We start from the raw sequence: 52,610 nt of genomic DNA on the forward strand, positions 1-52,610 counted from the left end.
CAGCCCTGTTGCGGCCTGTGAAAAGGCAGAGGACTGAGAGTACGCAAACCCTCGCAATCGGGCGGCAGCTGAGCGAAGCAAATACGTCATCCACCAGGCAAGACTCCAACCAAGCCCGCGCGGACCTCATGGCTTCCTCCCGAAGCAGAGAGCGCTCCGACGCGGGGCGTTGAGCTCGATGGCGGATGAGGCAGAACAGCTCTTTTTGGCAACGGTGAGGCTGATGCGATCTCCAGACCGGTTGCTCTCGCCATAATGATCAGGCTGGCATTGTTGCAAGGCGATTGTAGGGCTTGGAACTCGCCGATCCTCAGTCAGGCGGCGCTGAGACGGAGCGCCGACCTCAATTAGATCGAAAACGATATCCCTCGCGACCGCATCGGCCAATGAACGCGGTGCGACGCGTCAGGAAACGGCCGCGCTATTGTGGCCGATCTTAACCTTGGCTGCGCGAAAGCTCAGCCTGATCGGTCACAATTCCAAGCTCGCCCGGTCAATAGGCGCTCTCACGTTGGGAAGGTGTTCCGCGCTTCATTAACGAAGGCCGCATCGAGATCAACAGCAACACCATCGAGCGCTCGCACTCAACCACAACGCTCTTCGCTGGCTCGAACGGCGGTGCCGATCGCTGATCAAAACCCGCAAGCCCAATCGTGTCGAGCTACTCGGCTATCTGGCCGACGTCCTCAGCAGCACCGTCAATAGCCGTCCCAACAGCCAGATCCACGACCTGCGCCTTAAGCCTACACCCGGACGCCCGAGCTAAAGGCTGTGGCCTGAGAACTCCGCTTTCGCTTGAGCCTCGTTAGCCAATCGCCAGAAACGCCCTGTCACGCGGCCAAGGTGCCTCCGTAGCTAACGTCTACGTCAGCGTTGAAGAAGTACCCCGCACCACGACACGTTTTGACCAGGCGAGGATTGGCCGCATCAGCCTCGAGCTTTCGGCGCAAGCGCAAGATCAGGACATCGATACTTCGATCGTAGACCTCTTCTCCACGCACACGGCTCGCGAGCAAAAGCCGTTCTCTGGATAGTACGCTGCGGGGGTTCTCCAGGAACGCGATCAAAAGATTGAACTCACATGCGGTAAGCTTGACCTCGCCACGCTCTGCACAGATCAGCCGCCGCTGCTTGACGCTGAGCTTCCAGGCTCCAAACCGAAATGAGCGATGATCTTTGGTTGGCGGACTGGCAATGCGCTTGCGTAGCGCTACGCGAATGCGGGCCAGGAACTCGCGCAGCCCGAAAGGCTTGGGGATGAAATCGGTTGCGCCGAGCTCCAGTGCAACGACTTTTTCCGCCTCATCAAGCCGGTCGCCGCTGATCACTATGATGGGTAAATCCGATTTGGTCGCCAGATTGCGGACGATGGCAAGCCCATCCTCCCGGCCTAGATTGAGGTCAACCACCACAAGGTCGACAGGCTCATGGGATAGAATGTAGTTAAATTGCTTGCTATCGTTGACTGCGGTCACCTTCAAGGCATGCATCATAAGATACTCGGCGATGAGGCGCCGCATTGCGGCATCATCGTCAATGACAAGAACATGTTTCAACGGCTCACCTTCAATCTTGAATCCCCTTGAGTCTAAAACCGTTGCCGAGCAACCATCTGGCACCGACGCAGAACAGCTGCCCCTTGCTACCACTCGCCGTGGCGTGCGGCCAATGTGAGGCCGTTGCTCGTGCTGGTCTTTTCATCCACAGCCAATTGACGGCAGCAAGGAAGCCCGTGGCCACCAGACGGATCCAAGCGCCGGCATGACCCTGCCGTGGGGTCATTCGCTTATCGCTTCGAGCTCACATGCAGGCCTGCCAACACCACTCGACTTCGACGGAACGGACGCCCAGTTGCCTGCCACGTCGTTGCTTCGTCGCGTTTCTGGCACGTGCGGAGCTGGATCTCGAAATCCTGCCGCTCGTGCGTCCGGCTCGGACGCAGTGGAGCAGCGCGGCGTTTGATTGATTGCAAAGGCGGTGGGCGCAAGAACGGCCGTGTCGCTACATTGGCCTTGGGCGAATGGAATAGTCTCCTGCCAAGCGGGTTCTTTCGAGGTGGCCGGCCGCGCCAAACCCTGGTTCGGGCGCCCGGCAGTCCGGTTGCGGCTACTGTTCGAGTTAACATTTCTCAGTTGAATGCACACACTCCCTTTGAGCCAGTCACTATGCTTACCGATTGCGCCGTCGGACGCCGCCGATGGCGTGCGGTCTTGTGCAGATGGAACTGTACATAATCCTCTGTTGGCGGCCGGCCGAACAGCTGCACCAGGCTGCGCTGTGCCGCGATGTCTTCCAGTTGACCATTGCGCCGCGGATTTGCGCCTTCGAGCCAGCTTCGCGGACGAGCTCGCCGTGTCGATGTACCTGACCGTGTAGGGCCGCGCATGGCTGCTTCTCAAAGCAAATGGCAGCATACGGCAACTTTTGGGCAGCTTGGCGCCTTCGTCGGTCTCCCGTTCGACTGGCCCACGGCACGCGCAGTCTGGACAACCCGCGGAGCTTCCATCTTGCCTTTGACCAGGCGCCCGCAGAAGATCCATCATCCATGACGCCGAAGCCGCGGCTTACGGTCCAGGAGCAACGGACGACCGGGACGGGCAATCCGCACACGACTCATCGTATCCGGCTGATCGGACCCGGGCCACCCCGCGCATTGCGCGAAATGCTCACCCACGCTGACACCAACAAGCTCTTTGTTTCAGTTGAAGCCGAAAAGCTGAACTTGAACATCACACAGTAACAAACCTCCCCGATAAGCGCGTGCCGGACAAGGCCAGAGCCCGCACGGCGGCTTGGAAAGGTAGGTGATAGGAAATGTTTATTGCAGTTTGGCCGCTGGCCATTGTCCTGTTGACATCCATGTCGCTCCCAGCCGAGCCCGCGCCACTTTCGCCCCGTGAGTTCCGCAGCCTATCGCGCAAATGCGCTCCCTGGGTTGCGCCGTCCACCCTCGCCGCGATTGCCAAGATTGAAAGTGGCTTTGAAACGCTGGTGGCTCATGACAACACCACAGGCGAGCAGCTTCGCTGGATAGACCAGCTGGAAGCGACGCGGGGCATCAAGGAGCGACTCGAAGCACAACATTCTGTCGATGTTGGATTGATGCAGATAAACAGCAAGAACTTTCCCACGCTAAGTCTCACGCCGGAAAAGGCTTTCGAGCCCTGCGCCTCCCTTTCGGCTGCCGCCCACTTGCTTGAAAGCCGGTATGCCGGCGGCGCGACTGCTCCGGCGCAGCAACTGGCGCTTCGCCGTGCCATCTCGGCCTATAACACGGGCGACGTCACGCGTGGCTTCGCCAACGGTTATGTACGCAAGGTCGAGTCGGCCGCAAAGGACATCTCAAGTCACCTTGAGCCAACGCTGGAGTCGACCGCTCGCGATGCGCCACCTCTTGAGGCGCCCGGTCGCAAGGCCGTGCCGCCTCTGCTCCAACAGAGCCAACAGGCCACTAGAAAGCAGCCCAACCAAAATTCGTGGGACATCTGGGGCTCCTATCAGCCAAACCGCTCCAGGGCCGATCCCTCCGGTCCGACAGGCAGCCAGGCTGCGGAAGAGCGGGAACCCTCGAACCCGAACAAACTCGTATTCGATTGAAATCATGGAGATACAATGATGAAGCCACTCAAAATACTTCGTGCGCTTAAAACGCGTGTTCCTTCGCCTTTTTCCATGTTGCGCATGGCGGCTGAATATGTACCGGCCGCTGCTGCGGGCGTCGCGTGGACGGTCTTCTCCAGCGGGCCAGCCGCGGCCCAGGTGACCGGAGGGACGGATCCTGCCACGATGGTCCAGAATATCTGCACCTTCATCCTTGGCCCCTTCGGACAATCGCTGGCTGTGCTCGGACTCGTGGCCATCGGCATCTCCTGGATGTTCGGTCGTGCTTCACTTGGCCTCGTTGCGGGCGTGGTTGGAGGAATCGTCATCATGTTTGGCGCCAGCTTCCTGGGCAAGGCGCTCATAGGCGGCGGCTGATGAGCGACCGGTTGGAAGTGAGCACCCTCTATGTGGCGGCGACACGCCCCGCCCTTTTTCTGGGGGTGCCGCTAACGCTGGCCGGAGCGCTTATGATGTTGGCGGGGCTCGTCATCATCATCCTTAAGAACCCCCTTTATGAAGTCGTGCTCGTGCCACTGTGGTTCGGAGCACGGCTGATTGTTGAGCGTGACTATAACGCCGCAAGCGTCGCGTTCCTCTATTTGCAGACCGCCGGCAGAAGCGTGGACGGGCCGGTCTGGGGCGGCGCGAGCGTCAGCGCCAATCCGATCAGAGTGCCGAAACGCGGAAGAGGAATGGTGTAATGTTTGGCGCCAGTGGCCGGACCGAGAGATCTGGCGAGATCTATCTTCCGTATGTCGGTCATTTAAGCGATCAGGTTGTCCTTCTGGAAGACGGATCGATCATGGCCATGGCACATGTGAACGGGCAGCCGTTCGATTTGGAAGACGCTGAGATGCGCAACTCGCGCTGCCGCGCGTTCAACACGCTCTTTCGCAACATCGCCGATGACAATGTCACGCTGTACGCTCATCTTGTGCGAAACAACGATGTGCCGGAGCCGGCATCGCGCCAGTTTCAAAGTGCGTTCGCTGGCAGTCTGAGCGAGGCCTATGAGAGCCGGGTGCTGTCAGGCAAGCTGTTTCGCAACGATCACTTCCTCACTGTCATCGTGTTCCCCCGTACCGCAATCGGCAAGATCGGCTGGCGCATTGCCAAATCCCCCAGGCGCAATGACAACGATCTCGCCGCACAAATACGAACCCTGGAGGACCTCTGGCAGATCATTGCTGGGTCACTCGGCGGTTACGGTCTGCGCCGGTTGGGTGTTCGTGAGAAAGGCGACGTGCTCTTCACGGAAATCGGTGAGGCGCTTCGGCTGATCATGACTTGCCGGTTTCTCCCGGTTCCGATGGTTACCGGCTCACTTGGCGCTTCGATCTACACTGACCAAGTCATCTGCGGAAAGCGGGCGCTTGAGATTCGAAGACCCGGGGATAGCTCCGTGGGATCATTGTTTTCGTTGCGTGAGTATCCGGCGACGACGCGGCCAGGAATGCTAAATCCGTTGCTGTCCGCCAACTTCCCGCTTGTGCTCAGCCAGAGCTTTTCCTTCCTCACTCGGCCACAAGCTCATGCGAAGCTCAGCCTTAAGTCCAGCCAGATGACGAGCGCCGGCGACAAGGCTCTCACCCAAATCAATGAACTTGCCGAAGCAGAGGACGCACTGGCAAGTAACGAGTTCGTCATGGGTTCACATCATTTGAGCCTGTGCGTCTATGCCGAAAGCCTCAACAGCCTTGGAGATCGCGCAGCAAATGCCCGCGCAAGGCTGGCCGACACGGGCGCCGTTATTGTCCAAGAGGGTATCGGCATGGAGGCCGCGTACTGGTCCCAACTTCCGGGGAACAAGAAGTGGCGCACGCGCCCCGGGGCGATCACCTCGCACAATTTTGCCGGGCTTGTCTCTTTTGAGAATTTTCCAAGTGGTTCCACTTCCGGCCACTGGGGCAAAGCGGTTGCGCGCTTTCGCACGAACGGTGGAACTTGTTTCGACTACATCCCGCATGAGAATGACGTCGGTATGACGGCGATATTCGGACCCGTCGGCAAAGGCAAGACGACGCTGATGACGTTTATCCTCGCGATGCTTGAGCAAAGCGTGGTGGATCGCGATGGTGCGATCGTCTTTTTCGACAAGGACCGGGGTGGTGAACTGCTGGTGCGAGCCACCGGAGGGACATATCTAGCGTTGCGCAGAGGCGCTCCGAGCGGCTTGGCCCCCCTGCGTGGACTGGACAACACCTCCGCCTCGCTGGACTTTCTGCGCGAGTGGCTGATGGCCCTGATCGAGAGTGACGGCCGTGGCCCGATCTCGCCGGAGGAAAGCCGTCGACTGGAGCGTGGCATTGTTCGTCAACTTTCGTTCGAACCCGTCATGCGCTCAATTGCGGGCCTGCGCGAATTCCTGCTGCACGGCCCCTCCGAGGGCGCAGGAGCACGGTTGCAGCGCTGGTGTCGAGGGAATGCGCTTGGATGGGCCTTTGACGGCGATGTCGATGAAGTAAAGCTGGATGCCTCCATTACCGGCTTCGACATGACGCAGCTCCTGGAATTTGAGGAGGTCTGCGCGCCGGCCGCCGCATATCTTCTGCACCGCGTGGGCGCTGTTGTCGATGGCCGTCGGTTCGTCATGAGCTGCGACGAATTTCGCTTCTATCTGCTCAACCCCCAGTTTTCGGCTGTTATCGACAAGTTCTTGCTTACCGTCCGCAAGAATAATGGGATGTTGATACTCGCAACGCAGCAGCCTGAACACGTGCTTGAATCGCCTCTCGGAGCCAGTCTCGTTGCGCAATGCATGACGAAGATTTTCTACCCATCACCGACGGCGGACCGGGTTGCGTATGTCGATGGCTTGAAGTGCACCACGCAGGAGTTCGAGGCAATCCGCCAGGGAATGGCAATTGGCAGCCGCAAGTTTTTGCTCAAGCGCGACAGCGGGAGTGTTGTTTGCGAATTCGATCTCGGCCAGATGCGCGAGCATGTAGCCGTACTCTCGGGGCGTGCCAACACCGTGCGCTTTGCCGACCAGCTTCGTGACCAGCACGGAGATGCCCCAAGTGCGTGGCTCGATGAGTTCATGGCTCGTTACCACGAAGTTCAAGACTGACGGAGGACTATTCATGAGATTTGCCAAGATTGCAGCGACGGCGCTCGCTGCTTCCTTTCTGCTTGGCACACAGGCCCGGTCGCAATTTATTGTCAGCGATCCGCTAACGGAAGCACAATCGGCCTTAACCGCGGGTTCCACTGCGGCAATCCTTATAAAGTCGGCCCAAACGCTCGCTGCTACGATCGAAATGGTGGATATGCTGACGTCGTCATTTGCTGTCACGGGACTGTTGGGCGCACTCAACCAAGGAAATCAATACCCATCCAGCAATAGGCTGGAGGAGCAGATGTTTGATGGTGGGAAGCCAGCTTCGACCATGGCGTGGAACATTGCGGGGGACTCAAATCGGACAGTCACCGGCTCCGATGCAGAAGCGGAACTGTTAAAGGCACAGATCTCTGGTGCCGCCAATACCGCAGCTCTCGCAGCCGACACTATGGGCGTAATGGACAGGCGCCTTAAGAATAACGCCGACACGCTTGGTCAGCTTTCCCGCTCGGGAAATATCGTGCAGGCCACAGTGACCAACGGTCTGGTCCTCAAGCAGATTCACGATGCGATCATTCAGAATGTCCAGGCCACGAGTCTGCTGACGATGGCCACTGCACAAGCGAGCCTTCACGCCGCGGAGGAGGCTGCCACGCAGCGTCGCGAACGCCGGGACACCGCCAAAATGTTCGGCAGCCTCCCGTGAACCACGCAGAGTTCATCCGGCTCAGCTGCGCTGATCAGGGACAAATCAGGCTCAGGCCATGAATTTCAGGATTCCCGCGCCATTCACGGCCATACACACGATCTTTGATGTGGCCTTTACGTCAGGGCTGCACAACGTGCTTGAAAAAATCCAAGAGGCGGTCAGCGCGCCTCTGGTTGCGTGTGTGACGCTTTGGATAATAATCCAAGGCTGTCTGGTCATGCGTGGTCAAGTCGATGCGCGCGGGGGTATCTCGCGCGTAATCATGGTGTCGATTGTCGTTGCCCTTATCTTAGACCAGTCCAACTACCAGCATTACATTGAAGCGTTCTTCGACGACACGATACCAAGGTTTGCTCACCAGATAAGTAGCAGCGACTTGCCATTCGTCGATATTCCCGGGAAGCTCGACTTGATGTTTGCTTCAAGCCAGTTTGCGTTTCAGATGATTGCTTCCGAAATTGGGCCTATGAACGGCCAGGACATACTTGCGTTCGAGGGAGCGCAATGGATTTTCTACGGCTCGATGTGGACAGCGTTCGAGATCTACGATGCCGTGGGAATTCTGACGAAGGTGCTCTTGACGATCGGCCCTTTGGTCCTTGTAGGCTATCTTTTCGATCACACGCGAGACATGGCCACCAGATGGATCGGCCAACTGCTCTCGTACGGGCTGCTGCTTCTCCTCCTCAACATCGTTGCAACGATAGTTATCGCTGCCGAAGCAGTCGCGCTGGGGGGCATGATTATCCTGATCAAAATGTCGTCCACGACAGCAGCCAAGATCATCGGGCTTTACGAGCTCGACATGCTCTTCCTGGCTGGCGACGCTCTGATCATCGCGCTTCCGACGATCGCCAGCAGCATCGCCGGCGGCTCTTGGGCAGGCGAGAATCGATCTCTGAACAACCTCAACCGCTACTTTGCCAAAACGGCGCGTCATTAATCAATAACCGGTGCCAAAAACATGAAACGCTATCTACTGTTGTCAATCCTCGCTTTGGCGGCCTGCAAGACAACCGATCGGCTTGCGACCTGCACGGGTACGCCATTCCAACTGAACGCCGGACAATGGGAAACCACTCCTGAGGATCTTCAAGTCGAGTGCGCGGAAGAGCCCAAGTGAAATTTCCTGAACATGCTCTTCTGGTGGAGAGAGAAACGCTAGCCGCCCACTACAAGAAGGTGGAAGCGTTTCAAACTTCGCGAGCGAAGTCTGCGGGGCGCCTGTCAAAGGCCCTTGTAGCCTTTGCGGCAGTGGCGGTCCTAGGAAATGTTGCCCAGGCATTTACCATCGCTGCCATGGTCCCGTTGGCCAAGCTCGTACCTGTGTTCCTCTGGGTGCGGCCGGACGGGACCGTTGACAGCGAAGTGTCAATCTCTCGACTGCCCGCAACTCAAGACCGAGCCGTCATAAACGCTTCGCTGTGGGAATATGTACGCCTGCGCGAGGGCTACACGGCAGATACAGCCCAATACGCCTATGACCTCGTATCCAGTTTCAGCGCACCGGCTGTGCAACAGCAATATCAAGATTTCTTCAACTATCCCAATCCCACCTCGCCGCAGGTCACGGTTGGCAAGCGCGGCAAGCTCGAGGTCGGGCATATTTCATCAAACGACATCAGTCCCGACGTTCAGCAGATCCGATACAAACGTACGCTTGTTGTCGATGGGCAGACACCGATAGTGACCTCCTGGACAGCTACCATCCGCTACGAGCGCTTGACGGGTCTGCCTGGGCAATCGAGGCTCACCAATCCGGGAGGTCTACTCGTCACCTCCTATCAAACCTCGGAAGATACCGTATCGAATCTGGGCGACGTGCAGCCATGACAAAAAGAGCATTTCTGGCGCTGGCCTGTTCACTCTTCCTCACGATGGAAGCGTGCGCCGAAGACACGCCGCTTGCCGGCAAGCATGATGCGCGGATGCGCTACCTGGCTTACCGTCCCGACGAAGTGGTGCGCCTATCGACCGCAGTTGGGGCAACGCTGGTTGTCACATTCGCGGCCAACGAGACCGTCGCAGCCGTGGCCGTTTCCAATAGCAAGGACCTGGCTGCGCTCCCGCGCGCCAATTATCTCTTTTTCAAGGCTAGCCGGATGCTGTCGCCGCAGCCGGTCGTCGTGCTGGCCGAGAGCGAGTCCGGTACACGCAGATACGTCTTCAGTATTTCAACAAAAGAGATGCCAAAACTCGATGAGCAGCAACCAGACCTATACTACAGTGTGCAGTTCACCTATCCTGCTGATGAGGCTGCTGCTCAGAGAAAGGAAGCAGAAAGGCGCTGGAGTCTTGGCCGAGCCCGGGCGAAAGTGCTGCAAGACGAGAGAGTTCAGGATTTGTTGAATCGGCCCGCCGCAACTGCCAGTCCAGACGAAAGCAATTTTCACTATGTCGCAAAGGGCGATCGATCACTGGCGCCGCTGGAAGTTTTCGATAATGGCTTTACGACCGTATTTGGCTTCGCAAGCAATTCCCGCATACCCTCCCTGTACATTATCAATCCCGACGGCAAGGAAGCCGCTGCCAATTACACGGTCAAAGGCGACTATGTTGAAGTATCCGCCGTCGCCCGGGAATGGCGTCTGAGAGATGGCAACACGGTCTTGTCCATTTTCAACAGGGCTTATGACCCTGTGGGACGAGCGCCAGGGACCGGTACAGTGACACCCGACGTGTGGCGCGTTTTGAAAGGCTCGGGACGATGAATGAAACCGGCCCGCAGGCGGGACATGATGTCCATGCATCCGTATCGATGGTCTCGGAGCCGGCCCGCCGGCATGTTTCGGGATCACAGAAGTTGGTCGTCGCTGCTCTTGTTCTGATCTCGTCTCTATCGCTCATCTGGCTCGGAGGTCGTTCCAGCACACAAGACGAACCATCTCAGCCAAACCCGCCAATTGTCGCCAACGCCGAGCCATTCCGTCCCGTGCCAATCGAGGTTGCTCCAGAACCTCCAGAACCTCCAGCACCGGCAGAGGCGGCGCAGGCGGCAGATCTTGCGCCATCCACGCCGCCCCCAACGGCGCCAGCTGATGCGCCGCCAGAGGAAACACCAATTTTCGCCTACAGTAGCAGCAGTCAAATGCCCAAAGACGGTCAGCGGAGCGAAGACGACCATAAGGATGCTCCCACGACACCGGATGAGATTTCAAGCGGTGGCGATCTGTCAGGCCGGTTGAAGCCAGATATACAGGAGTCGAGCCGGGCCACACTTTTGCCGCACCCTGATCTCGTGATTACTCAAGGAACGATCATTCCATGCATTTTGCAAACGGCGGTCGACACAAATTTACCCGGCTATGTGAAGTGCGTCTTACCTAAAGCCGTCCGCGGCGCCACCAACAATGTCGTGCTCTTGGATCGCGGGACGACCGTGATTGGCGAGATCCAGCACGGTCTCCAGCAGGGGGATGCGCGTGTCTTCGTGCTGTGGACGCGCATCGAAACACCTGACCATGCCCTCGTTTCGATAGCATCGCCGGGCGCTGACGAGCTCGGCCGCTCCGGAATGCCTGGCACGGTGGACAATCACTTCCGGGAACGCTTTGGCGGAGCGATTCTCATGAGTGTCATCCAAGGCGCGTTTCAGGCGGCTGGTCAATATGCGGCCAGCTCTGGCGGAGGAAGCGGCATCAACAGCTTCCAGAGCAATGGTGGACAAGCCGTCGAGACGACATTGAGAGCGACGATCAACCTTCCCCCAACCTTGAAGAAAAACCAGGGTGACGCCGTATCCATCTTTGTGGCTCGGGACCTCGACTTCTCCGATGTATACGATCTTAGAGCGACTGCCGTGGCGCCGTCCCCCCAACATCGCGAACGCCGGAGAGACAACAATGCAATCGGAGGCTGATCCTCAATTGCGTTTGCTTCTCGAGCCCGTTCTGCAATGGCTTGAGGAGCCAAGGACCGAAGAGGTCGCTATCAACCGGCCTGGGGAAGCCTTTGTCCGACAGGCCGGCGTGTTCACGAAACACGCGCTGCCACTGTCTTATGTCGATCTGGAGGACATCGCGATCCTCGCCGGAGCGCTGCGCAAGCAAGATGTCGGACCCCAAAGCCCCCTCTGTGCGACTGAGTTGCCGAACGGAGAGCGGCTGCAGATCTGTTTGCCGCCCGCTGTACCCTCAGGAACAATAAGCCTGACGATACGGCGTCCCTCAAGTCGTGTGACCGAACTCAAGGAAGTTTCTTCTCGCTACGAATACTCGCGTTGGAATCAATGGCGGTCACGAAAAGAGCGCCAAGAGCGGCAGGACGAAACGATTCTTCAGCACTACGACCATGGCGACCTGGAGGAATTTTTGCGAGCCTGCGTCTGCGGGCGGCTCACGATGCTGCTTTGCGGACCAACTGGAAGCGGCAAAACGACAATGAGCAAGACTTTGATCAACGCTATACCCCCGCATGAGAGGTTGATCAGCATCGAGGACACGCTCGAACTTGCAATCCCGCACGAGAACCATGTCCGCTTACTCTATCCAAAGGACCGGGCAGGCGCAGGTACAGTGACGGCCGAGCAACTGTTGCAAGCCAGCTTGCGCATGCGCCCTGATCGAATATTGCTTGGCGAGATGCGCGATGATGCCGCTTGGGCTTACCTTAGTGAAGTCGTCTCCGGCCATGCAGGATCGATATCAACGATTCATGGGGCTGATCCGGTCCAAGGTTTCAAAAAGCTCTTTTCACTCGTCAAGAGCAGCGCGCAAGGAGCCGCTGTGGAAGACCGCACGCTTCTTGACATGCTGTCGGCTGCCATTGACGTCATCGTACCGTTCCGTACCCAAGGCGACGTGTATGAGGTGGGAGAGGTATGGCTCGCCGCCGATGCCCGGCGACGGGGAGAGACCGTAGCCGACCTTCTCAATAAGCACTAAGGAAACGTCTCGGGATCGATAAGTCGGTGATGTGACGCGTCATTGTTCTGCTCCAATGCCCTTTTGACGGTCTTCTCGGATTGCTTGGGTAGCCCGATCGAGTCGGCGGGATCATGCCATCATCATTGTACGAACCGCATGCTGCATTGTCCGGGACGAAACCGGCTTCGCTAGCCAAAGGACGAAGGCCTGATTGGCAGATGTGACCGGCATGGGGTCGATTTCGCCCACGACTATGACAGGCACCGTCATCAGGGTGGGGCATACGGATTCGGCCTGTCCTCGCTCCAGGAAAGGCATTTTACCCAAGATCAGCAGGTCGGCTGCCTTCCCGCTCTCGGTCCAGCCGCAAAGACTTTCGAAGGTCGCGAAGCCGACGGGCTTATAACCCAGCGCGGCGATCTTGTCCTTGTAGATCTCCAACTCTGCTGGATCGGGCTCCACGACTGCAATGATTTCTCCGTTGCCAAGTGACCCGTCGTATCGACCGAAAGCGATGTCTGCGCTGACTGGCTTCTCCTCGCAGGCCGGTAAGTAGATGTCAAACCGCGTCCCTTGGCCAACAGCCGAGGTGACGTCAAGGCATCCTGCGAGCGCGCTCACGTGCCTGTCAACCGCAGCAAGACCCAGCCCGGTCCCGCCGACGAGAGAGCGCGTGGTAAAGAAGGGCTCAAAGACATGCGGAAGTATCGAACTTGCGATTCCTGGGCCATCGTCGCTGATGGAGAGGAGAACGTAATCTCCAGGTCTCAAGGTGCCCTGAGCCAGCGGCTTGGTTTGGCACACCTGAGCGCGGGAAACGCTAACCTCGACACGGCCCTCGTTCAAGACAGCCTCCGACGCGTTCTTGCACAGATTCATGAGGATCTGCTGCATCTCGGTTGGGCTGCCCTCGACCATCGTTTGCCACTTGTTGATCTTGAAGTTCAACTGAACATCCGCACGAACTGTAACCCGCAGCAATGACGCGAGATCCATGACAATTTCGGAGACGTTGAAAGGCACTGCAACGCGCTTTCGGTTTCGGCTGAGCGACAAGATCTGGTCAACGATCAGCTTGGCTCGGTGTCCAGCTAAGATGATTTGGTCGATGTGGTTCCGAATTCTGGAGGGGCGACGCACCAGACCTTGGGCAATTTCTGAATATCCGATTATCGCGCCTAAAATATTGTTGAACTCATGTGTGGCGCCGCTTGCGATCGTGCCGACGGTCCTCAGCCTTTCCACATGCTCCCATCGACTCACCAGAAGGTCGCGTTCGGTATTTACACGTTGCATTTCAAGATGGTTGCTCAAACGCACAATGGCACTGGCAAGAACCCGCAGGTCGTCTGCTGAGGGGAGTGAGCGATCTCGTTCAAAAACAAGGATGCAAACCACAGCCTGCTGATCGGAGGCCCTGCAAGCAACAATTTGACAAACACCGGAAGTACCTAGGGCGGTCCGAACCATTTCCGCCGCCGAAACGACGCGAAACACTGGTCGTCCGGCACGGACAAGTGAAACGACTTCCTCAATAAGCGCCACGTTCCAGACGGGTATGCACGTGTTCGCCACAAAGCACTCAGTCTGCCTGCTGAGACTCGGATCCACCAGAGCAAGCGCGCATTGATGCGCATCGAAAACGCGTTGCATGACTCTAAGCGCTGCTTCGGTGGAAAAGCGCGCCGCGGCGTTCTTTGCTTTGCTATCGTTAAAGCGAGATTCGATCTCACGCATTGCCTCTTCAAGCTGCAACCGCCTTTTCAGCCGGTTCATCCGCAGATGCTGCCTGGAGGAACGAATGATCGCAAACAAGCAGAGGCATATGGACAGCAAGCCAAAGGAAAATCGCGTACGCTGCGCTTGCGCGCTGGCCAAGTTGTAGCCTTTCAGATGCTCTCGCTCCAGTTCGGCGGCCCTGGAGGACGTGTCGAGGGATGCGATCTGATTGGCAGCTTGGTCCAACCTCCATAAACAAGTCAGGAGACTGCGGAAAATGCCCAAAGCATCCGCGGCAGCCCGGGCCTGGCTCGGAGCAAATCGGTCGGGAGGCTGATCCATCTGTGATGCAAGGGTGAGCCCCGGTTCGGCCGAAAACGCGATCAGCTTAGACAGTGCAACCCTGCGCGACGATGCCCCCCCAAGGCGACCAAGCGAGCGAGCAAGATCTGCAAGAAAGTTTTGCACAAGCTGATCTTGCTTGACCAAGGCTGAGACGGCAGCCTCTTTGTTTTCGATCGACTTTATGAGCTGCGCGCGCAATTTGGATTGCCCGGAGCTCTCATCGGGCGAAACCTCGGGAGGGCGTTGCAAGTTTTCACGATTCCTTTGCAATGCCTGTCCGGTAGAAGAAACCGACCGGAAGTCCAAGACCATATCCGTCCGGGCGCGGGCGACGTCGCGCCGGAGTAATGCATCGTTGATCTGAATCGTTCGCAGTTGGCTTAGGATCGCGTCGTTGATCTGCGGAGGCTGCCCCTGCGTCCCGACCAAGAGCGCAGTCGAGGCGGCTAGGGCGATTACAATTGCTTTGTCGGAACTGAGCCGTGTTTCCCAAGGAAACGGCGTTTGATGCGCGGTGCACGCCTTGCGAAGGTCCAACCCGCAGTCCAGCTCGCCACGGATTCGGTAGGCGGCCGGATGCTGCTGGAATAAGAAAGCCACGCCTACCTCTCCCCTTATGAGGACGGTTCAACACCGTTGCCAAACTTGGTTTTGGGCCGCTTCCAGAACGGGAATGAGCGTCCAAAGGACCCCCGCGATGCGGAGCACATCGTTGCGATCTTGGAAGCAGATGAATACAACGCGCAGGCGGTGCTTTGCCCCTTCGCGGCTTCAGGGACCCTCAGCTGAGGCCCAGGATGAAGCGCCGATTGGGTGAACGGATAGGGCGCGCGTTCCGGGGATATAGCGAGGTAAATCGCTCCATGTCTGCTGGGTCGACCTCAACCGGTTCCGTCGCCACCATCCAGTCGACGTTTTCCGTGCATGGTGGTGATGTCAAGGATCCTTCATATGTCCAGTAGCCAAGCGAAGCCGGCAGAAGCCCGTTCGGGTCGACATTGTCGACCGCTGCCTCTTCGCCCGACGTTGCTGGAAATGCTGCAGCAAGCCTGGCAAAACTGGCATTTGTCGCGCCTGGCGTCAGAAACACGCCCAGCACACCCAGAGTATCGCTGTTGCGGTCCTTATGGACAAAATGCGCTTCCATCGGGAAAGTCTTGCCTGCGACGTGGTGCTCGCTTGGCGCATGGAAGTGGAACTGTAGCAGCTCATAGACACGATCCCCCCGAGTGAGCGTGCTGCCTTGCGGCAGGTTCGTTTGAATGGTGTGGCCGTTGTTAATCATCCTGCCGCCACCCCTGTGCCAGCCTATGGCGATGTGGGGTATATCCGCTTTGACCGCGCCCTTGATATCGACCGGCGATTGCTGCATGCCCGCCGAGCAGACCAAATTCGTCTTGTCCAGCTGCCCCCATTGTTCGGGTCCGACCGGGCCTGCATATCCCCATTCGGTGCTGGCCGCCCGCGCGGCTTCAGCGCAAATAGGACACGCACCCAGCGCAATGAACCCCTTGATCAGATTACGACGGTGCATATTGGCTTGGCTCCTCTCAACACGTCAATTTAGCGCTGGCCGAGAAACTGCGGTCGAGGCTGTGGGCGACGTCGTCGCAATTTGCAGCCGAACAGTTCGGTCCGCCGCCATCGCTGCTTCGGGTTGACCGACATAGGACAGTCCCGCGGCCGTGCTCGCCACACATACGGCGTGCAGTGATTTTCACCCGGCAGATGGTCCCAGCTACTTGGCCGAAGCCATTGTCTCCACGACGGCCGATTGCCCTTGCGTCGCAGATCAGATGGTCGCCCCCACCGAAGATCGCCTCGGCACCCTGGCCGCACTGGGCAAGCGATTCCATGCAACGACTCCGATGGCGCCCATCACGCCAAGTGACGCTTCATATTCATCATTGGACAGCCAGAAAAATCGATTGCTTCGATAAGAACATCCACGACATGGATGCATTGATGCCAGTTTGCGGTGCTGCTGAGGACACCGGTTGACATCGGAGTGTCCGCCATATCTCGGCGAATGCGACATCAGGACCCCGAGGCTTGCGCCCCTCTGGGCTGTCCGCTGCGTGGTCGGCCATGTTCATGGGCAACTCAGGTTCTTGGTGAACTGTACTGATGTTGCAAAGACGCCCGCCGAAAGCTGATCCTGAACCACTGAGGAAACTTGACGAGTGCCTGGAGGGAACGTCCAGGTGTCTACCGTTCTTGCCGTGCCGGCGAAGCTCGAGATATCGAGCAGCTCATCGTAATGGGGGTAGCACAACCGGGATTCATATGGGCCGAAAGATGTTCCGGACCAGCTGTTGAGTGGCATTACTGAGCGCTCGGTGGGAGCCTCGCTGAGCAGGCTATGAAGTCCAGCAAGGAATTCCGGGCATGATCTTCCGGGACGACGTCTTGAACATCGCAAGGCCGGACACCGAGGTCACCACTCGGACCCCCGACATTCAGATTCGTTGCGCTAGAACGAGCTTTGGAATCGCAGTACGCCGCCGAGGCTGTCCGCTTTGCCGTGTGTCGGATTCATGCCGGAACGGCCGACGGCAGTGAGATTGGCGTAGTGGGCATAGTCGACTTCGGCTGTGACTGTGAAACCTGGAATGGCCATATATGCGACGTTTGCAGCCAGTCCGGAGTTCCTGAGCTGATCACCAGAGAGCTGGAGGTTCAACGACGTTTTCTCGTCGAGCGTGTAAGTGGCACCCATCCACAAAGCCCAGTCGCCGCTCCAATTCTTGTAGAAGCCGCGACCATGAGCGGCTACTGCCTTGGTTGGGTCGTCGTTGAGATTGCCAACGGAGCCGTAGCCGAACATACCGAATAGCGACAGGTCATCTGTGACATTGACGTCGATGCGGACCTTGCCGGCCAAAGCGTCGTAATTGCTGTCACGAGCGATGACGCCGGTGATTGCGCCCCCGGCCTGCGTCTGTCTCACGCCTAGGACGACGTGGGGAACATGGCTGTCGAGAGAACCGACCTCACCCGCCCCTTGTTCAAGTGAAACCAGAGCTGAAAAGCCATTGGCGAAATCCAAGTAGTACTGAGCCACGTTGGTATCGAAGTCGCCATACGGAACAAGTGCGTTATTGAGGACGTTCCCGGTGTATCCGATAAATGTATCGAAGGCCGATTCGTCCTTCCCGACTCGGAGACCACCAAGCTGGATCCAGGCGGAAGCCAACTTGGCGCCACCTTGGTTCTGAGCACTGTCCGGACCCGGATAAGGGTTGCGGTTGCCGAAGTTCAGGCGGCTTTCAGTATAGGTCTTCAGTGGTCCGATTTCGATTTCCTGGCGCGTCCAAGTCTTGAACGTGAAACGCGTGTTGTTTCGCCAGGTGCCCTGAGCCTCCCCGGTTCTCGCACTGGATGTTCTTGCCCCCTCATGCGAACGGACATCGCCGATGCCGACGTCGTATCGAATGTAGCCGCCGATGCGCAGGCAGGTGTCGGTGTTGGGGACATGGAAGTAGCCCGGACCGTAGACGTCGCAGATCTGGACGTATTCGGTCCGGTCCGACGCGGAGATTTCGTCCGCCGCGCGAGCCACCGAAACGGAGATCAGGGCCGCAACCGAGCCGAGAAGAAGGCTGCTTACGTTCATTCTGTATCTCCATTCAAAAGGGGATCGCGTTCTTCATTGCGATCTGAGGAATGCGGAATACCCGCTGAATAGGGTGAGTTGCCGTCTGATATTGGCATAAGGAAATCGACGTCTTGTCTGGCGCGAGGACGTACTGCTTCGACGATGGTGCGACACACGGAAGAAACGCTGTGCTGGGTTGCCTTCTGCCGACGAAGGTGAGGATCGACCAGCGTCCGGCTTAAATAGACGTCACAACGCCTACCGCCCCGCTTCCACACGGCTGTTCGGCCAAACTCTTCGGGCACACGGGAGGGGCAGCCCTTGTGAATCAATCGCCATAATCATCTCCGCTGTTAGTGGGCTAGCAGGGTGCGTTCCATGCGGAGCAGCAAGCGACGTGCCATTCCGACGAGCCGGCTTCGCGATAATTTAAATTGGCCGCTGCTGCTCGTGGCGCTCTCTTGTCGGCGCAGGCTGAGCACGAGAATCAGAGTTTGGGACAAATTCGTATGTTTGGAATCTGACACTTTCGCCCGATGCCGACAGCCTTTGCCAATACCGACGCATTCCGGCTTAGATGCGCTCGACAGTGACCGACACATTGCCTCCCAGAGTCTGGACCCGACATTGCGCTCGCCCGCAAAAAAATGCAGCCTGACTGTGATGATGATGGCGGAACGACTGGGCATCGCAAAGAGCACCTAATTGAAGATCGAAAAAGGAGACCCCACGGTGGCTATGGGTGCTTACGCCATGACCTTTTTTGTTCTGGGCTTTGAAGAGGCTCTGACTAAGATCGTCGACGCCCAGCGGAACGAACAAGGCCTGCTCCTCGACGCCGAACGTTTGCCCAAAAGCTCGCAGACTCGAGAGGGTGGTCGCCACATGGCGAGAGGAGGGGCGGGCGCTTGGGATGACCCACCAAGAACTCGATAGCTCACCGACGCGTTCGAACATCGCGAAAGGCAAGCCGCCCAAATTGCGCAGCAATGACACTGAACGCGTTCTCGTCCCGGGGCCGCCCTTCACCCGCCGTCTCCGGCGCCGAAAGCTCGAGGGCCATGCGTGCGCTTCGCCAGGTGCAATTCAAAACGCTTGGTCTCGACAGCCCCGTTTCTGGCTGCCATGCAGCGAGCGGGACCCTCTTGCCCGCTATCCGGGCTGCACAACTGGCTGAACCGCCCGCCGAAGGGCGAAAGCCGGCGACCACCAGCCCTCAAGACCAATGCGCTTCTGCCGCCTTGCGGATCGCCCAGAGAGCGCAGTTCCCCGGCCTCTGTCTCACGCCTAGGACGACGTGGGGAACATGGCTGTCGAGAGAACCGACCTCACTCGCCCCTTGTTCAAGTGAAACCACAGCCGAAAACCCATTGACGGTATCCATGTAGTACTGATCGAATTCGCCATACGGAACAAGTGCGTTATTGAGGATGTTCCCGGCGTATCCGATAAATGTGTCGAAGGCCGATTCGTCCTTCCCGACTCGGAGACCACCAAGCTGGATCCAGGCGGAAGCCAACTTGGCGCCACCGTTGAAGGCTTGGTTCTGAGCACTGTCCGGACCCGGATAAGGGTTGCGGTTGCCGAAGTTCAGGCGGCTTTCAGTATAGGTCTTCAGTGGTCCATTTCGGTTTCCTGGCTCGTCCAAGTCTTGAACGTGAAAGGCGTGTTGTTTCGCCAACTGCCCTGAGCCTCCCCGGTTCTCGCACTGGATGTTCTTGCCCCCTCATGCGAAGGGACACCACCGATGCCGACGTCATATTGGACGTAGCCGCCGATGCGCAGGCAGGTGTCGGTGTTGGGGACATGATAAGCCCGAAGCCGGAATGCGTCGGTATTGGCAAAGGCTGTCGGCATCGGGCGAAAGTGTCAGATTCCAAACATACGAATTTGTCCCAAACTCTGATTCTCGTGCTCAGCCTGCGCCGACAAGAGAGCGCCACGAGCAGCAGCGGCCAATTTAAATTATCGCGAAGCCGGCTCGTCGGAATGGCACGTCGCTTGCTGCCGTAAGCACCCATAGCCACCGTGGGGTCTCCTTTTTCGATCTTCAAATAGGTGCTCTTTGCGATGCCCAGTCGTTCCGCCATCATCATCACAGTCAGGCTGCATTTTTTGCGGGCGAGCGCCGAAAGCTCGAGGGCCATGCGTGCGCTTCGCCAGGTGCAATTCAAAACGCTTGGTCTCGACAGCCCCGTTTCTGGCTGCCATGCAGCGAGCGGGACCCTCTTGCCCGCTATCCGGGCTGCACAACTGGCTGAACCGCCCGCCGAAGGGCGAAAGCCGGCGACCACCAGCCCTCAAGACCAATGCGCTTCTGCCGCCTTGCGGATCGCCCAGAGAGCGCAGTTCCCTGGCCCCACACGCGGGGCAATTCTTGAGAGAGCGCCGGCCGCATACCTCGTGTATTGCCTGCGGCTTTCGCGCTCCTCGAACTCGACTGGCCCCGCAAATCCAATGCCCGATGCGATCACTCTTGGAGCACGTCACCTGGGAGGGCGAGAAAAGAGTGTCGCGGAACGGGTACGAGCTGCCTCAGTCGTGCGTTCGATGGAAAGCACTGTGTGAGGCGGACGCTCCCCATCATGCAGTAACAGGAGATGATCACCGATTTCCTTATCCGCTGCCGTGAGCCGATGATTCAGGCGAAGAAAATCCATCCAGGTTGGCGTGCGGAATGTCTCTGTCCAGATCGAAGGCGTTTGAAGATTTCGCTGCAGTGTCCAGTTACGCGCACCAGCACGGCTCTGAACATGCCGCCTTGCGCGCATGTAGCCCAGAAAGGTCTCGATATTCTCTTCGGATATACGATACTCCACTTTCACCACTATGGGGCCACTTCTGGGCTTTAAGTCGAGTGCCAGCTCAGGCGGCCGAAAATCCGAACTTTCCTGATCTGTTTCCTCCCATGGACCGACCGGAAACAGTATCCCCGCAGCTGCAACCAGCAAAAGAGCGCCTGCGGCGCCCTCCAAGGCCCAGCCTAAGGAGTAGTTTTGTGCGACAGTACCCCAGATCCAGCTGCCAGCCGCCATCCCACCTGCGCTCAACGCGTAGTAGATCGACAATGTGCGGCCGACCACCCATCTGGGGCTTGCCAGCTGCACCGACACGTCGATGCCAGTCCAGGTGATGAGCCAACCCGCGCCGCCAAGTGCCAGCGAAACGGCCGCCACGGGAACCGACGATGTGAGTGCAAGAGAAAGGCAACATACTGCACAAGCGACGGAGGCGAAGGAAACCAGCCTGTTTTGAGACGTGATCCGCCTCAGATAGCTATTGCTCATGCCCGCGATGAAAGCACCCATGCCGAAGCCGGCCAGCAAGATGCCGTAGATGATGGGTCCGCTTTTCAGCTGGTCCCGGACAAGCAGAGGCAGCAATGCAAGGATGGAGATGCTTGCCAGGCCGAAAAGGGTCGCACGAGCAATTGCTGCCCTGATCTCCAGGGACATCACCGTGAAGCGCACTCCGTCATGAATTGCCATCGTCATTCGTTCACGAGGGAGAGGGGAAGTGCGAACATCCCATCGAGTGCGCCATATTGCGGTTAGCGGCGCCAGATCACTTAAGGCTGCCAAGGCGAAAGCGGCCAGCGGTCCAAAGAACGCCAAGACCACGCCCCCCAAAGCCGGACCGAGGCTGCGCACAATGTTGTATCCGACGGACATGAGGGTGACCGCGGCCGGGATATCCCTTTTGTGCAGGATATCGCCAACAGAAGCGTGCCAGGCCGGATCATTCAAGGCAAAGCCGCAGCCGGCCAGGAAACCCAATCCGAGAATTAGCCAGGGGCCGGCAAATCCGAGACCCACAGAAATCATCAGCGTCGTTGACGCCAAGGCTATCAGGCAGTGTCCCGCAAACATCACCCATCGGCGGCTGAAGTTGTCGGCAATGGCTCCTGCCAGGATCGAAAGGAGAAATACCGGCAAGGTGGATGCAGCCTGAACGAGTGCAACCATCAGATCCGAAGCGGAAATCGTGGCCATCAGCCAGCTGATGGCGACCGTTTGCACGAGCCAGCCGAGGCTGGATATTTGTGTGGCCGTCCAGATCGAGCGAAACACCGGATTTCGAAAGGGAGCGAGCGTTGTTGAGGCAGGCAGATGGGTATTGTTTTCGGACTGCATGATGATGCCTTAGAGGGCCGCTTATTCAAATTCTCGGCTGCACTGCTGCCGCTACAATGTTGATCTATGCACCGGAAGGGCCGACCTATCGACCAGGATGACCCGTCGAGGCTGTGCATGAGCTCTGTCGGCTCCACTCTCCCAGGCTGGCGCCGACAACCCTTGCGGCAAGATAACATTGCCGATTGTGCTGATCGACAGAATCGCCTGCAACTTTGATCGCTCTCGCGTCACCGCGCCAGCGCCCGTGAAGCTTGCCGGCGACCGTTTTTTGGCAGACCCGTTTGCTCGTGTCATCCCTGGCCACTCCCTGTGCATGACCGCCGTGCGGCTAAATTCCTATGATGAGGGCGCCTCCGCTGAGACCGGCACCGGCTGCCGCAAGAAGAATCTTTTCACCGGGCCGAAACGGCTGTGCCCGATGCGAAAGCGAGAGCGAGAGCGGGATGGTCGCGGCGGAAGAGTTGCCGTAGTCGGCGATCGTCTTGACGATCGCTTCATCATCTATTCCGAGAACCCTGCCGACCGCATCGAAAATCCGCGCATTGGCCTGGTGTGGCACGAACCGGTCGATGTCTTGCGATCCCATACGGGCAGCAGAGAGGGCATCCTGCGAGCAGCGTGACATCATCTCCACGGCCTTGGCGAACACTTCGCGGCCGTCGGCGATCGTCATCCAGGTCTGCTCGAGCTCCAGCCCGTCGTGGAACGGTGTGTTGCTTCCGCCGGCGGGAATCTTTATCAGTCCGTGGCGCGAGCCGTCCGAGGCCAGCGCGGCGCCGAGGATGCCTCGATCCGGCTCTTCGCACGGGACAACCACCACGGCGCCGGCGGCATCGGCAAACAGCACCGCGCTTGCGCGCTCGGCTGGATTGATGCGGCGGCTGAGGATGTTGGCGGCAATGACCAGGCTCGCTTTGCCATGCAGGCGGGTGTATCCGTCCGCGAACATCAGGGCATAGATGAAGCCGGCGCAGGCGCCTGTCAGGTCAACAGCACCGGCGTGACCCAGTCCGAGCCGATGTGCGACCAGCGGTGCACTGGGCGGCAGAAGGTGGTCGGGCGTAGACGTCGCGAGCAACAGCAGGCCGATATCGTCACGGTCGACCCCGGCATTTGCCAGCGCCATGTCGCCGGCCCGCGCGGCAAGGCCCGATAATGTATCTTCGCCCGTTGCCCAGAAGCGCGAGCGGATTCCGGTGCGCCGCTCGATCCAGCCGGGTTCGAGCCCGAGACCATCTTCGATTTCCGCATTCTCGACCTTGCGCGCCGGCGCATGATGACCGAAGCCCAGTATGCGCGACGACCGGCTCATGACCGCGAGCCGAAGCGTTCGCCGGCCTCCTCGATGGCGTCATGGAGCCCGTCCAGCTCGTCTCCGGTGATGCAATAGGGCGGCAGAAGATAAAGGACATTGCCGAGCGGGCGCACGAGCAGGCCGCGCTCGAGGAAAAAAGCGCGCAGCTTCGGCCCGATCTCGGCAAGATAACCGGCTGAGCCGGTGCGCAGATCGAGGGCGCCGATCGTGCCGGTCGCCCGGCTGTCGGCGAAATATGGATTGTCCCGGAAGCGGTGAAGCCCGGCCGCCTGCTTCGTGCTCAAGGCGGCGATCCGCTCGGCCACCGGCTCGTCACGCCAGATCTCGACATTGGCAAGTGCCGCCGCACAGGCAATCGGATTGGCGGTGTAGGAGCTCGAGTGGAAAAAGGTCTTCCTGCGGTCTTCGGAATAGTGAGCCTGGAAGATGGCATCGCTGGCGAGCGTGGCTGCCAGCGGGACGGAGCCGCCGGTCAAGCCCTTCGAGGTGCACAGCATATCCGGAGAGATCGACGCCTGCTCGCAGGCGAACATGGTTCCAGTGCGTCCCCAGCCGGTCATCACCTCGTCGGCGATCAAGAGCGTGCCGGAAGCCTCAGCGATCCTCTTCAATTCGGTCAGAACCCAGGCCGGATACATCAGCATGCCGCCGGCGCCAAGCACGAGCGGTTCGATGATCAGCGCGGCGGCGCCGCGGTCACGAGACAGGACCTCGAAACGATCAAGCGTTTCCTGCTCGCGCCCCGCGGTCGGAAAAGGAATGATGTCGACCTCGAACAAAAGCGGTTCGTAGCAGGCATTGAACACGCCCCGGGCGCCGACGCTCATCGTGCCAATCGTGTCGCCATGATAGCCGTGTTCCATCGCGACGATGCGCGAGCGCGGCGCGCCGATGTTGCGGAAATAGCCGAGCGCCATCTTCAGCGCGACTTCAACGCAGGTAGAGCCGCTGTCGGAGTAAAAGACCCAGTCGAGGCCCGGCGGTACCATTTCGATCAGCGCGGAGGCCAATTGCTCTGCCGGCTGATGGGTGAGGCCGGCGAAGATCACCTGGTCAAGCATCTCGGTCGCAATCCGGATCGCTTCCATGATCCGTGGATGGCGGTGGCCGTGAGTGACCACCCACCAGGAGGAGATTGCATCGAGGATACGCCTTCCGTCATTCGTCTGTAGCCAAGCGCCTTCGGTGCGGATAACGGCCGGCATGGGCGGCTCGATCGCATGCTGGGTGAATGGATGCCACACGCGCGACCCCGACATCACTCGCCTTCGGCAATCTGAGCGAGGTCGAAGCCGGCAATCATCGCCTTTCGCAGAGTTTCGCGCGTGAGCGGAGCCAGGAGTGGCAATCTGCCGAGCTGACGCACCGCGCCCAATTCGGTGATTGTCCTTTGCGTATCGGCCGCCTCTTCACCGACAAAGGCAACGCCGATCAGCGGGATGGAGCGAACCCGCAGGGCTTCGATGGACAGCAGAGTGTGGTTGATCGTGCCGAGCTCGGTGCGGGCGCACAGGATCACCGGCAGCCGCCATTCAGCGAAGATGTCGATGAATCTTGTCTGTCGGTTGATCGGCACCATCAGTCCGCCAGCACCTTCGATGACGAGCGGTGTGGGCAAGACTGGAAAAGCAAGATCGGCAGCCTCGATCGAGACACCGTCGATTTCGGCAGAACGGTGCGGCGACAGCGGGCTCCTCAAGCGGTGGGCCTCCGGCAGCACGCGCCCTGATGGCAGGCCAGCGAGCCGTTCGACCACCTCACTGTCGGTCTCCTCATCGAGACCCGATTGCACCGGCTTCCAGTAGAAGCCGTCAAGCAGGCCTGCGAGCCCCGCGGCAAAAACCGTTTTGCCAATTCCCGTATCTGTTCCGGTGACCACGATGCGCTTGCTCATGCCGTGGCCAACACTTCGGCAAGCGTCTCGACCATGGCCGAAATGTCAGCTTTGCCGACATTGAGCGTCAGCGAAATGCGCAGCCGCGAGGTACCCTCCGGCACGGTCGGCGGACGAATGCCGCGTATGTCGAAGCCGCGGGCCTGCAGAGCCGCCGCGATCGCCATTGTGCGCGTCACCTCCCCAATGGAAAATGGCTGAATTTGCGAACCGCTGGGCTTGGCTCCGCAACGCTCGGCCAGTTGCCGGCCTGCAAAGGCAACGTGCTCGTGCAACCGAATACGGCGCATCGGCTCGTCGACCAGCATTGCGAGCGCTTCGCGCGCCGCCGCTGCCATGAGCGGCGATGGCGCGGTGGCGTAGATAAACGGCCGGCAGCGATTGACGATATAGTCGCACAGTACTCCCGGCCCGGTGACGAGCGCGCCGGATGCACCCAGCGCCTTGCCGCATGTATGAAGGGCCATGATGTTGTCGCGGCCCTCGAACGCCTGGGCCAGCCCGCGGCCCGCCGATCCCCAGACCCCGGTGGCATGTGCCTCGTCGACCAGTATGAATGCCTCGTGCCGATCGGCAAGCTCGACCAGGCTCTCGATCGGCGCCCGGTCGCCATCCATGCTGTAAAGGCTCTCGACCCCGATCCAGATGCGCCCGATGCCGCCTTCGGCGCGCCAGCACCGGATCGCGTCCTCAAAAGCATCAATGTCATTGTGCGTCACCAGCCTGAACGCGGCGCGTCCAGCCCGCGCCCCTTCATGCATGCTGGCGTGCGCCAGTTCATCCAGGATCAGCAGGTCGCCTTTTTTCACAAGGGTGCTCAGCAGGGCGAAGTTGGCGACATAGCCGCTGCCGAAGAACAGCGCCCGTTCGGCCCCGAAGAACGCCGCCGCATCTGCCTCCAATGCCTCATGCTCCGGCGCGTTGCCGCGCAGAAGCCGCGATCCGGTAGCGCCGACCAGGGTGCCCCGCTCGATTGCGGCCGCGACTGCATCGCCAAGTCTCTTCGAGGCGGCAAACCCGAGATAGTCATTGGAGGAGAAGTCCAACCCGACCCGCGGCGCCAATGTGCGCAGCCGGTCCTTGCGGGCCAGCCCCAGCAAGGTGGCTTCATAGCGGGCGAGCGGTGGCTCGTTCATTTCGCCTCGCATTGCATCGGTTCGATGCCGAGACGTCTAAATAAACGAGTATCCTTGTCCTCCCCGGGATTGTCCGCCGTCAGAAGCGTGTCGCCAACAAACACGGAATTCGCCCCGGCAAAGAAGCACAGCGCCTGGGTCTCGTCGCTCATCGCCGTCCTGCCGGCGGAGAGCCTGACATACGACTTCGGCATCATGATGCGGGCGAGCGCAATGGTGCGGATGAAATCGATCGGCTCGATGGGTTCGGCATCGGCAAGCGGCGTCCCCTTGATGGGGATCAGCATGTTGATCGGCACGCTTTCCGGCGGCTCGGGCAGGTTCGCCAGCGTTACCAGCATATCGATGCGATCGGCCTTTTCCTCTCCCATCCCGACAATGCCGCCGCAGCAGACCTTGATCCCAGCCTCGCGCACGCGCCCAAGCGTTTCCAGCCGGTCGGCGAAGGTCCTGGTTGAAACGACCGTGCCGTAATAGCGCTCGGACGTGTCGATGTTGTGGTTGTAGTAGTCGAGACCGGCCGCCTTCAGGCGCTGCGCCTGGCTGAGTTCGAGCATGCCGAGCGTCATGCAGGTCTCCATGCCAAGCGCCTTCACGCCTTCGATCATGGCGAGCACTGCCTCCATGTCGCGCTCCTTCGGACTGCGCCAGGCAGCGCCCATGCAATAGCGGGTCGCGCCAGCATCTCGTGCCTTGGTCGCCTCCTCGATGACATGTTTGACCTCCATCAGCTTCGATGCCTTCAGGCCGGTTTCGTGATGCGCAGACTGGCTGCAATAGCCGCAATCCTCCGGGCATCCGCCGGTCTTGATGCTGAGCAGCCGCGCCAGCTGCACCCGGTTGCGATCGAAGTTCTGGCGATGGATGGTCTGGGCCAGGAAGAGCAGATCGTTGAACGGCATGCCGTATATAGCCTCGGCCTCTTTGCGGTCCCATCGGGGCAGTGCTGCCTCCATCGACTGCGTGGCACAGTTCGAGTCGCACTCCTCGTTCATTCCCATCCTCATCGTCAAAAACCTCTATTGTTGACCAGCGAGCGCACTCACGAGTCCGTCCAAATGGCGAGCCCCGTCCGATGGGCTGGTCGGTGAGCGCAATATCGGAATACCGGGTATTGAAGGTGAGCCGCATGAAACCTGCTTTTCCGAGCCTCTTGTCTGCGCGTGCAGCCCGAGCGCGTTGCTCCTCATTGTGTTTCCCTTAGTTCAAATGAGTGCTGATGTTCCCACGACACGGCATGTCCAGGCCAATGTCGAGAATGGGCGCGCTGTGTGTCAGCCATCCGACCGAGATGAGGTCAACTCCTGTCGCGGCAATCGCCGGAGCCATTTTCGGTGTCACCCGGCCGGAAGCCTCGGTGATGGCGCGGCCACCGACCATTGCCACGGCGCGGGCAAGGTCCTCAAGCGACATATTGTCGAGCAGCACTGCGTCGACGCCCAGCGTGAGCGCTGTATCGAGTTGCTCAAGAGTGTCGACCTCGACCTCGATCTTCACCATGTGCCCTGCGGCGGCGCGCGCCCGCTCTATTGCCGTGCGAATGTCGCCGGCGATCGCGATGTGGTTGTCCTTGATCAGCACGGCGTCGTCGAGCCCGAAGCGGTGATTGGCGCCGCCGCCGACGCGTACCGCATATTTCTCCAGAGCCCGCAGGCCGGGCGTCGTCTTTCGCGTGCACACGATCCTCGCCTTGTGGCCACGCACGGCTTCGACCATCGCCGCCGTGGCCGTGGCAATGCCGCTCAGACGGCACAGAAAATTGAGCGCCGTGCGCTCGGCCGTGAGCAGGCCTCGCGCCGGTCCGCACAGCATGGCGATAGTCTCGCCCCCCGCGACATCGCTGCCGTCAGCGCGCCAGATTTGCATATCGATCGCAGGTTCGACGAGCATGAAGGCGAAAGCGGCCAGATCGAGCCCGGCAACGATCCCCGTCTGTCGCGATTTGAGCACCAACGTGGCCGTGCGATCACGCGGGATCACGGCGTCGCTGGTCAGATCGCCGCATCTGCCCAGGTCTTCGAGCAGAGCACCGCGCACGATCGGCTCGATCAGGGTTGAGGGGAGGGGTGAGAACGAATTCATGTTAGGGTGCTCCGTATCGGTGCCCGCCAGCTGAGTCCGATGGCGGTCTGTATTGCGCTGCGCAGTGTCAGCCGTGACTGGCGCGCATGCGCATCGCGTCCGGGGAAATCGGAACGACAGTGCGAGCCGCGGCTCTCTTCGCGCCGCAGGGCCGCAATGGCGATCATCAGCGCGACCAAGGCGGGGTCGGAGGCGGCACTGTCGTGAGCAGCAATCGGCAACAGGGCCGCGACGCCGTCGCGTAGCGTCTCGCCATTGCGGATGATGCCGAGCGCGGCGGAGACGACTGGGCGGATGCCGGAGGCGTCTGGCCGTTGAGGCACGAATGCGGAACACACGCGCTGTCGCCGGGTGTGTGATACGTCGGCGACGCTTTCAGCAACCCAGGCCGCTGTGACCACCGCTTCGATAAGCGAGTTGCTTGCAAGTCGGTTCGCGCCGTGCAGACCGGTGCATGCGACCTCGCCACATGCCCACAATCCCTCGACGGAGCTGCGGCCGGCAGCGTCTACAGCAACACCGCCCATGTGATAATGTGCCGCCGGACGCACCGGGATCAGGTCGGTCGCGGGATCGATGCCGGCCTGGCGGCACAAATCGGCGATTGCCGGAAAGCGCTTGTCAAATCTGAGGCCCAGACATTGCCTTGCGTCCAGGAACACACGGCGCCCGACAGCGAGCTGGTGCCAAACCGCGCGCGCAACCACGTCGCGAGGCGCAAGCTCGCCCCCTGAGGTTTCAGCGAGGAAACGCTCTCCTTGCTCGTCGACGAGCACAGCACCCTCGCCACGCACCGCTTCGCTCACCAGCGGCATCGGCCGCCGCGGACCCTCGAGGGCGGTCGGGTGGAACTGCACGAATTCCAGGTCTGCGAACTCCGCCCCGGCACAGGCGGCGAGGGCGAGTCCCTGTCCACATGAGCCAGGCGGGTTTGTCGTATCGGTAAACAAGCCGCCGATGCCGCCGGTCGCCAGGACCGCGCGGCGCGTTGGCAAGGCGATTGCGCCCGTGCACCCGGCCGCGACCACGGCGATGATCGCACCGTCTTCCACGATAAGCCGGCGGGCCTCCACGTTCTCCAGGATAGTGATGGAGGCTGTGCGCCGTGCCGCGGCGATCAGCGCGCGGACCAGCTCGCGTCCCGTGGCATCGCCCGCCGCATGCACGATCCGCCGCTGCGAGTGCGCCGCTTCAAGCCCGAGCCGCAACGCGCCGTCAGCGCGTCGGTCGAATGCCACACCGAAGCGTTCTAGAGTCCTGATCGCTTCGGGTGCAGCTTGGACCGTTCGCCGCACCGTCGTCACGTCGCAGAGGCCGTCGCCGGCTGCGAGGGTGTCACAAAGATGAAGTTCGGGACTGTCCTCGCCGCCGACACTTGCCGCAAGACCGCCTTGAGCGAGTTCGCTGCTGGCGCCGGTTCCCAGCCCCGCATTGGACAGAAGCACAACCGGTTCCGGCGCCAGATGAAGCGCCGTCATCAGGCCTGCCACACCGGCGCCGATGATGACCGGCGCACCGCCGATGTCATGAACGTCGAGGCTCATATGGAAAGCATACGCTCGACTGAGCGGCGCGCGCGCCCTGCAATCTCGGGATCGATCCGAACCTCATGCCGGTTCTCCTCGAGTGCGACGCGAATATTAGCCAGCGTGATGCGCTTCATGTGCGGACACAGATTGCAGGGGCGGATGAACTCGACCTCGGGATGCGCGACCGCGACATTGTCGCTCATCGAACATTCCGTTAGCAGGACGACGCGCGGCGGTTTCTCCCGCTCGACATATTCCAACATGGCCGCCGTCGAGCCGGAGAATTCCGCCTCTGCCACAATCTGTGGCGGGCATTCGGGATGGGCGAGCACGATGACCCCTGGATGCGCGTCGCGCAGTTCCCGGATGTCGGCCGACGTGAATCGCTCATGCACTTCGCAGTGGCCCTTCCAGGCGATGATCTCGACCTCCGTCTGCGCCGCCACGTTTTTCGCCAGATACTCATCGGGCACCATGATCACACGCGGCACGCCGAGCGATTCCACAACCGCCATGGCGTTGCCCGAGGTGCAGCAGATGTCCGACTCCGCTTTTACAGCCGCCGAAGTGTTGACGTAGGTGACAACCGGGACCCCCGGATAGCGCTGCCGCATCAGGCGCACGTCTTGTGCCGTGATCGAATCGGCCAGCGAGCAACCGGCGCCGAGATCCGGGAGGAGGACGATCTTGTTCGGATTGAGCAGCTTGGCCGTCTCGGCCATGAAATGCACGCCGGCAACCACGATGATTTGCGCCTCGACCGTAGCCGCCTTGCGGGCCAGTGCGAGGCTGTCGCCGACAATATCGGCCACGCAGTGGAAGATTTCCGGCGTTTGGTAATTGTGCGCAAGGATGACCGCATTGCGATCGCGCTTCAGCGCCAGGATGGCTTCAATGTCGCTGGTGAAGGCCGGCCATTCGACCGGCGGGATCACCCGCCGGACGCGCTCGTACAGGGACGCAGCCGTAGGTAACGCCCCAGTCATCAGCGCCTCCGATTATATTCGATCTGACAATAAGGGGAATATGTCTACCTTGACTATAAGTATGTCAAGCCCGCGCGAGCGGCAATTTTGTCCCGGCCACAGCCCTGTCGTCGAGAACGGCATGGCGGAACCGATAGAGCTTTGCCGGCCGCCCGCCCGTCTCGAGGGAGGTCTCGCCAGTTTCCTCGACCAGCTCTTGCTGCTCGACAAGTCTTCGGAAGTTCGGCTTGTTGATGAGCCTCCCGGCGAGCGCCTCCACGGTCCGCTGCAGCTGAAGCAGCGTGAACGATGGCCTCATGAGCTCGAACACCACCGGCCGGTACTTGATCTTAGAACGGAGCCGCGCAATGCCGGTCGCCAGGATTCGTCGATGGTCGGCGATCATTGCCTTGCCAGATACCGCCGCAGGTGCGACGTCCCGTCCGCCACCAGCCTCTTCGATCAGGGCAGATTCATAGAGCAACTCATAGCGTTGGAGCGTGAGTTCCTCGTTCCAATTGCGGTCGTCGAAAGCGAAGGCAATCGCGGCGCGCTGCCGGCGTTCGCGTCGCGTGGTCGCATCGCTGGCGCCGTCAGCCCACTCGATCAGACGTGGTCGTAAAATCTCGAGCACCACGGGCGTGCCGGAGCGATGGTCCTCCCAGGGAAAATACTCGTACCAACTCCGCCACCCACAGTTGGTGGAGCCCGTTGCCTGGTCCTTCCGAGTGAGTGCCAGATAGCTGATTGAGATGGCGCGTTCCTGGCGCTCGGCCCCTATGCGGTCCCGATCGGCGAAGGTGTAGAGCTGCTCGATGTACCCCAGCGGGTGGCCGGTCTGTTGCTCCACCCAGCCCCTCAGACCGGATTGCAGCGATCGATGCTCTAGCGCATATGGTCCGGACGGAAGCGTGTCCGCATTCCCGATGGTGAGAAGGCAGGGTTCACTGTCGTTTACGGCGACGACAACGGCGATCAGGTCCACTTTTGCTTCGTCGGCCTTGACCGCAGCTCGGCCTTTTTTGGTTCCTTTTGCCTGATGGTCCATGTTCGCGATAATGAGTCGGCCCCAAATGCAGGGTGATTGAATCGATTGAATTTAAGCGTTGCTGCACGAACGTCAACACCGCACAGCTGGACGTCTTTTTTAGCTCTTCGCACTCGCACAAAAATATGCCAAACGCGACACCCGCGGCGGGTAACGCTAGGGAAGGATGCGTCGGGTGAGCGCAACTGGTGAGACAAAGGCGATGACACCGCCGGATGTTCGAATGCGGAAAGGCCAGACTCCACTCGTCTGCCTGACGGCCTATACGACGCCGATCGCCAGATTGGTTGATCCCCACTGCGACATCGTTCTCGTTGGCGACAGCGTCGGCATGGTACTGCACGGCCTCTCGTCGACCCTGGGCGTCACTCTCGACATGATGATCATGCACGGTCAGGCGGTGCGCCGCGGTCTGGTACGGTCGTTAATGGTTGTAGACCTGCCATTCGGTTCCTATGAAGAGAGCCCCGAGCAGGCCTTCCGCAACGCTGCGCGCCTAATGGCGCAGACAGGTTGTGCAGCTGTGAAGCTCGAAGGCGGTGAGAAAATGGCCAAGACCATTCGCTTCCTCGGCGCCCGCGGCGTCCCTGTCATGGCCCATGTCGGTCTAACGCCGCAGGCGGTCAATACTTTCGGTGGCTACCGCGTCCAGGGGCGGGGAGACGATGCCGAGCGCATCAGGCGCGATGCCAGTGCGGTTACGCAGGCCGGCGCCTTCTGCGTGGTGCTGGAGAAAGTGCCCGAGCCCCTCGCAAAGCGCATCACTGCGGAGATCGCCGTCCCACCCATAGGCATCGGCGCCTCACTCGCCTGCGACGGCCAGATTCTGGTGAGCGACGATATGCTCGGGCTTTTCAGCTCCTTCCGGCCGAAATTCGTCAAGCGCTACGCCGAACTAGGCGAACAGGCCGATGCAGCGATTGCAGCTTATGCCGCTGACGTGAGGAGACGGTGCTTTCCGGCGGCGGAACATCTCTACACCAACGACCCGAAGACCGGAGACGTCATATGAGCGCGCCGATCGTTCGAACCGTTGCCGAGCTCCGCGCTGTTGCCGCGCGATGGCGTCGCTCAGGCGCCAGTATCGCCCTTGTGCCGACCATGGGGGCCTTTCATGAAGGCCATCTGAGTCTCGTGCGTGCGGCGCTTCAGAAGGCCGATCGGGTCGTGGTGACGCTGTTCGTCAACCCCAAGCAATTCAACAGTGCTGCCGACCTCGCTGCCTATCCTCGTACGGAAAACGAAGATGCTGCAAAGCTCGCTCCGCTGGGCGCGCATTTGCTCTATGTGCCGGATGCTCAGCAGATGTATCCGCCAGGCTTCGCCACGACCGTTTCGGTGTCCGGCATCAGCGAGGGCCTGTGCGGCGGCTTCCGGCCGGGCCATTTCGATGGCGTGGCGACGGTGGTTGCCAAGCTCTTCCTGCAGTCCGGCGCTGACTTGGCCTGTTTTGGCGAAAAGGACTTTCAGCAGCTTCAGCTGGTCAGGCGCGTGGTTCGGGACCTGGACATTCCAATCACCGTCCTGGCCTGTCCGACCGTCCGCGAAGCCGATGGTCTTGCACTATCCTCGCGCAATCTTCGGCTCTCGCCAGCACAGCGCGCCATTGCCCCAAAGTTGGTAGCGGTCTTGCTCGGGGTGGCGCACCGGCTTGCGCGCGGCTCTCCTGTCCTGCCCATTCTAGCCGAAGCGCGCGCTGCAATTCTGGCTGCAGGCTATCGCGAAGTCGAATATCTGGAACTTCGCGACGAGGCGGATCTGCAACCGCTGACGAGCCTTGACCGACCAGCACGCTTGCTCGTCGCGGCATGGCTCGGCGACATACGGCTGATCGACAACATAGGAATGTCACCAATTGGTGCAACAAATTAGACGCTCGCGGCGCTGAGTCGCCACACAAACAGCCTCATCAACCAAAATAGCAGAGCAATGCCGGCGATCAAACTGACGAGCTCGCACACGTTTTCTCGATCGCCAAGCATTTAAACCAAAGGTCTCCGCCTGCGATCGAGCAACGGCACGGAGGTTATGCAAAGCGCAGATGCATCGCGTGTTTGAAGATTTCCTCGAGCAACTCTCCGAAAGCGTCGATGCTGTCGATCTGTGTGAGGCAATGGCCTCTGCCGCGGCCGCATTCGACTTTCCGCTCTTCGCCTATTTCAGTTGCCCGTCGGCCTCCTGCCAGAAGCCGCGCTTGATTTCAAATTATCCGTCCTCCTGGACATCTCGCTATATGCAATTGCGCTACCACAGCCATGATCCGGTCATCCTGCGCGGGCTCCAAGGCTGGGACACCTTTGATTGGGGTGTGGATCGGCCTCGGCAACATCTCGCGGCTTCACAGCAACGAGTTCTGGAAGAAGCAGCTCGATTTGGCATTCGTGGCGGATTGACCATGTCGATGCACGACCATCGCGGCCGCTTTGCTGCGCTGACTTTCGCTTCCGACCAGTCCTGTCCGCCTCTCTTGCGGTCATTGACACGTTACGAAAAAGCATTGCAGCTGGTGGCGATCAGCTTTCATATATATGCCCGGCGCAGGCTCGCCGAAGACTGCGCGGTGGATGGCGTAGTCCTGACCCCCCGAGAATTCGAATGCTTGAAATGGGCGGCGGACGGCAAGTCGGCCTGGGATATCAGCCAGATTCTCAGCGTTTCCAAACGCACCGTGACCTTCCATCTGGAAAACGCCAAGGCAAAACTTGGTGTGAGAACCATCAACCAGGCTGTAGCACGGCTGGCTGCTTCCCGTCAGTCGAGATCGTGATTCCTTTCTTTGGATACCTGTAAAGGTCTACAGGCTGCATCAGTGTCGGCTTTGCTCTTCGATGACGGAAACACATCTCGCACGGAGGCGACAAATGATGCAGCTAATTACACCTGAGCTCTACGACGAGTTTTCAAGCGAGCTCAAGGAAATGTACGGACTGAGGCATCGGGTTTTCAAGGAAAGGCTGGAATGGGATGTTCAGACCGCAGAGGAAATGGAGACAGACGCATATGACGGCCTCAACCCCGTCTATCTCCTTCTCAAAGGATCCGACTGGCGCATTCGCGGTTGCGTCCGTTTTTTGCCGACAACGGGGCCGACAATGTTGCGCGACACCTTTCCGATGCTGCTAGGTGAGACCGCAGCGCCAGCGAGTACCCGCGTGTGGGAGAGCAGTCGTTTCGCACTGGATCTGCCTGCATCAACACCCAAGGCTGGCGGGCTAGCCCAAGCAACCTACGAGCTCTTCGCGGGCATGATCGAATTCGGCTTGGCCAACGAACTCGATCGGATTGTGACAGTGACGGATACGCGCATGGAGCGGATCCTGCGTCTCGCAACGTGGCCGTTGGCCCGCATCGGGCAGCCGAAGGCGGTCGGCACCACGGAGGCGGTCGCCGGTTCTCTCGAGGTTTCCCACGCCAGCCTCATGCGCGTCCGCTGGAGGGGACGTTTGAACGGACCTGTATTGTGGCAGCCGGTTCTCGGCCTGTCGGCATAGTGCTTGAGGATGCTCGGCCTGACCACTCCTCTGCCCGCGGGCGGCGATGGTGACTGCCGCGAACCTCAACGCCGCGGTCGCCCCCCATGAACCGGCCGAGAACGCATTGCAAATGCCGTCGCAATCGGTGGGGCTGGAGATGCGCCTCTGTGGACGCCGGAGGGAGCCTTCCTCGCACGCCTGTCGAAAGCCGACATCTACGAACTGATGCGGGATGACGATGCCAGGGCGAAAGCTGTAGAACGCGCTTTCCAAACTTTGCCGGCATTCGCAGCGCAGCGGGATTTCTTCTCGGCGTGCAAGACGCGTTCAGGTTTCGGGGCGAAAAGCTTGGCAATCGCCGTCGAGTAGGTACGGACCGCCATCTAAGGTCGGGGCGGCGATGCCACAGGCTTTTTGCGTCCGGAATGTCCTTCAGGGTATCGACCCGGCGCCATGGCCAAGCGAGAGAGGCGCTGCCCCGCCCCTCGCGCTCCCCGTCCACCCAAGAAGCGCCCTTGGCGGAACGGCTATACTCTCTCTAGCCTGGGACAAAGACGCCTGAGATTGCTTTTCGGCTGTCTTCCAATGGGATCGACTCTTGATACCGCAAGGTGAGGTTTTGCTCACGCGCGACTTGGCGCGCAAGTTCATTCATCTCCAACGAAAGCGTAAGAAGCCCGCCGAACTTGCTTTCGCTGTCAAAAATACGGCGCGACCCATCTGGCACGGATAACGTTCGTGCAAAGGTTTTGTCCTGCCACAATCTGTCCAAAAACCGCTGCGTTTCGGCAAGTACAGCGAGCTCGTAGAACACGCCTGTACGCAAGGCTGCCTGGTCCGCATGGTACATGATTGCCGCTATGTCGAAGCTCGGAAGATTGACCGTCTTACCATCCTCTATGGCGTCATTTTTGACATTCTTACATAGACGGATAGCCTTCTTCAGGCCGCCATGAGCCTCATTTTGATCCCGGTCGTGCACGCGGCCAATATGCAAAAATGGCAAGATCCCAATCGCCCGAAAGATTGGGAACTTTGAGAACCTTGGATAGCAGGCCCCACCGCCAGGCAAAGCGATCAAGAACCCAATAGAGAACGATGAAAACAGTGCCAGCGCCTAGCAAGGAAAGCACCGATGGCGGCACGTTGGGGGAGATGCCGAATGTTTTGGCGAGATCGACCGCCCACAGGAAAACAAACACTACTCCTGCAGAAACGATGCTGGACATGACGCCCAGATAATGCCCAATGCGCGCACGGCTCACCCCGCCGAGAACGGTATATTCATGTTCAAGCATGGAATGCCCTTTGATCGCTGGAGGACGACGGCCGGAGCCGCCGCCCAAGACCTTACCTAGTTTTCGTAGGGTCGGTCAGCCGGTACATCTGACCCGACTCCAGGGGAGGGGGCAGAGGCTCGCCCTTGGTCACGGTACGTTCAATGCCCGTACCACCACCGCGGGGCCCGGTGATCTCGTATTGCCCCGATGTGGGAGCCTTTTCACCGGGGTTGTACAGCTCGTCATTAGACATGGAAGAATGTCCAGGTGGTTGCCAATAGACCCATCTGGCACTAGATTCCGACTTGTTGAGGGTTCGGACTAGCGGTCTGAAGGCGCCCTACGGCACCACACAGACCGCAGTTCACAACCAAACGATGGCAGGTGACGGAGACGTCACCTGCCATTTGTTTAGGCATATTTGATATTAGATGTAAATAGCGCTCCGATGTGCCAACATTGAAAATACTGTTGATTGTCAATCTATCGAAAGTAACCGCGGCTAGGGATTGGTATAAATTGTCTTCGTGGCCGTAGAGCCGAATGCAGGTCTCGAAGCACAGGTGGAGGCAAATCGATTGAAATCGAGATAGCTACGAGCAAAAGTTGACGCCATGGCAGCCAGTATCTGCGAGGGGTTGGAGAGCGCCTAGAGACGTCACAACAGAATCGATGGGGGCTGGCCATCCAACGGTTTAATGCGGCGCTGCCCCGGCCAGCAATCGGGCTCGGTCGCGGGTGCCTATTAGTCGATGTATTCCTGGGTCACCATGTCATTGGCTTGTCGGATGAGGCCGACAAGGATGCCGCCGAACCGCAGCGCTGAACCATGCAGTCGGTAATCGGGTCAGGCCTTGCCAGCTACGGTCGCGGCTGGCTGTGGATCCGTTCTTGAGGACGACGCGATCAAAAGGGTAACCTTCACCGCCACCTCTTCGAGGGTGGCGGTGAGCCGGTTGATCTGCGAGGCGGTTGCGGCCATTTCCGGGCCGTAGCGGATGATCAGATATTCCCGGTTCTGGCTGAGGGACTGAAGATGATTGGCGGTTTTTGCGCGAAGACGCAGTCCTGCTTCGACAGTGTGCTTCGCCCGAGCCGCCAAGTCGTGATGCATCTTGCGGATTTGATTGGGTTCGTGCCCTCGGTGGAGCAAAAGCGCGGTCAGATAAAGTTCGATCGCGTGGATGGCGGACAGTCTAAACGGCGCTCGGCTAAGCGGCTTGCCTGATCGGCCAAGCGGAACGAGCAGGGCTGCCGCTTTGCGATACTCTTCCGCCAGTTCATGGATCTGCTGCGCGGAGGCGAGCTCTCCCGGATATTTGCGCTTAGTCATCGCCATTCGTGCAATTGCCGTTTGCGATATTATGCCTCGCTCGCTTGCGGCTATGCCCACCCGACGTGATCCCTTTTTGAAAGTTTCAGAAACAGATTGAACCAGAATCGGTATTCGAGACCTTTGTCATTGCCAGACGCTTCGAAGGCGCAATAGGCCGCCGAGGTTGTAGGGTCCATACCATGCCTGACGGTCGCGGCTTCTATCGCCTCGTCCTCAGCTAATACCTGCCATCCTTCAACAACGCTGCCGTGATTTCCCACACCGAAGTCCTCAAGCCGTTCGGCAAACATATACCTGATCTGGCTCGGCACAACCCACGGGCTTGCCGGCAACTCGGCCTTCAGCTTACGGTGCCGCGGCATCGAATTCGATCGCAAATCTCGCGTCGATTGCACTTCGCGCAATGAGATCGTCAAGTTTCCAATCCGTGAGGTCGCAAGGCGAAAACATTCGTCTCACGGCGTGACGAACCTCGGACACCGAAATAGCACGGGCTGCCGACGTTATCGATCAGATGGCGGACCGTCGCTTGGCGAACTCCGATAAGGTGTGGGACTGCGCAGGCGCCGGCGTCGTCGCTACGAGTGGAGCCGCGGTTCTGCGGCTTCCGCCGTTCTTGCGTCGAAAGCGACGCGGACACCGTGAATGATCGATGCCGCCGCCAGCAACTCCTCCAATTCGCGGTCGGTCGCCTTGCATGCGGGCATGAGTGTTCGGATGGCGCGGATCGCCTGTGCGATGGAGAGGAACCGGGCCTTGCCCCTGGAAAGGACATAGGCTTCGGCTGCTCGTTCAATCGTGACCGAGTGAAAAGCGTTGGTCATCGAGAATTTCCTCCCTGAAACCCTGACCAAACGACTTAGGGCCGGAATTCCGCAGCTTGCAAGGCTCTGTCTGATTCCGGACAATCACACGGAACCGAGCCGAAATGGCGTTGCTCCTCCTCGCCATAAGCGCCGTGCGTGAGCCTTATCATTCCGGCGCGATCGACGATCGTGATTTCACCCCGCGTGGCGCGGACCAGTCCCCGGTATTCGAGCATTTGGAGGGCGGTCGTGACGCCGGGCCGACGAGCGCCAAGCATGGTCGCCAGAAATTCGTGCGTCAGGTAAATCTTGTCTCCGTCACCGCGATCGTGGACCATCAGCAACCAGCGGGCCAGGCGTTCCTCGATTTTCGAGTGGCCGTTAACCAGTGCCGTCCGGGACGACTGGACAAGGAACGCATGGGCATAGCGCAGCAGTGACTCGCGAAGGGTCAGGCTTATCGCGATCGCGCCGCGAAGGCTCTTGACCGACAGGATCCAGCCTTGGCCGGCGACTTGGATATAGGTCTCATTGGGAGACCTGTCCTGGCCGAGTATGACCGCAATGCCGGTCATGCCGTCGTAGCCGATGAGGCCGACCTCACTTTTGCGACCGCCCGTCATTGTGGCGACCACCGAGGCAATACCCGTCTCCGGAAAATAGACACTCGCGATCGGCTGATATGCGACCTCCAGCTGGCTTTTGATGGCCAGTTCGACCTGATGCAGCGATGGCTGCAAAAGTGCAAAATCCTCCGAGGATAGCGCTTTCAAAAGCTGGTTGCGAAGAAGGGATTGGGGCATGGCGCTCTCCCGTACGGGCAAGAGCGAGTACCCTCTTACAGTCGGCCGTGTCCGACGCAAATCGCTGCCGATAAGGCAAGCATAGCCTTCAAATGTGCGGGTGGCAAAGCTCTACTTCGAAGCTGGCTTTTCGAGGCTTGCGATGTGGCAGCGTTGGGCCAATTGATTTGGCTGCAATTGGCGAATAGTCGAATGCCAACAGGGGGCCGATGTGAGCTCATCCACGACAAGAAGAAGGACGATTGGGTCTCGCGCCAAGAAAGTGCGGAGAGAGCAACCCGCAGATTTGACACCAAGGAAGATCCCAGGCCAATCGGATATCGACGAATGACCATTCCCTCGCCGACCGTAGCCGGGCTCGGACGGCTAAAACACTCGTTCAGGCCGGTTTCGATGTCTTTGTTCCGCACCCATCCGCCAGAACTGCTCCCTGCGAACGGAACTCTTGAGGAGTCCGCAGATAATTGGCGCGGAAAATCCGGTTCAGATGCGAACCGTCGCAAAATCCGCACTCAAGTGCAATCTCGGAAATAGACTTGTCCGTTCTCAGCAAAAGATGGCACGAATGATCAAGCCTGATCTGCGTGTAGACGGCTCGAGGTGAGCTGCTGAGCTCCGACCGAAAGTGGCGTTCAACTATTCGTTTGCTTATGCCGAGCTTGTCGGCTAAGCGGCCGATAGTCAGCGGGACTTCCAGGTGATGTTGCATCACCAGCACCGCTCGTTTCACAATTTCGTCCCGGACGACGACCTGCAGGCTTCCAGTTGGCTGGGCGGTCTCGCCCTTTGCTACCTCGTTGAACATCATGATCCGCAAGCTTTTGGCGGCCGGGGCCTTACCAAGGTGCCTCTCGATCAGAAAGGCTGCGAGATGTGCGGCGCTGGCTCCCCCCGAACAGGTCAGTCGGTCTCGATCGACGACGAAGATCTGGTCTGACACGGCCTGTAGTCCCTCGCAAAGTCGCAAGAAATCTGAATTGTGGAACCAGCTGACGCAACACTTGTAGCCGTGCATGAGGCCGGCGCGGTGCAAGATAAATGAGCCGGTACACAGGCCCACCAGCGGTATGCCTGCCTCGGCAGCATGCCGCAGATGGTCGTCGAACCTCTTGTCGACCAGGAGGCTTTCCTCGCCAAGAACCCCGCCCACAACCACGAGGTAATCGAAGCGGCGAAGGTCTCCGATCCTTTCATGGGGAGAGATGGCAACGCCGCAGCTGGACAGGATTGTCGACATGTCAGGCGAGATGATCCGCCATTGACAGCGGATCGGGCGGCTGCGGTCCCCTTCGTCGGCGGCCAGACGCAGCACGTCAACGAAATTGGCAAACGCCCCTAGGGTAAACCGATGGAGCAGGAGAAAACCGACAGAGAGCGGGGCAAGGGCCCGGCGTACTTTTTGTACCGGCTTCGCTGATGAACCGGGGCCTTGTCGCAAATCTACTGTCATGCCGACGCAAATGTCCTTTCGCCTATTGTCCCCGTCCCTCAAATAGGGCGCGAGCCGGTTATCCGGTGTCGCTGAGAGAGCACGGCGGAGAGTCTGACATGGTCCACCACTGGTCCGGCGACGCTTGGGCGTCCGTTTCCGCCAATGAGCCAGTTACCGTCACCCTTTACTTGGCGCACGGGTTCGAACTCCTCGCTCTGTCGTCTGCCCTGGACGTCTTTCGCCTCGCCAACAAAGCGGCCGGACGGGAAGCCTTTCGTTGGCGTATGGTTTCCCGCTTGGGCGAAGCCGTACGGGCCAGTTGCGGTATTGTTGTCGCGGCTGACGCCGACCTGGCCCAAGAACGCAGGTATCTGCAGCAGCCTGAACGACCCGCACTGGCTCTCGTCTGCGGCGATGAGCCTGATGAAGGTCGTGAAACCAAGGTGCTGAGCGCGTGGTTGCGCGAATGCCGGCAGCGCCGCATTGACACGGGCGCATTCGGGAGTGGTGTCGCTGCTTTGGCGAAAGCTGGTCTGCTCAATGAGCGCAAGTGCGCCGTCCATTGGGAGGCCCTGCCGGGATTCGAAGAGCGGTTTATGCGCGTCGAGGCGGAGGCGACCGTCTACAAGGTCGACAACGATATCTGGAGCTGCGCAGGCGGCACGGGAGCCTTCGATATGATGATCGAGCTTGTGAAACATCATTGCGGCGAACCTGTTGCGGTAAGCGTTGCGGAGTTGGCCGTCGCCGGCCGTGTCCGCACGGGCGATGAGCGCCAGCGAGTGCCGCTGCTGCGTCAGCATGGCAGGCTCAACCCGATCGTCGTGAAACTGATCGAATTGATGCAGAGGAATCTGGCCGCCCCGCTGACCATGACGGACCTTGCGGCGGCTGCGGGGCTGTCGCGGCGGCAGGTGGAGCGTCTGTTTCGCAATGATATCGGTCGCTCTCCCTGCCGCTACTTCCGAGAATTGCGATTGGAACACGCGAAGCTCCTGCTGGCCCAGTCGGCCATGCCGATTCTTGAAATTGCGGTATGCTGCGGCTTCGTGTCGGCGTCCCACTTTTCGAGGTGCTTTCGAGAGGCGCACCAGATCGCCCCACACGAAGCACGCAACCTTCCGACCGGACGGTTCTTGAACGTGTCGACGCAGCAGCGTGCCACGACTGCGGGCCTATCGGAGCGGCGGTGATACAAAGTAAGAGCTTGGCCACATGCCGGCAGCGTCAATAGCCTGCTTCCCGGTTGAACAGCGGAAAGACCTCAAATCCGCGCTCAAGCTTGCGCACATTGTCGGCTATCACGGCAACTGCGCTCGACGCAAATGTTGCACCGGACATATGAGGCGTAACGAACACTTGGGGATGCGACCAGTAGCGATGCTCGGGAGGAAGCGGTTCCTGGGCGAATGCATCCAGGGCGGCGCCGGAAAGGTGCCCCCGGTCAAGGGCGTCTAGCAAGGCTTCATCATGGACAACCGCTCCCCGGCTGATGTTGATGAAAAACCCACCTGGGCGCATCGCCGCGAAAATCTTGCCATCGAGGAAGTGGCGGGTTTTCGGGGACAAGGGGAGGGCATTAATGACCACGTCGTTGCGGCCCAGGAACTCAGCAAGCGAGTTCTTTCCGGAATAGCAGTCGATACCCTCGATCTGTCGAGCGCTGCGGTCCCAACCGCTCACGGCGTATCCAAAATCACGAATGCGGCTGGCGACCTCTGTGCCGATGCGGCCCAGGCCGAATACACCAGCGCGAAACTCTCTCGTGGGGACGATCTGCTTACGATGCCAGATCCGGTCTTGCTGCTGCGATCGGTAGTCCGCGTACCGCCGGTGGAACGTTAGTACCCAGTAGAGGGCATGGGCAGCCATGTCGCGGGCGACGGCCGGATCAGCGAGCAGAATTACCGGGACGTCCGGCAAGCTTGCATCTGCTACGAAATGCTCGGCACCGGCGCCGAGCGAGAAGATTGCCTTGAGATTCGGATAGCGATTGAGATCGCCGGCAGGGTGGTTCCAGACCATCGCATATACGACTTCGTTGGGGTCGATGGGTTCACCGAACACTTTGACGGGCAATTCAGGAAGCTGGCGGCTGATTTCCTTTCGCCAACTTTCATTATCGTAGCCATGGTTGTTCAACAGGATGGTCATAGGTTTGGGCGCCCCCTTGGAGGAGAATAGGCCCGCACGAAGGGAACGGATGGCCATTCGACCTCCGGGCAAGGCTTCTGCAGACAGTAGGCGCTGGAAAGCCCGGCCAGTCTCCGCCGGGTTCAAGCTGTTCGATTAATAGCGATACGAAGGATCGACCCGGTCGCACTGGCGCAAAAGCGCCGGCCACTCATATTTGCCGAGCGGGAAATCGTCGTATTGGCGGTGCGCTAGCCGCCAGATGTCCTCACTGCTCTTGTCGAGCTTCAGGCCGGTAGAATAGGCATCGATCAGTACACGGCACGCGCGGACGGTGTAATAAAGGTTCATGAACGCTTCGCCGGCGTTCGCGCCGACCGCAAGGAACCCGTGGTTTTTCATGATCAGGCATTTCTTGCCTTCGATGTTCTTGGCGAGACGATCCCGCTCCTCGAGGGTCAGCGACAGGCCTTCCCAGTCGTGATAGCCGATGTCGCCCCAAAGCATCGAGCCGTCCTGCGTCAGGAACTCCAGCCCATCCTGTAGCGCCGTGATGGCGAGGCCTGCCGGCGCGTGGCTATGGAACACTACCTTCATGTCGTGATGGGTGTTATGGATTGCCGAGTGGATGATGAACCCTGCGGTGTTGACGTCCGGCGGGCCGTAAAGGACCTTTCCCTGCTCGTCGACCTTGATCAGGTTCGACGCCGTCACCTCATTATAAAGCAGGCCGAAGCGGTTCAGAAGGAACTGGTGATCGGTGCCTGGGACACGCATGGTGATGTGGTTCCAGATAAGATCGTCATAGCCATACATGTTGGCGAGGCGGTACAGAGCAGCGAGGTCGACGCGCGCTTCCCATTCTTCCTTGGAAATGTTGGCATGGCCGCCCTGGACGCTGAAGTCCTCGGCTTTCATCTCATGTGCCATTGGTTGTCCTTTCGATCGTATTGTCAGATGGAGCGGAGGAATGTGCCATTCTGCTCTTCCAAGAGCTTCACGGCCATGAGGTGGTTCTGGTCAAACCCGTACTGGTCGACAGCTTTTTTGTAGATTGCCTCAACCTGTTCACACATGGGCAACGTGGCGCCAACCGTCCTTGCCAGCTCCAGGGTCAGGACCAAATCTTTATGTGCAAGACCGAGCGCAAAGCCAGGATCGTAGCTTCCGTCAAGAATAGCCGGACCGTATCGGTCCGCGACATAGCTCGCTCCAGTGCTGCCTTGAATGATTCCAAGCATCGTCTTGGCAGGAACCCCGCCCATCACTCCCAGCATCAGGGCTTCACTCAGCGCGACCGAGTTGAGGTAGCAAAGCACCACCTGCGAAATCTTGGCCACGTAGCCAGCTCCATGAGGGCCAAGATGCATGATCCGGTTGCCAATCTTTTCCAGAACTGGCTTGCACCGCGCAAATACATGCTTGTCGCCGCCAACCATGATCATCAGAGTACCGGCAGCTGCTCCTTCAATCCCGCCAGTTACCGGTGCGTCAAGAAAGGCAATCTCCCGGTCGGTGGCAGCAGCGCGGATGCGTCGTTCGCACTCCAGATTGTTGGTTGAAAGGTCGATCCAGACGGCGGCTTTCGGCAGCCCGGCGAGAATGCCCTGTTCCGACAGCGCCACGGCCTCGATGATCTTCGGGTTTGGCAGCGATGTGAAGGCTATGTCGGCTCCGGCGGCCGCCTCCGCAGCGGTGGGGGCGGACGAGATTGCTCGGTTGCCGGCCGCTGCGCCAGTCGCCCGCACGGCCTCGACCTTATTTGAATCCAGGTCGAAAAGGGCAAGCTCGTACCCGGCACGCGCCAGATTGCTGGCCATTGGCCCGCCCATGTTGCCCAACCCGATGAATGCAATCCGCATAAATGTCTCCGTTGGCCAGCCAGAGTTTGCTCCGTCACGCCGGCGCTTTTTCTACCCGCCCACTCTTCCTCACTCTGGTTGACGTGGCAAACGAATATAATTACCGACTCATATCGAGGAATTCGATTTAATGGGGTTTCCTTTCAATGAACATCGAGCACATCAAGGCTTTTTTGGAAGTCGCCACGACAGGCAGCTTCCAGCACGCCGCCGACCAACTCAATGTCACCCAGTCGACCATCAGCGCCCGGATAAAGGCGCTTGAACGCCGACTGAACCGCCAACTGTTTCACCGCAAGCGCAACGGAGTTGCGCTTACGACGGGCGGTCATCAATTCCACGCTAGCGCAGTGAATATCGTGCGTTCGTGGGAGCGGGGCCAGCAAGTTGCGACGTTGCCAGAGGGCCTGAATGCCTTTGTCACGCTGGGTGTTGAAGACAATCATTGGCCGCGCGTCGTGCCGGGCTGGCTGGAACGAATGGCAAAGGCGCTGCCCGACGGCGTCGCGAGCGCCATCAGCGAGCGCTCGGACATTCTCATGGAGAAACTGCGCGCCGGCCTGCTTGACATTGCCGTCCTTTATGATCCGCGCCATTGCGCGGAAGCACGGATCGAGCCGCTCATCAGCGAAGAACTCGTGATGGTCTCGTCGAAACCGCGTCCGGTGGAGAGCGGGGTTGTCCCGGGGTACGTGTTCGTGGATTGGGGCGAGACGTTCCGGGCTCAGCACAGCATGCATTTTCCGGGCGTTTTCAGCCACAAACTCACAATCCGCAGTTCCGCGGTAGCCATGGATCATATCCTGGCCAACAACGGCTCCGGGTATTTTCTGGCCGAATCCGTGGCGTCTCAGGTCAAGTCCGGACGCCTGCATGTGGTCGAGGGAGCACCGCGGTTTCAACGGACAGTCTTTGTCGCCGTTCGTATTGACGTCATTGCGCCGGAATTTATCGAGACCGCCGTGCAGGCCCTGCGCGACACAATCACCTGAATTCCAGTCCCTTGCCGGAGAATGACATGAAAATTACAGCGTTGAAGACACGACTGACCGACGTACCTTTTGCCAAGCCGATCACGACCGCCATTCATAACATGCGGTCGGTCGGATGCCTGCTTGTATACCTAGAAACTGACACTGGACTGGTGGGCCAAAGCTATATCTTCACGTTGAATGCAGTCCGGCTCAAATCGTTCGACGAGATGGTCCGCGGCTTTTCGCATCGCATTGTCGGCCAGGATCCTCACTACGTGACGGCGATCAATTCGGCCATCTGGTCTGAAATCAATCCGACCGGTTATGCGGGCGTCACGATCTCCGCGCTCTCCGCGCTCGACACGGCCTGCTGGGATCTGGTCGGCAAAAGCGCGGACCGGCCGCTGCACCATCTGTTCGGAGCGTGCAGGGATCGCATCCGCACATATGCCAGTGGCGGGCTCTGGTTATCCCAGAGCATTGACGAGCTGGTTGATGAAGCGGCGACCCTCCTGGACCAGGGTTTCCGGGCGATGAAGGTGCGCGTCGGCAAAGAAAACCCTCGAGAGGATTTTGAGCGCGTCAGGGCTGTCCGCGAGGCGGTTGGACCCTCAATCGAACTCCTCGCGGACGCCAACCAGGCGCTCAGGCCGAAGCAGGCGATCCGCCTAGGCCGGATGCTCGAGGAACTCGACGTCGGCTGGCTCGAAGAACCGGTTTCCGTCCACGACCTCATCGGCCAGGCCGAGGTCCGGAATGCGCTCCACATTGCGATTGCCTCGGGTGAAACGGAGTGGACCCGCTTCGGCATCCGCAACACGATCGAAGCACGCGCCGCCGATGTGCTGATGCCGGACCTCCAAAGGATTGGCGGGCTCACCGAAATGCGCCGGGTGGCAGCCTTGGCGGAGGCGTATTGCCTGCCCATTTCCACCCATATTTTCACGGAGCACAGCCTTTGCATTGCCGGCTCAGCCGCCAATTGTATCTCCGTCGAGCATATGCCGTGGTACGCCCCACTTTTTCGCGAAGAGATGGAGATCGTGGATGGCGACATCCTGATACCCACCCGTCCCGGGACAGGTTTCACCTTCGACGAGGCCGCCGTGACTCGCTTCGCCATCGATTGAGGCCGAGCATCGAATAACTCGATGTCAGGGTCGAATTATATTCGTTAGTTAAATGCTAAGTGATCCTATAATTGACGATGTGGGGGAACCGGCTCGGTAGCGCAGGCTGCCGAGGACATCGCCTGGAATGGAAAACCAACAGGAGAAGGCAATGCTCTCACGCACGTTGAAACTCAGCGCCGCTGTATTCATCGCAACGCTCGCGGCGACCGCGGCCGAAGCAAAATGCGGCGACGTCACGATCACCGAGATGAACTGGGCCTCGGGATCGATCGTCACTGCCGTTTCCAAATTCCTGATGGAGCAGGGATACGGCTGCAAGGTCACGGTGGTCCCATCGGCCACGGCTACGGCGGTCACCTCAGTTGCTGAGACCGGCCGCCCCGACATTGTTACCGAACTCTGGCTCAATGGCGCGCCGGCTTATCCAGGATTGGTGGCCGCCGGCAAAGTTAAGACGCTGGGCCATGTCCTCACCCCCGGCGGCATCGACGCATGGTGGGTTCCGCAATACCTCGTGGACGAACATCCGGAACTTGCGAAGATCGACGGCATTCTGGCGCATCCCGACTGGGTGGGCGGCAAATTCCACAATTGCCCGGAAGGCTGGGGTTGCAAGATCACCAACGACCATTTGGCTGAGGCTTTCGATCTTAAAGGCCACGGCATAGAAGTTTTCAATCACGGCTCCGGAGAGACGTTGGCAGCCGCGATAGCTGCGGCCAACGAGAATAAGCAGCCTTGGTTCGGTTACTATTGGGGTCCGACGTCCGTTCTCGGCAAGTACAAGATGGTCAAGGTCGACATTGGCCCGTACGTCCCCGAGATTCACGCCTGCAACGCGGTAGAAACCTGCAAGACACCCGGTAAGTCGGCCTATCCGCCGGCAGAGGTGGTTACGGCCGCGACGACGGATTTCGAGAAGCGCGAGCCGGAGATTGCGGCGCTCATGTCCAAGGTGACCTTCACAAATGAGCAGATGAGCGAGACACTGGCCTGGCAGGATAGCAAGAAGGCTTCGGCCGACGAATCGGCGGTCCACTTTCTGACCAGCTACAAAACGACTTGGGCGGACTGGCTCAGCCCCGAAGCCAAGGAAAAGCTCGCGGCAGTCCTCAAGTGAGATCCGTCATTCACCTGGGCTCCGCACCCAACGGAGGTGACCGACCTGTTGAGTGAATTTGGCAAGGCGCGAAGGCTTGGCGGCACCTCAAACGTCGACAAGCAAATCTCCTCCAGTTCCGGTGGCCACGCTCTGATGAGCGTGGCTGCCGGATTCCCGCGATATAAGGCGATCCATGGCAGCGTACGAAAGAGCTTTTGACTCGCTTGGACTGCGGTTCTGGTGCGATGCCGGCGCCATCGGCGGTCCCATGTCGATGGACGATCTCCTTGCCAAGGCTGGCGCGGCGGGGGCCGACCAAGCCGAATCTTTCCCGTTTCCATCCTTGGACGTCCTCCACAAGGCCTGCGGCGCCATCCCGCGCACCCGCGACATGACAGCCGGGTTGGAACGCCTGTTCCTTGATGTGAAAGACCCCGTGAAAGTCGTTCTGGACCCGGTTACCCAGCCATTGAGTTGGGCGCTGCGCAACGCCATCGACCTGATGCAGTCTCTTCCATGGTGGGCGGCGATCATAATCCTGGTCGCCATCGCCCATTTTGCCGGGCGCCGCATCGGGGTGACGATCTTCGTATTGGCGGCATTTCTAGCCCTGGCGTTCATTGATCACTTTGGTTACGCCATGCAGACCCTCGCCATCATCATGGTCTGTACATTCATCTGTGTCCTGTTAGGCGTGCCTATCGGCATCGCGATGTCGCGCAGCAACCGTCTGGAGCGCTGGCTTACGCCTCTTCTCGACCTGCTACAGACGCTGCCCACCTTCGTCTATCTTATCCCGCTGATCTTCCTGTTCAGCGTCACGGAGCCGAAGCTCTACGGCATCGCAATCATTTTCTATGCGATCGTCCCATCTATCAGGCTTACCAATCTGGGCATCCGGTTGGTGGATAAGGACGTTCTGGAAGCGGGGGAGGCGTTTGGCATGACCTCCTCCCAAAAACTCTACCGCGTCCAGTTGCCGCTCGCTTTGCCAAACATTATGGCGGGCATCAACCAGACCATCATGCTGTCTTTATCCATGGTCGTCATCGCTTCGCTAGTGTCTGCGCCTGGCTTGGGAACGCTTGTTCTGCGCGGTATCAACAAACTTGAACTCGGCGTCGGCCTCGTCGCAGGCCTCGGCATTGTTCTCCTGGCCATTGTGCTTGACCGAGTCAGCCGGGCGGCCCTCCAGCGCGTCAACAAGATGCACCAGCCGCGGACATGAGCATGACCGAGAGCTTCGTATCAATCCGCAACCTCTACAAGATCTTCGGCAACAATGCGCCAGCCATGGTGTCTTACGCGAAGTCGGGAATGCATAAGAAGGACATGCTGCAGACGCACGGCCATGTGCTCGGGCTGCGCGACATCAACGTCGAGATCAAAAAAGGCGAGATCACGGTGATCATGGGCCTCTCGGGCTCGGGAAAATCGACCCTGATCCGTCACCTCAACCGCCTCGTCGACCCCACGGCGGGTGAGATTATCGTTAATGGTACAGACATCATGAAGCTCGACCGGGCCAGACTCCAGCAGCTGCGCCGGACCCAGATGTCGATGGTCTTTCAGAAGTTTGCATTGCTTCCGCATGAGACGGTGCTGCGAAACGCCGGCATGCCATGCTCGGTCCGCGGAGACGGACGGGCCAAAACTGATGAAACGGCCCTCAAGTGGCTGAGCAGGGTCGGCCTCGCGGGCTCGGAGGCGCTCTATCCCCATCAGCTCTCGGGGGGCATGCAGCAGCGCGTTGGCCTCGCCCGGGCTCTGACGTCGAACTCCGAGCTGATGCTCATGGACGAAGCCTATTCAGCGCTGGACCCGCTCATCCGGTCGAGCATGCAGGACCTTCTGCTCGAGCTGCAGAAGGACCTTCAGAAGACCGTCGTATTCATCACTCATGACCTCGATGAGGCTCTGAAGCTTGCGGACCACCTGGTGATCCTGAAGGACGGGGAGATCGTGCAGCAGGGGGAGCCGCAATACATCCTCCTCAACCCGACCGACCCTTACATTGAAGACTTCGTCAGTGATATCAACCGCGCCCGCGTCCTGCGGGTCCGATCGGTAATGGAGAAGACGATCACTGACGACGACGGCTATGAAGTCCTCGACGGGGACGAGACCTTGGAGCGGGCGATCCTGCGATCCCAGGGAGCTGCTGACAAATTCTTTGCAGTGCACTCAGACGGAGCCCGCGTGGGCACGCTCAGGATGACGGACGTTCTGAAAGCGCTTGTACCCACAGCCTCGACCGGGCGGCACCACAGCAACATATAGGTAAGGACCATGACAATGGGATTCCCATGGCGCTCGTCGACCGAATGGACCTCACTGTTGCCGCGAAAATGCCGTACGCCTTGGCTACGCACCCTTCTGGAGAGGCTTGTCAGGCATCGCTCGAGAAGGTGACTTCATGAACCCTCTGGTCATCGCTTACAGCGCCCTGGTGCTGGGCATTGTATCCGAAGTCATCGGTTCATCGCTGTTGCCCGAAACACGGCAATTCACGAAGCTTGGACCTACTGCAGCTGCCATCGCCAGCTTCGTCGTCGCATTGTTCTTTCTCTCCCATGCCCTCAAATTGATTCCCCTGGGTGTCACATACGCAATCTGGTGCGGCGTCGGCATCGTGCTGACAACCATAGTGAGCGTTCAGGTCTATAGGACGCCACTTGATCTGCCTGCGGTATTGGGGATCATCCTTATTATTTGCGGCGTCGTAGTGATCAACGTTTTCTCCAAGACTGTTAGTCACTGATCGCGGGTTTTCGTTTGGTCGCCTTGGCGGTCGAGCGCATGAACGTTTGGCCGAACTCGCCGTGACTGTGGGAATGCGTCGGAGAAAGCGCTGATTGCCGGGAGCAGATACGGACCGCTAAGTTCGAGCCCAAATCCACTGCCAACGTGACCGCGGTAGATCGACCAGTTGGCTCTGACGTTCGAGGATATGAAAGACGACCCAAAGAATCAGCAGGACGGGGCGCAGCAACGACGATGATGGCCCAGGCGCAGCACGATAATAGCTTGCGCAGCGCTGAGCTACCCCGATCAGCCATATGGCGCTGCTTAAATTCGCGAGGTGTCCGCTGGCGAACGTGAGGGTTGTGCCGTCACCGATTTGGGCACCTCAAGAAAACCGAGCCAGCCCGCCTACCGCAACTCTCGCGCCCGTCCGGCGCCGTTTCCGGTTTGCCAGATCGATTCGAAGTTGCGCAGCATCACTTCCGCGACGCTAAAGGTGTGCTTCCGTTGCCGGGAAGTCAGGCGAGCGTCAATGTCGGGATAGATAAAGAAGGGAAGGGAAATTCGTTCGGCAGGACCGGTGTGCACGACCTGATGGGGCGTGCTCTTGAATTGGTCATCGCTCAAGGCCTGAAGCATGTCGCCCAGATTCACAACGAGACTGTCGGGCAAGCTGGGCGCCGGCACCCAGCGTCCCCCGAACCACACCTGCAAGGAGCGCGTGGGGAGTTCCTCCTGCAGCAGCAGCGTAAAGAACCCGTTGTCGGTATGCTTTCCGGCCGTGCCACCAGCGGATGGATATCGGATCACACGCTGGAGTACCGTCGGTGGGCTGAAATGGCGCCGGAACCAGTCCTCTTCCATATCGAGCAAGTCGGCAAGCGCGGTCCCGAGCTGCGGCACAACCTCGTTGACCACGGTCGCCTGCAAAGCTAGCAGGCTTCGAGCGAATCCAGGAGCCATTGCCTCATCCGGAAGGCGTGTGCGGCCAGCAAACGGACGCCGGTCACCTTCATTCTCGATTCCGAGGTCAAACATCTCCTTTGGATCAGGGCCGGCCTCGGGATGTAGCGTTTCGCCGTTTAACGGACTGTATCCGCGGGCGGTGGCGGGGTACACGTATTGGGCGGTGTGACCGTAGCGCTCCTTGACAGCCTGCGGCAGCGCGAAGAACCGCCGGGAAGCCTGGATCGCTTCTGCGATCTGTTCCTTCGGGATTCCGTGCTCAAGATAGAAGAACCCATACTCTTCACAGGCCAGGCGCAGGCGCTCGCGCTCTGCGTTTCGCGTTGCATCGGCTGTCAGTTTCGCCAGAGAGATTTGCGGCAGCGTGGTCATAGCTGTTTCTCCGTTGGTGCTGTGGCTCTATCGGGTACCTGGAAGACCCAGTAGTGTGCGCCCTCCTCCGCCATGTATTTGCCATCGTTTAGACGCTGGGTCGTCACAAGCACGCCCGCATCCTCCAGACGACGCACCTCACCTTCAAAGGACGAAGCCTCCGCATAGCTCTTGCGGGTGCTTACGAT

Annotated in this window: 48 protein-coding genes and 2 pseudogenes; 22 read left to right on the forward strand and 28 right to left on the reverse strand. The window is 59.5% G+C overall.

The features are described from left to right. Nucleotides 1–830: 830 nt before the first annotated feature. Entirely contained in the window at nucleotides 831–1,556 is a 726-nt protein-coding gene (gene virG, locus AC0L24_RS31910; RefSeq protein WP_473564843.1) for a two-component system response regulator VirG, read from the reverse strand. Between the two features lie 1,258 nt (nucleotides 1,557–2,814). On the opposite strand from virG, the gene AC0L24_RS31915 reads away from it, so the two are divergent. The 11 genes from AC0L24_RS31915 (at nucleotide 2,815) to virB11 (ending at nucleotide 12,256) form a co-directional block, all read left to right on the forward strand. Continuing rightward, a complete protein-coding gene (locus tag AC0L24_RS31915) occupies nucleotides 2,815–3,597 on the forward strand; it encodes a type IV secretion system lytic transglycosylase VirB1 (protein ID WP_473564845.1) in 783 nt (260 codons plus the stop codon). Nucleotides 3,598–3,672: 75 nt separating this feature from the next. Continuing rightward, nucleotides 3,673–3,978: a pilin major subunit VirB2 gene (virB2, locus tag AC0L24_RS31920; protein WP_473458220.1), complete on the forward strand. Its 306-nt coding sequence runs from the start codon at nucleotides 3,673–3,675 to the stop codon at nucleotides 3,976–3,978. Further along, nucleotides 3,978–4,304 (forward strand): type IV secretion system protein VirB3, encoded by a 327-nt coding sequence (locus AC0L24_RS31925; protein WP_473564846.1) that lies wholly within the window; start codon nucleotides 3,978–3,980, stop codon nucleotides 4,302–4,304. Before virB2 ends, AC0L24_RS31925 begins: the two co-directional genes overlap by 1 nt. After that, nucleotides 4,304–6,673, forward strand: coding sequence for a type IV secretion/conjugal transfer ATPase VirB4 (gene virB4 / locus AC0L24_RS31930; protein WP_473564847.1), 2,370 nt, complete (start codon nucleotides 4,304–4,306; stop codon nucleotides 6,671–6,673). The genes AC0L24_RS31925 and virB4 overlap by 1 nt, the downstream gene beginning before the upstream one ends. A 13-nt stretch (nucleotides 6,674–6,686) precedes the next feature. After that, on the forward strand, nucleotides 6,687–7,370 hold the full coding sequence (locus AC0L24_RS31935) for a TrbJ/VirB5 family protein (protein WP_473564848.1): 684 nt from the start codon (nucleotides 6,687–6,689) through the stop codon (nucleotides 7,368–7,370). A gap of 58 nt (nucleotides 7,371–7,428) precedes the next feature. Next, nucleotides 7,429–8,316, forward strand: coding sequence for a type IV secretion system protein (locus AC0L24_RS31940; RefSeq protein WP_473564849.1), 888 nt, complete (start codon nucleotides 7,429–7,431; stop codon nucleotides 8,314–8,316). A gap of 21 nt (nucleotides 8,317–8,337) precedes the next feature. After that, the gene (locus AC0L24_RS31945; RefSeq protein ID WP_095814513.1) at nucleotides 8,338–8,496 is read left to right on the forward strand and encodes a type IV secretion system lipoprotein VirB7; all 159 of its coding nucleotides are present in this window, start codon (nucleotides 8,338–8,340) and stop codon (nucleotides 8,494–8,496) included. Then, nucleotides 8,493–9,206, forward strand: a complete 714-nt coding sequence (locus AC0L24_RS31950; protein ID WP_473564850.1) for a type IV secretion system protein VirB8 — start codon at nucleotides 8,493–8,495, stop codon at nucleotides 9,204–9,206. The genes AC0L24_RS31945 and AC0L24_RS31950 overlap by 4 nt, the downstream gene beginning before the upstream one ends. Beyond that, nucleotides 9,203–10,084: a TrbG/VirB9 family P-type conjugative transfer protein gene (locus tag AC0L24_RS31955; RefSeq protein WP_473564851.1), complete on the forward strand. Its 882-nt coding sequence runs from the start codon at nucleotides 9,203–9,205 to the stop codon at nucleotides 10,082–10,084. Before AC0L24_RS31950 ends, AC0L24_RS31955 begins: the two co-directional genes overlap by 4 nt. After that, entirely contained in the window at nucleotides 10,081–11,232 is a 1,152-nt protein-coding gene (virB10, locus tag AC0L24_RS31960; RefSeq protein ID WP_473564852.1) for a type IV secretion system protein VirB10, read from the forward strand. Before AC0L24_RS31955 ends, virB10 begins: the two co-directional genes overlap by 4 nt. Beyond that, nucleotides 11,216–12,256: a P-type DNA transfer ATPase VirB11 gene (gene virB11, locus AC0L24_RS31965; RefSeq protein ID WP_473564853.1), complete on the forward strand. Its 1,041-nt coding sequence runs from the start codon at nucleotides 11,216–11,218 to the stop codon at nucleotides 12,254–12,256. The genes virB10 and virB11 overlap by 17 nt, the downstream gene beginning before the upstream one ends. Before the next feature lie 111 nt (nucleotides 12,257–12,367). On the opposite strand, the gene AC0L24_RS31970 is transcribed toward virB11, so the two are convergent. The 15 genes and pseudogenes from AC0L24_RS31970 to AC0L24_RS32040 form a co-directional block, all read right to left on the reverse strand. Then, nucleotides 12,368–14,902, reverse strand: coding sequence for a two-component system VirA-like sensor kinase (locus AC0L24_RS31970; protein WP_473564854.1), 2,535 nt, complete (start codon nucleotides 14,900–14,902; stop codon nucleotides 12,368–12,370). A 181-nt stretch (nucleotides 14,903–15,083) separates the two neighbouring features. After that, nucleotides 15,084–15,836, reverse strand: coding sequence for a carbonic anhydrase (locus AC0L24_RS31975; protein WP_473564855.1), 753 nt, complete (start codon nucleotides 15,834–15,836; stop codon nucleotides 15,084–15,086). A 939-nt stretch (nucleotides 15,837–16,775) separates the two neighbouring features. Further along, complete coding sequence (locus AC0L24_RS31980; protein WP_473564856.1) at nucleotides 16,776–17,918, reverse strand: porin; 1,143 nt, start codon at nucleotides 17,916–17,918, stop codon at nucleotides 16,776–16,778. Between the two features lie 555 nt (nucleotides 17,919–18,473). Further along, nucleotides 18,474–18,896, reverse strand: a complete 423-nt coding sequence (locus AC0L24_RS31985; RefSeq protein ID WP_473564857.1) for a hypothetical protein — start codon at nucleotides 18,894–18,896, stop codon at nucleotides 18,474–18,476. A gap of 220 nt (nucleotides 18,897–19,116) precedes the next feature. Next, nucleotides 19,117–19,757, reverse strand: a pseudogene (locus tag AC0L24_RS31990) (porin). 629 nt (nucleotides 19,758–20,386) lie between these two features. Further along, the gene (locus AC0L24_RS31995; RefSeq protein WP_473564858.1) at nucleotides 20,387–22,033 is read right to left on the reverse strand and encodes an MFS transporter; all 1,647 of its coding nucleotides are present in this window, start codon (nucleotides 22,031–22,033) and stop codon (nucleotides 20,387–20,389) included. A gap of 331 nt (nucleotides 22,034–22,364) precedes the next feature. Further along, nucleotides 22,365–23,348 (reverse strand): beta-ketoacyl-ACP synthase III, encoded by a 984-nt coding sequence (locus AC0L24_RS32000; protein ID WP_473564859.1) that lies wholly within the window; start codon nucleotides 23,346–23,348, stop codon nucleotides 22,365–22,367. Next, on the reverse strand, nucleotides 23,345–24,610 hold the full coding sequence (locus tag AC0L24_RS32005) for an adenosylmethionine--8-amino-7-oxononanoate transaminase (RefSeq protein WP_473564860.1): 1,266 nt from the start codon (nucleotides 24,608–24,610) through the stop codon (nucleotides 23,345–23,347). Before AC0L24_RS32005 ends, AC0L24_RS32000 begins: the two co-directional genes overlap by 4 nt. Then, a complete protein-coding gene (gene bioD / locus AC0L24_RS32010; protein WP_473564861.1) occupies nucleotides 24,610–25,245 on the reverse strand; it encodes a dethiobiotin synthase in 636 nt (211 codons plus the stop codon). Before bioD ends, AC0L24_RS32005 begins: the two co-directional genes overlap by 1 nt. Continuing rightward, nucleotides 25,242–26,381 (reverse strand): 8-amino-7-oxononanoate synthase, encoded by a 1,140-nt coding sequence (locus AC0L24_RS32015; protein WP_473564862.1) that lies wholly within the window; start codon nucleotides 26,379–26,381, stop codon nucleotides 25,242–25,244. Before AC0L24_RS32015 ends, bioD begins: the two co-directional genes overlap by 4 nt. Beyond that, nucleotides 26,378–27,337, reverse strand: a complete 960-nt coding sequence (gene bioB, locus AC0L24_RS32020; protein ID WP_473564887.1) for a biotin synthase BioB — start codon at nucleotides 27,335–27,337, stop codon at nucleotides 26,378–26,380. Before bioB ends, AC0L24_RS32015 begins: the two co-directional genes overlap by 4 nt. 244 nt (nucleotides 27,338–27,581) lie before the next feature. Next, nucleotides 27,582–28,463: a carboxylating nicotinate-nucleotide diphosphorylase gene (nadC, locus tag AC0L24_RS32025; protein ID WP_473564863.1), complete on the reverse strand. Its 882-nt coding sequence runs from the start codon at nucleotides 28,461–28,463 to the stop codon at nucleotides 27,582–27,584. Continuing rightward, entirely contained in the window at nucleotides 28,460–30,007 is a 1,548-nt protein-coding gene (locus AC0L24_RS32030; protein WP_473564864.1) for an L-aspartate oxidase, read from the reverse strand. The genes nadC and AC0L24_RS32030 overlap by 4 nt, the downstream gene beginning before the upstream one ends. Next, nucleotides 30,004–30,978 (reverse strand): quinolinate synthase NadA, encoded by a 975-nt coding sequence (nadA, locus tag AC0L24_RS32035; protein WP_473564865.1) that lies wholly within the window; start codon nucleotides 30,976–30,978, stop codon nucleotides 30,004–30,006. The genes AC0L24_RS32030 and nadA overlap by 4 nt, the downstream gene beginning before the upstream one ends. 64 nt (nucleotides 30,979–31,042) lie before the next feature. Beyond that, the gene (locus AC0L24_RS32040; RefSeq protein WP_473564866.1) at nucleotides 31,043–32,005 is read right to left on the reverse strand and encodes an NUDIX hydrolase; all 963 of its coding nucleotides are present in this window, start codon (nucleotides 32,003–32,005) and stop codon (nucleotides 31,043–31,045) included. A 175-nt stretch (nucleotides 32,006–32,180) separates the two neighbouring features. Here AC0L24_RS32040 and panB point away from each other — a divergent pair, with 175 nt between their 5' ends. The 4 genes from panB to AC0L24_RS32060 all read left to right on the forward strand — a co-directional run bounded on the left by panB (nucleotide 32,181) and on the right by AC0L24_RS32060 (nucleotide 35,496). Next, the gene (panB, locus tag AC0L24_RS32045) at nucleotides 32,181–33,017 is read left to right on the forward strand and encodes a 3-methyl-2-oxobutanoate hydroxymethyltransferase (RefSeq protein WP_473564888.1); all 837 of its coding nucleotides are present in this window, start codon (nucleotides 32,181–32,183) and stop codon (nucleotides 33,015–33,017) included. Next, nucleotides 33,014–33,877, forward strand: coding sequence for a pantoate--beta-alanine ligase (gene panC, locus AC0L24_RS32050; RefSeq protein WP_473564867.1), 864 nt, complete (start codon nucleotides 33,014–33,016; stop codon nucleotides 33,875–33,877). Before panB ends, panC begins: the two co-directional genes overlap by 4 nt. 169 nt (nucleotides 33,878–34,046) lie before the next feature. Then, entirely contained in the window at nucleotides 34,047–34,772 is a 726-nt protein-coding gene (locus tag AC0L24_RS32055; protein WP_063171420.1) for a LuxR family transcriptional regulator, read from the forward strand. A 94-nt stretch (nucleotides 34,773–34,866) separates the two neighbouring features. Beyond that, nucleotides 34,867–35,496, forward strand: a complete 630-nt coding sequence (locus AC0L24_RS32060) for an acyl-homoserine-lactone synthase (RefSeq protein ID WP_027163116.1) — start codon at nucleotides 34,867–34,869, stop codon at nucleotides 35,494–35,496. A 520-nt stretch (nucleotides 35,497–36,016) separates the two neighbouring features. On the opposite strand, the gene AC0L24_RS32065 is transcribed toward AC0L24_RS32060, so the two are convergent. The 7 genes from AC0L24_RS32065 to AC0L24_RS32095 all read right to left on the reverse strand — a co-directional run bounded on the left by AC0L24_RS32065 (nucleotide 36,017) and on the right by AC0L24_RS32095 (nucleotide 41,153). Then, a complete protein-coding gene (locus AC0L24_RS32065) occupies nucleotides 36,017–36,484 on the reverse strand; it encodes a nucleotidyltransferase-like protein (protein WP_473564868.1) in 468 nt (155 codons plus the stop codon). Beyond that, nucleotides 36,438–36,776: a Cap15 family CBASS effector gene (locus AC0L24_RS32070; RefSeq protein WP_473564869.1), complete on the reverse strand. Its 339-nt coding sequence runs from the start codon at nucleotides 36,774–36,776 to the stop codon at nucleotides 36,438–36,440. Before AC0L24_RS32070 ends, AC0L24_RS32065 begins: the two co-directional genes overlap by 47 nt. An 829-nt stretch (nucleotides 36,777–37,605) precedes the next feature. Next, nucleotides 37,606–38,151 carry a hypothetical protein gene (locus AC0L24_RS32075; RefSeq protein WP_473564870.1) on the reverse strand — a complete coding sequence of 182 codons (546 nt, stop codon included), beginning with the start codon at nucleotides 38,149–38,151 and terminating at the stop codon, nucleotides 37,606–37,608. Beyond that, complete coding sequence (locus AC0L24_RS32080; protein WP_473564871.1) at nucleotides 38,142–38,510, reverse strand: hypothetical protein; 369 nt, start codon at nucleotides 38,508–38,510, stop codon at nucleotides 38,142–38,144. Before AC0L24_RS32080 ends, AC0L24_RS32075 begins: the two co-directional genes overlap by 10 nt. 162 nt (nucleotides 38,511–38,672) lie before the next feature. Beyond that, nucleotides 38,673–38,918, reverse strand: coding sequence for a hypothetical protein (locus AC0L24_RS32085; protein ID WP_473564873.1), 246 nt, complete (start codon nucleotides 38,916–38,918; stop codon nucleotides 38,673–38,675). A gap of 35 nt (nucleotides 38,919–38,953) precedes the next feature. Further along, complete coding sequence (locus AC0L24_RS32090) at nucleotides 38,954–39,703, reverse strand: Crp/Fnr family transcriptional regulator (protein ID WP_050596325.1); 750 nt, start codon at nucleotides 39,701–39,703, stop codon at nucleotides 38,954–38,956. A 379-nt stretch (nucleotides 39,704–40,082) separates the two neighbouring features. Further along, nucleotides 40,083–41,153, reverse strand: coding sequence for a GlxA family transcriptional regulator (locus AC0L24_RS32095; protein WP_473564874.1), 1,071 nt, complete (start codon nucleotides 41,151–41,153; stop codon nucleotides 40,083–40,085). Nucleotides 41,154–41,251: 98 nt separating this feature from the next. On the opposite strand from AC0L24_RS32095, the gene AC0L24_RS32100 reads away from it, so the two are divergent. Further along, the gene (locus AC0L24_RS32100; RefSeq protein ID WP_473564875.1) at nucleotides 41,252–42,328 is read left to right on the forward strand and encodes a GlxA family transcriptional regulator; all 1,077 of its coding nucleotides are present in this window, start codon (nucleotides 41,252–41,254) and stop codon (nucleotides 42,326–42,328) included. Between the two features lie 34 nt (nucleotides 42,329–42,362). On the opposite strand, the gene AC0L24_RS32105 is transcribed toward AC0L24_RS32100, so the two are convergent. From AC0L24_RS32105 to AC0L24_RS32115, 3 genes are all read right to left on the reverse strand, one after another. After that, a complete protein-coding gene (locus AC0L24_RS32105; RefSeq protein ID WP_473564876.1) occupies nucleotides 42,363–43,289 on the reverse strand; it encodes a 2-hydroxyacid dehydrogenase in 927 nt (308 codons plus the stop codon). Between the two features lie 135 nt (nucleotides 43,290–43,424). Next, nucleotides 43,425–44,198 carry a class II aldolase/adducin family protein gene (locus AC0L24_RS32110; RefSeq protein WP_473564877.1) on the reverse strand — a complete coding sequence of 258 codons (774 nt, stop codon included), beginning with the start codon at nucleotides 44,196–44,198 and terminating at the stop codon, nucleotides 43,425–43,427. A gap of 23 nt (nucleotides 44,199–44,221) precedes the next feature. After that, complete coding sequence (locus AC0L24_RS32115) at nucleotides 44,222–45,130, reverse strand: NAD(P)-dependent oxidoreductase (RefSeq protein WP_473564878.1); 909 nt, start codon at nucleotides 45,128–45,130, stop codon at nucleotides 44,222–44,224. Nucleotides 45,131–45,276: 146 nt separating this feature from the next. On the opposite strand from AC0L24_RS32115, the gene AC0L24_RS32120 reads away from it, so the two are divergent. From AC0L24_RS32120 to AC0L24_RS32145, 6 genes are all read left to right on the forward strand, one after another. After that, nucleotides 45,277–46,122 carry a LysR family transcriptional regulator gene (locus AC0L24_RS32120; protein ID WP_473564879.1) on the forward strand — a complete coding sequence of 282 codons (846 nt, stop codon included), beginning with the start codon at nucleotides 45,277–45,279 and terminating at the stop codon, nucleotides 46,120–46,122. Between the two features lie 26 nt (nucleotides 46,123–46,148). Beyond that, a complete protein-coding gene (locus AC0L24_RS32125; protein ID WP_473564880.1) occupies nucleotides 46,149–47,234 on the forward strand; it encodes a mandelate racemase/muconate lactonizing enzyme family protein in 1,086 nt (361 codons plus the stop codon). A gap of 127 nt (nucleotides 47,235–47,361) precedes the next feature. Continuing rightward, nucleotides 47,362–48,357 (forward strand): ABC transporter substrate-binding protein, encoded by a 996-nt coding sequence (locus AC0L24_RS32130; RefSeq protein ID WP_473564881.1) that lies wholly within the window; start codon nucleotides 47,362–47,364, stop codon nucleotides 48,355–48,357. A gap of 175 nt (nucleotides 48,358–48,532) precedes the next feature. Further along, nucleotides 48,533–49,567 (forward strand): ABC transporter permease, encoded by a 1,035-nt coding sequence (locus AC0L24_RS32135; RefSeq protein ID WP_473564882.1) that lies wholly within the window; start codon nucleotides 48,533–48,535, stop codon nucleotides 49,565–49,567. Next, complete coding sequence (locus AC0L24_RS32140) at nucleotides 49,564–50,619, forward strand: quaternary amine ABC transporter ATP-binding protein (protein ID WP_473564884.1); 1,056 nt, start codon at nucleotides 49,564–49,566, stop codon at nucleotides 50,617–50,619. The genes AC0L24_RS32135 and AC0L24_RS32140 overlap by 4 nt, the downstream gene beginning before the upstream one ends. A 136-nt stretch (nucleotides 50,620–50,755) precedes the next feature. After that, nucleotides 50,756–51,100, forward strand: coding sequence for a DMT family transporter (locus AC0L24_RS32145; RefSeq protein ID WP_473564885.1), 345 nt, complete (start codon nucleotides 50,756–50,758; stop codon nucleotides 51,098–51,100). Between the two features lie 392 nt (nucleotides 51,101–51,492). On the opposite strand, the gene AC0L24_RS32150 is transcribed toward AC0L24_RS32145, so the two are convergent. Next, nucleotides 51,493–52,422 (reverse strand): isopenicillin N synthase family dioxygenase, encoded by a 930-nt coding sequence (locus AC0L24_RS32150; RefSeq protein WP_473564886.1) that lies wholly within the window; start codon nucleotides 52,420–52,422, stop codon nucleotides 51,493–51,495. Then, nucleotides 52,419–52,610: pseudogene (locus AC0L24_RS32155) on the reverse strand (class I SAM-dependent DNA methyltransferase); the annotation flags it as partial. The gene AC0L24_RS32150 and the pseudogene AC0L24_RS32155, both read right to left, overlap by 4 nt.

This window comes from Mesorhizobium sp. WSM4809, assembly GCF_055811655.1.

Bases quoted from the DNA above. Each gene is read 5' to 3' on its own strand.
- AC0L24_RS31915 (WP_473564845.1), top strand. From the start codon at position 2,815: ATGTTTATTGCAGTTTGGCCGCTGGCCATTGTCCTGTTGACATCCATG.
- virB2 (WP_473458220.1), top strand. From the start codon at position 3,673: ATGTTGCGCATGGCGGCTGAATATGTACCGGCCGCTGCTGCGGGCGTC.
- AC0L24_RS31925 (WP_473564846.1), top strand. From the start codon at position 3,978: ATGAGCGACCGGTTGGAAGTGAGCACCCTCTATGTGGCGGCGACACGC.
- virB4 (WP_473564847.1), top strand. From the start codon at position 4,304: ATGTTTGGCGCCAGTGGCCGGACCGAGAGATCTGGCGAGATCTATCTT.
- AC0L24_RS31935 (WP_473564848.1), top strand. From the start codon at position 6,687: ATGAGATTTGCCAAGATTGCAGCGACGGCGCTCGCTGCTTCCTTTCTG.
- AC0L24_RS31940 (WP_473564849.1), top strand. From the start codon at position 7,429: ATGAATTTCAGGATTCCCGCGCCATTCACGGCCATACACACGATCTTT.
- AC0L24_RS31945 (WP_095814513.1), top strand. From the start codon at position 8,338: ATGAAACGCTATCTACTGTTGTCAATCCTCGCTTTGGCGGCCTGCAAG.
- AC0L24_RS31955 (WP_473564851.1), top strand. From the start codon at position 9,203: ATGACAAAAAGAGCATTTCTGGCGCTGGCCTGTTCACTCTTCCTCACG.
- virB10 (WP_473564852.1), top strand. From the start codon at position 10,081: ATGAATGAAACCGGCCCGCAGGCGGGACATGATGTCCATGCATCCGTA.
- virB11 (WP_473564853.1), top strand. From the start codon at position 11,216: ATGCAATCGGAGGCTGATCCTCAATTGCGTTTGCTTCTCGAGCCCGTT.
- AC0L24_RS31975 (WP_473564855.1), bottom strand. From the start codon at position 15,836: ATGCACCGTCGTAATCTGATCAAGGGGTTCATTGCGCTGGGTGCGTGT.
- AC0L24_RS31980 (WP_473564856.1), bottom strand. From the start codon at position 17,918: ATGAACGTAAGCAGCCTTCTTCTCGGCTCGGTTGCGGCCCTGATCTCC.
- AC0L24_RS31995 (WP_473564858.1), bottom strand. From the start codon at position 22,033: ATGCAGTCCGAAAACAATACCCATCTGCCTGCCTCAACAACGCTCGCT.
- AC0L24_RS32000 (WP_473564859.1), bottom strand. From the start codon at position 23,348: ATGAGCCGGTCGTCGCGCATACTGGGCTTCGGTCATCATGCGCCGGCG.
- AC0L24_RS32005 (WP_473564860.1), bottom strand. From the start codon at position 24,610: ATGTCGGGGTCGCGCGTGTGGCATCCATTCACCCAGCATGCGATCGAG.
- bioD (WP_473564861.1), bottom strand. From the start codon at position 25,245: ATGAGCAAGCGCATCGTGGTCACCGGAACAGATACGGGAATTGGCAAA.
- AC0L24_RS32015 (WP_473564862.1), bottom strand. From the start codon at position 26,381: ATGAACGAGCCACCGCTCGCCCGCTATGAAGCCACCTTGCTGGGGCTG.
- bioB (WP_473564887.1), bottom strand. From the start codon at position 27,337: ATGGAGGCAGCACTGCCCCGATGGGACCGCAAAGAGGCCGAGGCTATA.
- nadC (WP_473564863.1), bottom strand. From the start codon at position 28,463: ATGAATTCGTTCTCACCCCTCCCCTCAACCCTGATCGAGCCGATCGTG.
- AC0L24_RS32030 (WP_473564864.1), bottom strand. From the start codon at position 30,007: ATGAGCCTCGACGTTCATGACATCGGCGGTGCGCCGGTCATCATCGGC.
- nadA (WP_473564865.1), bottom strand. From the start codon at position 30,978: ATGACTGGGGCGTTACCTACGGCTGCGTCCCTGTACGAGCGCGTCCGG.
- AC0L24_RS32040 (WP_473564866.1), bottom strand. From the start codon at position 32,005: ATGGACCATCAGGCAAAAGGAACCAAAAAAGGCCGAGCTGCGGTCAAG.
- panC (WP_473564867.1), top strand. From the start codon at position 33,014: ATGAGCGCGCCGATCGTTCGAACCGTTGCCGAGCTCCGCGCTGTTGCC.
- AC0L24_RS32055 (WP_063171420.1), top strand. From the start codon at position 34,047: ATGCATCGCGTGTTTGAAGATTTCCTCGAGCAACTCTCCGAAAGCGTC.
- AC0L24_RS32060 (WP_027163116.1), top strand. From the start codon at position 34,867: ATGATGCAGCTAATTACACCTGAGCTCTACGACGAGTTTTCAAGCGAG.
- AC0L24_RS32070 (WP_473564869.1), bottom strand. From the start codon at position 36,776: ATGCTTGAACATGAATATACCGTTCTCGGCGGGGTGAGCCGTGCGCGC.
- AC0L24_RS32085 (WP_473564873.1), bottom strand. From the start codon at position 38,918: ATGACCAACGCTTTTCACTCGGTCACGATTGAACGAGCAGCCGAAGCC.
- AC0L24_RS32090 (WP_050596325.1), bottom strand. From the start codon at position 39,703: ATGCCCCAATCCCTTCTTCGCAACCAGCTTTTGAAAGCGCTATCCTCG.
- AC0L24_RS32095 (WP_473564874.1), bottom strand. From the start codon at position 41,153: ATGACAGTAGATTTGCGACAAGGCCCCGGTTCATCAGCGAAGCCGGTA.
- AC0L24_RS32100 (WP_473564875.1), top strand. From the start codon at position 41,252: ATGGTCCACCACTGGTCCGGCGACGCTTGGGCGTCCGTTTCCGCCAAT.
- AC0L24_RS32105 (WP_473564876.1), bottom strand. From the start codon at position 43,289: ATGACCATCCTGTTGAACAACCATGGCTACGATAATGAAAGTTGGCGA.
- AC0L24_RS32110 (WP_473564877.1), bottom strand. From the start codon at position 44,198: ATGGCACATGAGATGAAAGCCGAGGACTTCAGCGTCCAGGGCGGCCAT.
- AC0L24_RS32115 (WP_473564878.1), bottom strand. From the start codon at position 45,130: ATGCGGATTGCATTCATCGGGTTGGGCAACATGGGCGGGCCAATGGCC.
- AC0L24_RS32120 (WP_473564879.1), top strand. From the start codon at position 45,277: ATGAACATCGAGCACATCAAGGCTTTTTTGGAAGTCGCCACGACAGGC.
- AC0L24_RS32125 (WP_473564880.1), top strand. From the start codon at position 46,149: ATGAAAATTACAGCGTTGAAGACACGACTGACCGACGTACCTTTTGCC.
- AC0L24_RS32130 (WP_473564881.1), top strand. From the start codon at position 47,362: ATGGAAAACCAACAGGAGAAGGCAATGCTCTCACGCACGTTGAAACTC.
- AC0L24_RS32135 (WP_473564882.1), top strand. From the start codon at position 48,533: ATGGCAGCGTACGAAAGAGCTTTTGACTCGCTTGGACTGCGGTTCTGG.
- AC0L24_RS32140 (WP_473564884.1), top strand. From the start codon at position 49,564: ATGAGCATGACCGAGAGCTTCGTATCAATCCGCAACCTCTACAAGATC.
- AC0L24_RS32145 (WP_473564885.1), top strand. From the start codon at position 50,756: ATGAACCCTCTGGTCATCGCTTACAGCGCCCTGGTGCTGGGCATTGTA.
- AC0L24_RS32150 (WP_473564886.1), bottom strand. From the start codon at position 52,422: ATGACCACGCTGCCGCAAATCTCTCTGGCGAAACTGACAGCCGATGCA.